The 56519-nt window shown below is 72.5% G+C and carries 51 protein-coding genes (2 of these 51 cut by a window edge); 27 read left to right on the forward strand and 24 right to left on the reverse strand.

Translation table 11 applies throughout. The annotated features are described in order from the left end of the window. From ACIGXE_RS32315 to ACIGXE_RS32350, 8 genes are all read left to right on the forward strand, one after another. Positions 1-205, forward strand: partial view of a carbohydrate ABC transporter permease gene (locus tag ACIGXE_RS32315; protein ID WP_399753044.1) — the final stretch only. Its footprint begins 725 nt before the window's first position; the window shows 205 of its 930 coding nt (coding positions 726-930); its start codon lies beyond the left edge, outside the window; it ends in the stop codon at positions 203-205. Positions 206-220: 15 nt separating this feature from the next. Continuing rightward, the gene (locus tag ACIGXE_RS32320; RefSeq protein ID WP_399753046.1) at positions 221-1165 is read left to right on the forward strand and encodes a carbohydrate ABC transporter permease; all 945 of its coding nucleotides are present in this window, start codon (positions 221-223) and stop codon (positions 1163-1165) included. A 155-nt stretch (positions 1166-1320) separates the two neighbouring features. Then, positions 1321-2559, forward strand: a complete 1239-nt coding sequence (locus ACIGXE_RS32325; protein WP_399753048.1) for an ROK family protein — start codon at positions 1321-1323, stop codon at positions 2557-2559. A 122-nt stretch (positions 2560-2681) separates the two neighbouring features. Then, entirely contained in the window at positions 2682-3782 is a 1101-nt protein-coding gene (locus ACIGXE_RS32330; protein ID WP_399753049.1) for a sugar ABC transporter substrate-binding protein, read from the forward strand. Positions 3783-3957: 175 nt separating this feature from the next. Then, positions 3958-4773: an ATP-binding cassette domain-containing protein gene (locus ACIGXE_RS32335; RefSeq protein WP_399753051.1), complete on the forward strand. Its 816-nt coding sequence runs from the start codon at positions 3958-3960 to the stop codon at positions 4771-4773. Beyond that, positions 4770-6089 (forward strand): sugar ABC transporter permease, encoded by a 1320-nt coding sequence (locus ACIGXE_RS32340; RefSeq protein WP_399753053.1) that lies wholly within the window; start codon positions 4770-4772, stop codon positions 6087-6089. The genes ACIGXE_RS32335 and ACIGXE_RS32340 overlap by 4 nt, the downstream gene beginning before the upstream one ends. Positions 6090-6307: 218 nt before the next feature. After that, complete coding sequence (gene dxs, locus ACIGXE_RS32345) at positions 6308-8227, forward strand: 1-deoxy-D-xylulose-5-phosphate synthase (protein WP_399753055.1); 1920 nt, start codon at positions 6308-6310, stop codon at positions 8225-8227. Positions 8228-8329: 102 nt separating this feature from the next. After that, positions 8330-9862 (forward strand): amino acid permease, encoded by a 1533-nt coding sequence (locus tag ACIGXE_RS32350; RefSeq protein WP_399753057.1) that lies wholly within the window; start codon positions 8330-8332, stop codon positions 9860-9862. 7 nt (positions 9863-9869) lie between these two features. On the opposite strand, the gene ACIGXE_RS32355 is transcribed toward ACIGXE_RS32350, so the two are convergent. The 4 genes from ACIGXE_RS32355 to ACIGXE_RS32370 form a co-directional block, all read right to left on the reverse strand. Then, entirely contained in the window at positions 9870-11168 is a 1299-nt protein-coding gene (locus tag ACIGXE_RS32355) for a phospholipase D-like domain-containing protein (RefSeq protein ID WP_399753059.1), read from the reverse strand. Between the two features lie 112 nt (positions 11169-11280). Then, on the reverse strand, positions 11281-11634 hold the full coding sequence (locus tag ACIGXE_RS32360; RefSeq protein ID WP_399753061.1) for an NTP pyrophosphohydrolase: 354 nt from the start codon (positions 11632-11634) through the stop codon (positions 11281-11283). A 70-nt stretch (positions 11635-11704) separates the two neighbouring features. Next, on the reverse strand, positions 11705-13843 hold the full coding sequence (locus tag ACIGXE_RS32365) for a 3-hydroxyacyl-CoA dehydrogenase NAD-binding domain-containing protein (protein ID WP_399753062.1): 2139 nt from the start codon (positions 13841-13843) through the stop codon (positions 11705-11707). Further along, positions 13840-15066 carry a thiolase family protein gene (locus ACIGXE_RS32370; RefSeq protein ID WP_399753064.1) on the reverse strand — a complete coding sequence of 409 codons (1227 nt, stop codon included), beginning with the start codon at positions 15064-15066 and terminating at the stop codon, positions 13840-13842. The genes ACIGXE_RS32365 and ACIGXE_RS32370 overlap by 4 nt, the downstream gene beginning before the upstream one ends. 320 nt (positions 15067-15386) lie before the next feature. On the opposite strand from ACIGXE_RS32370, the gene ACIGXE_RS32375 reads away from it, so the two are divergent. The 3 genes from ACIGXE_RS32375 (at position 15387) to ACIGXE_RS32385 (ending at position 18681) form a co-directional block, all read left to right on the forward strand. After that, positions 15387-16679 (forward strand): hypothetical protein, encoded by a 1293-nt coding sequence (locus ACIGXE_RS32375; protein ID WP_399753066.1) that lies wholly within the window; start codon positions 15387-15389, stop codon positions 16677-16679. A gap of 49 nt (positions 16680-16728) precedes the next feature. Continuing rightward, positions 16729-17244 (forward strand): hypothetical protein, encoded by a 516-nt coding sequence (locus ACIGXE_RS32380; protein ID WP_399753068.1) that lies wholly within the window; start codon positions 16729-16731, stop codon positions 17242-17244. A gap of 231 nt (positions 17245-17475) precedes the next feature. Beyond that, positions 17476-18681 carry an alpha/beta hydrolase gene (locus ACIGXE_RS32385; protein WP_399753069.1) on the forward strand — a complete coding sequence of 402 codons (1206 nt, stop codon included), beginning with the start codon at positions 17476-17478 and terminating at the stop codon, positions 18679-18681. A gap of 27 nt (positions 18682-18708) precedes the next feature. On the opposite strand, the gene ACIGXE_RS32390 is transcribed toward ACIGXE_RS32385, so the two are convergent. The 3 genes from ACIGXE_RS32390 to ACIGXE_RS32400 form a co-directional block, all read right to left on the reverse strand. After that, positions 18709-19992 (reverse strand): HRDC domain-containing protein, encoded by a 1284-nt coding sequence (locus ACIGXE_RS32390; protein WP_399753072.1) that lies wholly within the window; start codon positions 19990-19992, stop codon positions 18709-18711. A 144-nt stretch (positions 19993-20136) separates the two neighbouring features. Next, positions 20137-20802 carry a response regulator transcription factor gene (locus ACIGXE_RS32395; RefSeq protein WP_015037008.1) on the reverse strand — a complete coding sequence of 222 codons (666 nt, stop codon included), beginning with the start codon at positions 20800-20802 and terminating at the stop codon, positions 20137-20139. 219 nt (positions 20803-21021) lie between these two features. Continuing rightward, complete coding sequence (locus ACIGXE_RS32400; RefSeq protein WP_399753074.1) at positions 21022-21759, reverse strand: DUF3000 domain-containing protein; 738 nt, start codon at positions 21757-21759, stop codon at positions 21022-21024. Positions 21760-21850: 91 nt separating this feature from the next. On the opposite strand from ACIGXE_RS32400, the gene hemE reads away from it, so the two are divergent. Continuing rightward, the gene (gene hemE / locus ACIGXE_RS32405) at positions 21851-22927 is read left to right on the forward strand and encodes a uroporphyrinogen decarboxylase (protein ID WP_399753076.1); all 1077 of its coding nucleotides are present in this window, start codon (positions 21851-21853) and stop codon (positions 22925-22927) included. Positions 22928-22991: 64 nt separating this feature from the next. Here hemE and ACIGXE_RS32410 read toward each other — a convergent pair whose 3' ends face one another. From ACIGXE_RS32410 to ACIGXE_RS32420, 3 genes are all read right to left on the reverse strand, one after another. Further along, on the reverse strand, positions 22992-23426 hold the full coding sequence (locus ACIGXE_RS32410) for a hypothetical protein (RefSeq protein ID WP_399753077.1): 435 nt from the start codon (positions 23424-23426) through the stop codon (positions 22992-22994). Positions 23427-23491: 65 nt separating this feature from the next. Further along, positions 23492-24865, reverse strand: coding sequence for an FAD-dependent oxidoreductase (locus tag ACIGXE_RS32415; RefSeq protein WP_399753080.1), 1374 nt, complete (start codon positions 24863-24865; stop codon positions 23492-23494). Positions 24866-24870: 5 nt separating this feature from the next. Then, a complete protein-coding gene (locus ACIGXE_RS32420) occupies positions 24871-25803 on the reverse strand; it encodes a DUF4349 domain-containing protein (protein WP_399753082.1) in 933 nt (310 codons plus the stop codon). Positions 25804-25941: 138 nt separating this feature from the next. Between ACIGXE_RS32420 and hemG the strand changes: the two genes are divergently transcribed. Continuing rightward, on the forward strand, positions 25942-27573 hold the full coding sequence (gene hemG / locus ACIGXE_RS32425; protein WP_399753084.1) for a protoporphyrinogen oxidase: 1632 nt from the start codon (positions 25942-25944) through the stop codon (positions 27571-27573). A gap of 17 nt (positions 27574-27590) precedes the next feature. Beyond that, positions 27591-28304: a hydrogen peroxide-dependent heme synthase gene (gene hemQ / locus ACIGXE_RS32430; protein WP_399753086.1), complete on the forward strand. Its 714-nt coding sequence runs from the start codon at positions 27591-27593 to the stop codon at positions 28302-28304. A gap of 22 nt (positions 28305-28326) precedes the next feature. Here the strand turns inward: hemQ and ACIGXE_RS32435 are convergent, their stop codons facing one another. The 5 genes from ACIGXE_RS32435 to ACIGXE_RS32455 all read right to left on the reverse strand — a co-directional run bounded on the left by ACIGXE_RS32435 (position 28327) and on the right by ACIGXE_RS32455 (position 34460). Next, a complete protein-coding gene (locus ACIGXE_RS32435) occupies positions 28327-30060 on the reverse strand; it encodes an alpha/beta hydrolase (RefSeq protein WP_399753088.1) in 1734 nt (577 codons plus the stop codon). A 76-nt stretch (positions 30061-30136) separates the two neighbouring features. After that, on the reverse strand, positions 30137-30907 hold the full coding sequence (locus tag ACIGXE_RS32440; protein WP_399753090.1) for a TIGR04222 domain-containing membrane protein: 771 nt from the start codon (positions 30905-30907) through the stop codon (positions 30137-30139). Between the two features lie 33 nt (positions 30908-30940). Next, positions 30941-32002 (reverse strand): TIGR04222 domain-containing membrane protein, encoded by a 1062-nt coding sequence (locus ACIGXE_RS32445; protein ID WP_399753092.1) that lies wholly within the window; start codon positions 32000-32002, stop codon positions 30941-30943. Positions 32003-32009: 7 nt separating this feature from the next. Further along, positions 32010-33626 carry a DUF692 family multinuclear iron-containing protein gene (locus ACIGXE_RS32450; RefSeq protein ID WP_399753094.1) on the reverse strand — a complete coding sequence of 539 codons (1617 nt, stop codon included), beginning with the start codon at positions 33624-33626 and terminating at the stop codon, positions 32010-32012. A gap of 111 nt (positions 33627-33737) precedes the next feature. Further along, on the reverse strand, positions 33738-34460 hold the full coding sequence (locus ACIGXE_RS32455) for a peptidyl-tRNA hydrolase (protein ID WP_399753096.1): 723 nt from the start codon (positions 34458-34460) through the stop codon (positions 33738-33740). A gap of 83 nt (positions 34461-34543) precedes the next feature. Between ACIGXE_RS32455 and ACIGXE_RS32460 the strand changes: the two genes are divergently transcribed. The 5 genes from ACIGXE_RS32460 to ACIGXE_RS32480 all read left to right on the forward strand — a co-directional run bounded on the left by ACIGXE_RS32460 (position 34544) and on the right by ACIGXE_RS32480 (position 40561). Next, positions 34544-35218: an AIM24 family protein gene (locus ACIGXE_RS32460; protein ID WP_399753098.1), complete on the forward strand. Its 675-nt coding sequence runs from the start codon at positions 34544-34546 to the stop codon at positions 35216-35218. Between the two features lie 13 nt (positions 35219-35231). Further along, positions 35232-36137: an ATP-binding cassette domain-containing protein gene (locus ACIGXE_RS32465; protein WP_399753100.1), complete on the forward strand. Its 906-nt coding sequence runs from the start codon at positions 35232-35234 to the stop codon at positions 36135-36137. Continuing rightward, on the forward strand, positions 36134-36784 hold the full coding sequence (locus tag ACIGXE_RS32470) for an ABC transporter (RefSeq protein ID WP_399753102.1): 651 nt from the start codon (positions 36134-36136) through the stop codon (positions 36782-36784). Before ACIGXE_RS32465 ends, ACIGXE_RS32470 begins: the two co-directional genes overlap by 4 nt. Positions 36785-36922: 138 nt before the next feature. After that, entirely contained in the window at positions 36923-38581 is a 1659-nt protein-coding gene (locus tag ACIGXE_RS32475; protein WP_399753104.1) for a glycosyltransferase family 2 protein, read from the forward strand. A 330-nt stretch (positions 38582-38911) separates the two neighbouring features. Further along, positions 38912-40561: a hypothetical protein gene (locus tag ACIGXE_RS32480; RefSeq protein ID WP_399753106.1), complete on the forward strand. Its 1650-nt coding sequence runs from the start codon at positions 38912-38914 to the stop codon at positions 40559-40561. Positions 40562-40580: 19 nt separating this feature from the next. On the opposite strand, the gene ACIGXE_RS32485 is transcribed toward ACIGXE_RS32480, so the two are convergent. From ACIGXE_RS32485 to ACIGXE_RS32495, 3 genes are read right to left on the reverse strand one after another with little or no spacing between them, the layout of a single operon-like run. Beyond that, a complete protein-coding gene (locus tag ACIGXE_RS32485; RefSeq protein ID WP_399753108.1) occupies positions 40581-41528 on the reverse strand; it encodes a polysaccharide deacetylase family protein in 948 nt (315 codons plus the stop codon). A gap of 48 nt (positions 41529-41576) precedes the next feature. Next, positions 41577-42437, reverse strand: coding sequence for a PPK2 family polyphosphate kinase (locus ACIGXE_RS32490; protein WP_399753110.1), 861 nt, complete (start codon positions 42435-42437; stop codon positions 41577-41579). A gap of 31 nt (positions 42438-42468) precedes the next feature. After that, positions 42469-43089, reverse strand: a complete 621-nt coding sequence (locus ACIGXE_RS32495; RefSeq protein ID WP_399753113.1) for a TetR family transcriptional regulator — start codon at positions 43087-43089, stop codon at positions 42469-42471. Positions 43090-43166: 77 nt separating this feature from the next. On the opposite strand from ACIGXE_RS32495, the gene ACIGXE_RS32500 reads away from it, so the two are divergent. Then, positions 43167-44117, forward strand: a complete 951-nt coding sequence (locus ACIGXE_RS32500) for an oxidoreductase (RefSeq protein ID WP_399753115.1) — start codon at positions 43167-43169, stop codon at positions 44115-44117. Positions 44118-44197: 80 nt separating this feature from the next. On the opposite strand, the gene ACIGXE_RS32505 is transcribed toward ACIGXE_RS32500, so the two are convergent. From ACIGXE_RS32505 to zapE, 3 genes are all read right to left on the reverse strand, one after another. Then, positions 44198-45556, reverse strand: a complete 1359-nt coding sequence (locus tag ACIGXE_RS32505) for an alkaline phosphatase PhoX (RefSeq protein WP_399753118.1) — start codon at positions 45554-45556, stop codon at positions 44198-44200. A gap of 117 nt (positions 45557-45673) precedes the next feature. Further along, entirely contained in the window at positions 45674-46102 is a 429-nt protein-coding gene (locus ACIGXE_RS32510; protein WP_399753120.1) for an OsmC family protein, read from the reverse strand. A gap of 34 nt (positions 46103-46136) precedes the next feature. Then, complete coding sequence (gene zapE, locus ACIGXE_RS32515) at positions 46137-47228, reverse strand: cell division protein ZapE (protein ID WP_399753122.1); 1092 nt, start codon at positions 47226-47228, stop codon at positions 46137-46139. 36 nt (positions 47229-47264) lie between these two features. On the opposite strand from zapE, the gene ACIGXE_RS32520 reads away from it, so the two are divergent. The 4 genes from ACIGXE_RS32520 (at position 47265) to msrB (ending at position 50633) form a co-directional block, all read left to right on the forward strand. After that, on the forward strand, positions 47265-48086 hold the full coding sequence (locus ACIGXE_RS32520) for a pyrimidine reductase family protein (RefSeq protein WP_399753123.1): 822 nt from the start codon (positions 47265-47267) through the stop codon (positions 48084-48086). A gap of 106 nt (positions 48087-48192) precedes the next feature. Beyond that, the gene (locus tag ACIGXE_RS32525) at positions 48193-48663 is read left to right on the forward strand and encodes an indole-3-glycerol phosphate synthase (protein WP_399753125.1); all 471 of its coding nucleotides are present in this window, start codon (positions 48193-48195) and stop codon (positions 48661-48663) included. A 115-nt stretch (positions 48664-48778) separates the two neighbouring features. Beyond that, complete coding sequence (gene murC / locus ACIGXE_RS32530; protein WP_399753128.1) at positions 48779-50170, forward strand: UDP-N-acetylmuramate--L-alanine ligase; 1392 nt, start codon at positions 48779-48781, stop codon at positions 50168-50170. Between the two features lie 52 nt (positions 50171-50222). Continuing rightward, positions 50223-50633 carry a peptide-methionine (R)-S-oxide reductase MsrB gene (gene msrB, locus ACIGXE_RS32535; protein WP_399753130.1) on the forward strand — a complete coding sequence of 137 codons (411 nt, stop codon included), beginning with the start codon at positions 50223-50225 and terminating at the stop codon, positions 50631-50633. 165 nt (positions 50634-50798) lie between these two features. Here msrB and ACIGXE_RS32540 read toward each other — a convergent pair whose 3' ends face one another. After that, complete coding sequence (locus tag ACIGXE_RS32540) at positions 50799-51236, reverse strand: Fur family transcriptional regulator (RefSeq protein WP_399753132.1); 438 nt, start codon at positions 51234-51236, stop codon at positions 50799-50801. A 187-nt stretch (positions 51237-51423) separates the two neighbouring features. Here ACIGXE_RS32540 and katG point away from each other — a divergent pair, with 187 nt between their 5' ends. Continuing rightward, complete coding sequence (gene katG, locus ACIGXE_RS32545; protein WP_399753134.1) at positions 51424-53649, forward strand: catalase/peroxidase HPI; 2226 nt, start codon at positions 51424-51426, stop codon at positions 53647-53649. Between the two features lie 81 nt (positions 53650-53730). Here the strand turns inward: katG and ACIGXE_RS32550 are convergent, their stop codons facing one another. After that, on the reverse strand, positions 53731-54966 hold the full coding sequence (locus tag ACIGXE_RS32550; protein WP_399753136.1) for a serine hydrolase domain-containing protein: 1236 nt from the start codon (positions 54964-54966) through the stop codon (positions 53731-53733). 124 nt (positions 54967-55090) lie between these two features. On the opposite strand from ACIGXE_RS32550, the gene ACIGXE_RS32555 reads away from it, so the two are divergent. After that, positions 55091-55849 (forward strand): hyaluronoglucosaminidase, encoded by a 759-nt coding sequence (locus tag ACIGXE_RS32555; RefSeq protein WP_399753138.1) that lies wholly within the window; start codon positions 55091-55093, stop codon positions 55847-55849. A 17-nt stretch (positions 55850-55866) separates the two neighbouring features. Beyond that, on the forward strand, positions 55867-56118 hold the full coding sequence (locus ACIGXE_RS32560; RefSeq protein WP_399753139.1) for a hypothetical protein: 252 nt from the start codon (positions 55867-55869) through the stop codon (positions 56116-56118). 21 nt (positions 56119-56139) lie between these two features. Here the strand turns inward: ACIGXE_RS32560 and ACIGXE_RS32565 are convergent, their stop codons facing one another. Next, positions 56140-56519, reverse strand: the 3' end of a protein-coding gene (locus tag ACIGXE_RS32565) for an SDR family NAD(P)-dependent oxidoreductase (RefSeq protein WP_399753141.1). The gene runs 391 nt beyond the window's last position; only the last 380 of its 771 coding nucleotides appear in the window; its start codon lies off the right edge, out of view; it ends in the stop codon at positions 56140-56142.

Genomic DNA, 56519 nt, shown 5'->3' on the forward strand with positions numbered 1-56519 from the left:
GCTGGTCTCCACGATGACCCAGGGCGAGTTCGGCGGCGGCCCCGACCACCACAGCGAGACCATGTCGACGGTCATGATGCGGAACTTCCTCTACTTCGGCAAGAGCGGTTACGCCTGCGCCATGGGCGTGGTCATGCTGCTGCTCACCCTGATCGTGTCCGTGGTCACGCTGCGCGCCACCCGCCGCGAGCGCCTCGAGTTCTGAGCGGGAGAACCCACGATGACTGCACCCATCCAGAAGACCGACGCCCCCACCACGAGCGGCGCCGCCGTGCCCCGGCCGCGCGCCGCCGGCAAGGGGAGCACCCCGGCCCCGGGCCCCGCCCGCGAGGGCACCGTCCTCAACGTCTTCTCGCACGGCTTCCTCGCCCTCTGGGCGCTGATGATCGTGCTGCCGCTGATCTGGCTCGTGCTGAGCTCCTTCAAGACCGACTCCCAGATCGCCGGGTCGGCCTTCGGCTGGCCGGCCAACTGGTCCCTCGACGTCTTCGGCCGGGCGTGGAACAAGGGCATCGGCGACTACTTCGTGAACACCCTGATCGTCCTGGTGTTCTCGGTGCCGCTGACCATGCTCTTCGGTTCCATGGCGGCCTACGTGCTGGCGCGCTACCAGTTCTGGGGCAACCGGCTCATCTACTACTTCTTCGTGGCCGGCGCGATGTTCCCGGTCTTCCTGGCGCTCGTCCCGCTCTTCTTCATGGTGAAGATGCTCGGGATGCTCAACACCTACCAGGGCCTGGTCCTGGTCTACGTCGCGTACTCGATGCCGTTCACCGTGTTCTTCATGCACTCCTTCTTCCGCACGCTGCCGACGGCCGTCTTCGAGGCCGCGATCCTGGACGGCGCCTCGCACACCCGGGCCTTCTTCCAGGTGATGCTGCCGATGGCCAAGCCGGGTCTGCTCAGCGTCGGCATCTTCAACACGCTGGGGCAGTGGAACCAGTTCCTGCTGCCGACCGTGCTGATGCAGCCGCAGAGCGGTGACGACCCCGAGCGGTACGTGCTCACCCAGGGTCTGATCCAGCTCCAGCAGCAGCAGGGGTACGAGACCGACCTGCCGGTGCTCTTCGCCGGCGTGACCATCGCCATGATCCCGATGCTCGTGGTCTACCTGTCCTTCCAGCGGCAGGTCCAGGCGGGTCTCACTTCGGCCACGCTCAAGTAACGACACCGGCGCCCAGAGGTCCGGTCCCGGGGACTCCACCCGGGACCGGACCTTTTGCGTCCGATTTCGACTACCGTCGAGGACTTGACGGCGACAAGCCCCACGAAGGAGCTTGGAGTTCATAACTTGTACACGTCGTAGGGTGGAGAGAGTCAATGGAGACTCCGGGGTCGCAGTCCTCGCTGCACCGGGCCAATCTCGAGCGGGTCGTCCGGGCGGTACGGATGGCCGGATCGCTCACCCAGGCGGAGATCGCCCGGGCGACGGGCCTGTCCGCCGCCACGGTCTCCAACATCGTGCGGGAGCTGAAGGACGGCGGAACGGTCGAGGTCACCCCGACCTCCGCCGGGGGCCGCCGGGCCCGCAGCGTCTCGCTGAGCGGCGACGCCGGCATCGTCATCGGCGTCGACTTCGGCCACACCCACCTGCGGGTCGCGGTGGGCAACCTGGCCCACCAGGTGCTCGCCGAGGAGGCCGAACCGCTGGATGTGGACGCCTCGGCCGCGGAGGGCTTCGACCGGGCGGAACAGCTGGTCAGCAGGCTGATCGCGGCCACCGGCATCGGCCGGGACAAGGTCGTCGGCGTCGGCCTCGGCGTGCCCGGCCCGATCGACGTCTCCTCGGGGACCCTGGGCTCCACGTCGATCCTCCCGGGCTGGAGCGGGATCAATCCGGCCGACGAGCTGTCCGCCCGCCTCGGCGTCCCCGTGCACGTCGACAACGACGCCAACCTCGGCGCGCTGGGCGAGCTGGTCTGGGGCAGCGGCCGGGGCGTGAAGGACCTCGCGTACATCAAGGTGGCCAGCGGTGTGGGTGCCGGGCTGGTGATCGACGGGCGGGTCTACCGGGGCCCCGGCGGCACGGCCGGCGAGATCGGCCACATCACGCTCGACGAGTCGGGGCCGGTCTGCCGCTGCGGCAACCGGGGCTGCCTGGAGACCTTCGCCGCCGCCCGCTACGTGCTGCCGCTGCTGCAGCCCAGCCACGGCCCCGACCTGACCATGGAGCGGGTGGTCCAGCTGGCCCGGGAGGGCGACCCGGGCTGCCGCCGGGTCGTCGCCGACGTCGGGCGGCACATCGGCAGCGGTATCGCCAACCTCTGCAATCTCCTGAACCCCAGCCGGGTGGTGCTCGGCGGCGACCTCGCCGAGGCCGGAGAGCTGGTCCTGGCGCCCATCAGGGACTCCGTCTCGCGTTACGCCATCCCCAGCGCCGCCCGGCAGCTCTCGCTCGCCCCTGGGGCCCTGGGCGGCCGCGCGGAGGTGCTGGGGGCGCTGGCCCTGGTGCTGAGCGAGATGGGCGACTCGACGCTTTTGGACAGCTCTGTCGGCAATGTCAGCCCGATGGGCGGCCTGTCGCGCACCTCGGCGGCACCGGCTCCTGCCTTCACTTAGATAACGAATGGCACCGTTGTCGTCTCGTTAAGGATTTACTCCTTGACGTCGACCGTGCGGCCGAGTTGACTTCCAGCCACCTCGGCCGCAATGTCGCGGCCTCGTCAGGGAGGCAACCCCACATGAACGCAGTGACGCGTCGCGTCGTCATAGGCACGGCCGCGGTTTCCATGGCCCTCTCCCTTGCCGCCTGTGGCAAGGCCGGCGACAACGGCTCCGGCGACTCGAGCGGCGGCGACGGCAAGACCATCGGTCTGCTGCTGCCGGAGAACAAGACCACCCGTTACGAGACCTTCGATCGCCCGATCATCGAGGCCAAGATCAAGGCCCTCTGCTCGGACTGCGAGGTCAAGTACAACAACGCCGCGCAGGACACCGAGACGCAGAAGAAGCAGTTCGACGCGCTGGTCACGCAGGGCGTGAAGGTCATCATCCTGGACTCGGTCGACTACAAGGCCACCAAGTCCTGGGTGCAGCAGGCCGAGAAGAAGGGCGTCAAGGTCGTCGCGTACGACCGCCTGGCCGAGGGTCCGATCTCCGCCTACGTCTCGTACGACAACGAGAAGATCGGCCGCCTCCAGGGCGAGGCGCTCGTGAAGGCGCTCGGCGACAAGGCGAAGGAAGCCAACGTTGTCATGATCAACGGCTCGCCGACCGACCCGAACGCCCCGCTGTTCAAGAAGGGCGCCCACAGCGTCCTCGACGGCGGCGTCAAGAAGGTCGTCTACGAGCAGGACATCCCGGACTGGTCCCCGGACGAGGCCAACAAGAAGATGGGTGCCGCCATCGACTCCCTGGGCAAGGGCGGCTTCCAGGGCGTGTACTCGGCCAACGACGGCATGGCCGGCGGCATCATCACCGCCCTCGCCAAGCAGGGCCTCAAGGTCCCGGTCGGCGGTCAGGACGCCGAACTCGCCGGTCTGCAGCGCATCCTGAAGGGCGACCAGGCCTTCACGATCTACAAGCAGATCAAGCCCGAGGCCGAGACCACCGCCGAGATCGCGGTCAAGCTCCTCAAGGGCGAGAAGATCGACTCCCTGACCCCGGTCAAGGTCACCAGCCTCACCGGCGAGTTCAAGGACATCCCGGCCAAGCTGTACGACGCGCAGATCGTGACCAAGGAGAACATCGCCTCCACGATCATCGCCGACAACGTCTACAAGGCGGCCGACATCTGCACCGCCGAGTACAAGGCGGCCTGCGAGGCGGCGGGCATCAAGTAAGGCCCGCCGGGCCCCAGGCCCGCCCAGGCCCCCCACGCAGAAACGGTCCGGCGCTCCCGCCCCGTCCTCCACGCCCCGCAAGCGGGGGCGGGGCGCCGGACTCCCCTCGTACCCCCTCCTCCCCCTCCCGGGGGACACCCCGCACCACATCCCCGCCGGTCAGGCGGCGAAGGAGATGATTCACGTGTCCGCTACGCCCGTGCTGGCGTTGCGCGGGGTCTCCAAGCGGTTCGGCGCCGTCCAGGTGCTCACCGATGTCGATCTGGAGATCCATGCCGGAGAGGTCGTCGCCCTGGTGGGCGACAACGGCGCCGGCAAGTCGACCCTCGTCAAGACGATCTCGGGTGTCCACCCGATCGACGAGGGCACCATCGAATGGGACGGCCGCCCCGTCCAGATCACCAAGCCGCACGACTCCCAGAACCTCGGGGTCGCGACCGTCTACCAGGACCTCGCGCTCTGCGACAACCTCGACGTCGTCGCCAACCTCTTCCTCGGCAGCGAGCTCAGCTCCGGTTCCGTCCTCGACGAGATCGCCATGGAGAAGCGCGCCCGGGAGCTCCTGGACACCCTGTCCATCAGGATTCCGTCGGTCCGGATACCCGTCGCCGCCCTCTCCGGCGGCCAGCGCCAGGTCGTGGCCATCGCCCGCGCCCTGATCGGCGACCCGAAGATCGTCATCCTGGACGAGCCCACCGCCGCCCTCGGCGTCGAGCAGACCGCACAGGTGCTCGACCTCGTGGAGCGGCTGCGCGAGCGCGGCCACGGCGTCATCCTCATCAGCCACAACATGGCCGACGTCCGCGCCGTCGCGGACCGGGTCGCCGTGCTCCGGCTCGGCCGCAACAACGGCGACTTCAAGGTCGCCGACACCAGCCACGAAGAGATCATCGCCGCCATCACCGGCGCCACGGACAACGCCGTGACCCGCAGGCAGGCCCGCAAGGCCGAGACCACCGAGAACACCGCCGCGAAGGAGGCCGCCAAGTGAGCGACCTCGCCAAGACCCCCGAGACCTCCGAGACGGCCGCGGCCGCCGAGGCCACCGCGACCGCCGTCGAGGAGTCCGCCGCGCCCGTCCCGGCCGTCGACCCCCGCCTCCTCGTCCGGGAGGAGGGCGTCAAGGGCTACTGGACGGAGTTCACCCGCAAGATCCGCGGCGGTGAGCTCGGCTCCCTGCCCGTGATCCTGGGCCTGATCGTCATCGCGATCGTCTTCCAGATCCAGAACAGCAACTTCCTGTCCGCGAGCTCCGTCGCCAACGTCGCCGTCTACGCGTCCGGCCTCGGCATCATGGCGGTCGGCATCGTCTTCGTCCTCGTCCTCGGCGAGATCGACCTGTCGATGGGCTCCGTCGCCGGCGTCGGCGCCGCCGTCTGGGCCGGCCTCCAGGTCAGCAACGGGACGAACCAGTGGCTGGCCATCGTGCTCGCGGTGCTCAGCGGCACCGCCATCGGCGCGCTGCACGGCTTCTTCTTCGCGAAGATCGGCGTTCCCGCGTTCGTCGTCACCCTCGCGGGCTTCCTCGGCTGGATGGGCCTCCAGGAGTGGCTCATGGGCGGCGAGGGCTCCATCAACACGCCTTCCGGCAGCGTGGTGGAGAACCTCACCAACTACTTCTTCGCCGACAAGATCGCCGCCTACGGCCTCGCCCTGGTCGCCGTCGCCGCGTACCTGCTGTCCCTGCTGCGCGACAGCAGCCGCCGCAAGGCCGCCCGGCTCCCGGCCCGCCCGGTCAGCGAGATCGTGCTGCGCACCGCCGTGGTCGCCGTCCTGGTCTTCGTCGTCGCCTACGTGATGAACGAGCCCGCCGGCGCCCGCGGTCTGCCGCTCGCCCTGGTGCTCTTCCTGGCCGTCCTGGTGATCGCCGACTTCGTCGCCCGCCGCACCCTGTTCGGCCGCAAGGTCTTCGCGGTCGGCGGCAACGCCGAGGCGGCCCGCCGCGCCGGCATCAACGTGGACCTGGTCCGGATCGCCGTCTTCGCGATCTCCGGCACCCTCGCCGCCTTCGGCGGCCTGTTCATCGCGAGCCTCTCCGGCGGCGCGACGAAGAGCCTCGGCGGCGGCAACACGCTGATGCTGGTCATCGCCGCAGCCGTGATCGGCGGCACCAGCCTCTTCGGCGGCCGCGGCAAGGTCTGGTCGGCACTCCTGGGCATGATCGTGATCCAGTCGATCCAGCAGGGCCTGAACATGATCGGCATGTCCAACGCGATCCAGAACATGATCACCGGCGCGGTGCTGCTCGCCGCCGTCGTGATCGACTCGGTCTCGCGTCGCACGCAGAAGACCGCGGGCCGCGCGTGATGCGCGCATAGGCGGACGTAACGCTCGCCACAGTACGCCCGGCGCCGAAACCGGCGCCGGGCGCTGCTGCGTCCGGACCAGTGCACGGCCGGACAGATCAGCGGTGTGTCGGCCATCCGGGTGGTGCGCCACCCCCGGCCCGCTGCCCACGATCCAAGACGGAACATTAGACTCGACAAATCGGCAAGCTCGACCAGTTCAAACGCAAGGAGGCACGGGTGGCTCTGCTGACCCGTATCAGGGGACCGCGAGATCTGGACCGGCTCTCCTCGGAACAGCTGGACCAGCTGGCCGGAGAGATCAGGACTTTCCTCGTGGACGCCGTCTCCAAGACCGGCGGGCACCTCGGTCCCAACCTCGGCGTGGTCGAGCTGACCATCGCCCTGCACCGCGTCTTCGACTCCCCCAAGGACAAGGTCCTGTGGGACACCGGCCACCAGAGCTACGTGCACAAGCTGCTCACCGGCCGCCAGGACTTCTCCAAGCTCAAGATGAAGGGCGGCCTGTCCGGCTACCCCTCGCAGGCCGAGTCCGAGCACGACGTCATCGAGAACTCGCACGCCTCAACCGTCCTGGGCTGGGCCGACGGCCTCGCCAAGGCGAACCAGATCCTGAAGAAGGACGACCACGTCGTCGCGGTCATCGGCGACGGCGCCCTCACCGGCGGCATGGCCTGGGAGGCGCTCAACAACATCGCGGACGCCAAGGACCGACAGGTCGTCATCGTCGTCAACGACAACGAGCGCTCCTACGCGCCGACCATCGGCGGCCTCGCCAACCACCTGGCGACCCTGCGCACCACCGACGGCTACGAGCGCTTCCTCGCCCGCGGCAAGGACATCCTGGAGCGCACCCCCGTCGTCGGGAAGCCGCTCTACGAGACCCTGCACGGCGCGAAGAAGGGCCTGAAGGACTTCATCGCCCCGCAGGGCATGTTCGAGGACCTCGGCCTGAAGTACGTCGGCCCCATCGACGGTCACGACATCGAGGCCCTGGAGTCGGCGCTCACCCGCGCCAAGCGCTTCGGCGGCCCGGTCATCGTGCACTGCCTCACCGAGAAGGGCCGCGGCTACCAGCCCGCCCTCCAGGACGAGGCCGACCGCTTCCACGCCGTCGGCAAGATCCACCCCGACACCGGTCTGCCCATCAGCTCCTCCGGCGCCGACTGGACCAGCGTCTTCGGCGAGGAGATGGTCGCGCTCGGCAAGGAGCGCGAGGACATCGTCGCCATCACCGCCGCCATGCTGCAGCCGGTCGGCCTCGACAAGTTCGCCAGGGCCTTCCCCGAGCGCGTGTTCGACGTCGGCATCGCCGAGCAGCACGGCGCGGTCTCCGCGGCCGGCCTCGCCACCGGCGGGCTCCACCCGGTGTTCGCGGTCTACGCGACCTTCCTCAACCGCGCCTTCGACCAGGTCCTGATGGACGTGGCCCTGCACAAGTGCGGTGTCACCTTCGTCCTGGACCGGGCCGGTGTCACCGGCACCGACGGCGCCTCGCACAACGGCATGTGGGACATGTCGATCCTTCAGGTCGTGCCCGGCCTGCGGCTCGCCGCCCCGCGCGACGCCGACCAGGTCCGCGCCCAGCTGCGCGAGGCCGTCGAGGTCACCGACGCCCCCACCGTGGTCCGCTTCTCCAAGGGCGCGGTCGGCCCGGCCGTCCCGGCCCTGCGCCGGGTCGGCGGCATGGACGTGCTGCGCGAGGCCGACAGCGACCGGCCGGACGTGCTGCTCGTCTCGGTGGGCGCGCTCGCCCCGATGTGCCTGGAGATCGCCGACCTGCTCGACAAGCAGGGCATCTCCACCACGGTCGTCGACCCGCGCTGGGTCAAGCCGGTCGACGAGGCCATGGCACCGCTCGCCGAGCAGCACCGGGTGGTCGTCACGGTCGAGGACAACAGCCGTGCCGGCGGCGTCGGCTCCGCCGTCGCCCAGGCCCTGCGCGACGCGGGCGTGGACGTGCCGCTGCGCGACTTCGGCATCCCGCCGCGCTTCCTGGACCACGCCTCGCGGGGCGAGGTGCTGGCCGAGATCGGGCTGACCGCCCCGGACATCGCACGCCAGGTCACCGGGCTGGTCTCGCGCCTGGACGGCCGGTTCGAGGGCAGCAGCCAGGCCGTGGAGCCCGCCCGCGACTGACGCGAAGCCCCCAATCGGCGTCACCTTTGGGCCGGTCGGACCACACCTTCGGGTGCCGACCGGCCCTTCCGCGTGCATCCTGGCCTGAGGGCGGGCAGCCCCATGCCAGGGAGGTACGACGTGAGTACGGACCAACAGCCACGCGCGAACTCCGGGATGTTCCGGACCAAGACGGTCGAGCAGTCGATCCGGGACACCGAGGAGCCGGAGCACGCGCTCAGGAAGTCCCTGTCCGCGTGGGACCTCACCGTCTTCGGCGTCGGTGTCATCATCGGCACCGGCATCTTCGTGCTCACGGGCAAGGTGGCGAAGGAGAACGCGGGCCCGGCCACCGCCCTCGCGTTCGTCGCCGCCGGCATCGTCTGCGCCCTGGCGGCCCTGTGCTACGCGGAGTTCGCCTCCACGGTGCCCGTCGCCGGTTCGGCGTACACCTTCGCGTACGCCTCCATCGGCGAGCTGCCGGCCTGGATCATCGGCTGGGACCTCGTCCTGGAGTTCGCGCTCGGCACCGCGGTCGTCGCCGTCGGCTGGTCCGGTTACGTGCGCTCCCTCATGGACAACGTCGGCTGGCACCTGCCGGCCGCGCTCGAAGGCCCGGACGTGCCGGGCGGCACCTTCGACCTCCTCGCGTTCATCCTGGTCCTGGTCCTGACCGCGATCCTGGTCCTCGGCATGAAGCTCTCGGCCCGGATCACCGCCGTCGTCGTCGCCGTCAAGGTGACCGTGGTGATGATCGTGATCGTCGCGGGCCTGTTCTTCATCGTCGGCGACAACTACACGCCCTTCATCCCGCCGGCCGTCGCCCCGCCGGGCGGCATCTCCGGCTGGGACGAGCCGATGGTCGGGCTGATCTTCGGCTACGAGCCGACCAACTTCGGCGTCATGGGCATCTTCACCGCGGCCTCCGTGGTGTTCTTCGCCTTCATCGGCTTCGACGTGGTCGCCACCGCCGCCGAGGAGACCAAGCTCCCGCAGCGCGACATGCCGCGCGGCATCCTCGGCTCGCTGTTCATCTGCACGGTGCTGTACGTGGCGGTCGCCCTCGTGGTCACCGGTATGCAGCACTACACCAAACTGTCCGTCAGCGCGCCGCTCGCCGACGCCTTCAAGGCCGTCGGCCACCCCTTCTACGCGGGCGTCATCAGCTTCGGCGCCGCCGTCGGCCTCACCACGGTCTGTCTGATCCTGCTGCTCGGCCAGACCCGGGTGTTCTTCGCGATGAGCCGCGACGGCCTGCTGCCGCGGTTCTTCTCCGTCACGCACCCGCGCTTCAAGACGCCCTACCGGCCGACCATCCTGCTCGGCGGGATCATCGCCGTCGTGGCCGGGTTCACCAGCATCAACGAGCTCGCCACGCTGGTGAACATCGGCACCCTGTTCGCCTTCGTCATGGTCGCCGTCGGCGTCATCGTGCTCCGCCGGACCCGCCCCGACCTGCACCGGGCCTTCCGCACCCCCTGGGTGCCGGTCCTCCCGATCCTCTCCATCGCGGCCTCGCTCTGGCTGATGCTCAACCTGCCGGGCGAGACCTGGTTCCGCTTCGCGGTCTGGATGGTGATCGGCCTGGTCGTCTACTTCGTGTACGGACGCAGCCACAGCCGCCTGAGCCGGCTGGGGCGGGACGCGGAGTACTGACGGGCCGCTACGCCAGCGCCCCCTGGCAGGAGCCGCTGCCCAGCAGGGTCGTGTCGAAGTTCTGCCGGTAGGCCTCGAAGATCTCGGCCTGGTCGATCTTCAGCAGGGTCTCGTCCTGCGAACGCAGGTTCGGGTACGTGTAGTTGTGGCTGCCGGTGAAGACCAGCTTGCGCGGCGTCCCCAGGTACGTGCCGTCGATCAGCAGGTACTTGGAGTGGACGCCGTACGAGCCCCCGCACTGGCGCAGGGTCGTGAGGCCGGCCGAGGTGAGGGCGGTCCGCACCCCCGTTCCGACGTTGCCCTTCTCGCCGTTCACCACGACCTGCACCCGGCAGCCCTCGGCCTGCAGGGCGGCCAGCCGGTCGGCGACCTGGGTCCGGGTGAAGGCGTACATGGCCACCCGGATCTCGGTGGCCGGGGTCGTGGTGCAGGAGACGTTCTTCAGCAGGGACACGACGGTGTCGGTGGAGGCGTCCTCGCGGGGGTCCACGGCCGAGGTGTCACCGGTGTCCCGGTCGGACTCGATACGGGGGAAGAAGTAGGTCTTGTACGCGCCGACGTCCGTGGTCCGGTAGTAGTCGTCCAGGCCGGGGCCGTTGGTGCCGTGGGCGAGCTGGTCCTTCCAGTAGTGGGTGTACTCGTCGTAGAGCCCCGTGTGCGGGACGACCACCGCGTTGTTGAACATGCCGGTGCGGTGGTTGGTCGTCAGGTTCGCGGAGGACTGGAAGACCACGTTCGGCGTGGCGCCGACCTTGGAGAACAGGAAGTACTTGTTGTGGTTGATGGCGTGCTCGACGGTGCCGTCGGACTTCTTCAGGTCCCGGTTGCCGATGCAGCCCCGGTTCTCCGGGCAGCCGAGCACGAAGGAACCCGTGGTGTCGGCGTCGACGGTCTCCCCGTAGTTCACGACCCGGCCGAACCGCTGGCCCAGCGTGGAGAACTCGCTGCCGGTCGCCTTCCACACGCCGTCCTCCAGCTTCTGGTCGGCCACGGCGTCGTGGTCGAACAGGATCTGGACGCGGACGCCCCGGTCCCGGTGGGCCGCGGCGAGGGCGTCGCGGACGACGCCGTCGGTGAAGAGGTAGATCGAGCCGCGGATCAGCCCGTTCGGCTCGGTGTTCCTGATGAGCGTCACCAGCTCGTCGCGCACGGCGTTCGGGCTGGTCGCCGGGTCGTTGAAGACGGCCTTCGCCCCGACCGTGACGGGAGCCGGGTCCTCGGCCAGGGCCTGGGGCGCGCCCAGGAGGGAGGTGGCGACGACAAGGGCCGAGGTGGCCGCGAGGCGCCGGAGGGCGCGTATACGCATCGGGAGGGTCCCATTCGACAGTGACGAGGAAGATCGGAAACGGCGATCCTAACCACTGTTGATCATGGAAGCCACGCTTCCGGGCACCGCTCGGCCTTCCGCGACGCCGTTCCTACGACGGCAGGGAGCGCGGCCCCGTGGTCCGGGCGCCCGCCGCCTCCACCCGGCGCCGCAGTTCCCGGTCGGCCGTCACCACCAGGCACGGCCGGTCGGCCGCGTCCCGCGCGAGCTCCACGATCAGGTCGTCGCCGCTGCCCGGCGCCTCCTCGACCCGGACCCCCGGCACCGAGGCCACGCCACGGGCCCGGCCCTCGACGACGAGCACGATCTCGTACGGTCCGCCCTCCGGCCCACCCCGCTCGGCGAGCCGGTCCCGCAGCCGCTCGGCGGCCCCGCGCCGGTCCTTCCACCAGCCGTCGGGCACCGACCCGACCACGTTGGCACCGTCCACGATCAGAAGCTCCATGCACCCAGCATGACGGCCCCGGCACCACCAGGGTGCCGGGGCCGTCACACGGACAGGTGAGCGCGCGGTGTTACGCCGGGACGCTCGCCACGCCCTGCGCCAGGAACCGCTTGCCGTTGACGCGCTCGGAGACACCCTCGCGGTCCAGGTACGGCGTGATGCCGCCCAGGTGGAAGGGCCAGCCCGCGCCCGTGATCAGGCAGAGGTCGATGTCCTGCGCCTCGGCGACGACACCCTCCTCCAGCATCAGGCCGATCTCCTGCGCCACCGCGTCGAGGACGCGGTCGCGGGCCTGCTCCTCGGTCAGGACGACGTCGCCCTGCTTGAGCAGCGCGGCGACCTCGGGGTCGAGCTCCGGCTTGAAGCCGTTCTCCGCGTTGTAGACGTAGAAGCCGCGCTTGCCGGCCTCGACGACGGCCTTCAGGTTGGGGGAGACCGTGAAGCGCTCCGGGAAGGCGCGGTTCAGGGTCTCGGAGACGTGCAGACCGATGGCCGGGCCGACGAGCTCCAGGAGGACCAGCGGGGACATCGGCAGACCGAGCGGCTCGACCGCCTTCTCCGCCGTGGCCACCGGGGTGCCCTCGTCGATGATGTTCTGGATCTCACCCATGAAGCGGGTCAGGATGCGGTTCACGACGAACGCCGGGGCGTCCTTCGTCAGCACGCCCGTCTTCTTCAGCTTCTTGGCGACGGCGAAGGCCGTGGCCAGCGAGGCGTCGTCGGTCTTCTCACCGCGGACGATCTCCAGGAGCGGGAGGATCGCGACCGGGTTGAAGAAGTGGAAGCCGACCACGCGCTCCGGGTGCTGGAGCTTGGAGGCCATCTCCGAGACGGACAGCGAGGAGGTGTTGGTGGCGAGGATCGCGTGCGCCGGGGCGACCGCCTCGACCTCCGCGAACACCTTCTGCTTGACCGACATCTCCTCGAACACGGCCTCGATGATGAAGTCCGCGTCCGCGAAGCCGGCGGCCTTGTCCAGGACACCGGAGACCAGGCCCTTGAGGCGGTTGGCCTTGTCCTGGTTGATGCGGCCCTTGCCGAGCAGCTTGTCGATCTCGCCGTGGACGTAGCCCACGCCCTTGTCGACCCGCTCCTGGTCGATGTCGGTCAGGACGACCGGAACCTCCAGGCGGCGCAGGAAGAGCAGGGCCAGCTGGGAGGCCATCAGACCGGCGCCGACGACACCGACCTTGGTGACCGGGCGGGCCAGGTTCTTGTCCGGCGCGCCGGCCGGGCGCTTGCCGCGCTTCTGCACCAGGTTGAAGGCGTAGATGCCGGAGCGCAGCTCGCCGCCCATGATCAGGTCCGCGAGGGCCTGGTCCTCGGCGTCGAAGCCCTTCTGCAGGTCGCCGTCCTTCGACGCCTCGATGATGTCGAGGGCGCGGTAGGCGGCCGGGGCGGCGCCGTGCACCTTGGAGTCGGCGATGGCACGGCCCTTGGCGACGGCCTGGTCCCAGCCCTCGCCGCGGTCGATCTCCGGGCGCTCGACGGTGACGTCGCCCTTCAGGACCTGGGCGGTCCAGATGAGGGACTGCTCCAGGAAGTCGGCACCCTCGAAGAGGGCGTCGGCGATGCCGAGCTCGAAGACCTGCTTGCCCTTGAGCTGGCGGTTCTGGTTGAGGCTGTTCTCGATGATGACCGAGACGGCCTTCTCCGCGCCGATCAGGTTCGGCAGGATCGTGCAGCCGCCCCAGCCGGGCACCAGGCCGAGGAAGACCTCGGGCAGCGAGAAGGCCGGCAGGGCCTTCGAGACGGTGCGGTAGGTGCAGTGCAGACCGACCTCGACGCCGCCGCCCATGGCCGCGCCGTTGTAGTACGCGAAGGTCGGGACGGCCAGGTTCGCCAGACGCTTGAAGACGTCGTGGCCGCCCTTGCCGATGGCGAGCGCGTCGGAGTGCTGCTTGAGCAGCTCGACGCCCTTGAGGTCCGCGCCGACGGCGAAGATGAACGGCTTGCCGGTGATGCCGGCGCCGACGATCTCACCGTTCGCGGCCTCGGCCTCGACCTGGTCGATCGCCGTGTTGAGGTTGGCGAGCGACTGCGGGCCGAAGGTGGTCGGCTTGGTGTGGTCGAAGCCGTTGTCCAGCGTGATCAGCGCGAACCGGCCCGCACCCGCGGGGAGTTCGAAGTGACGTACGTGGGCCGAGGTGACGACCTCGTCCGGGAAGAGCTCGGCGGCGCCCTTCAGAAGCTCTGCGGTGGTGCTCACTTGCTGCCTCCGGCGTCCTTGTGGTTCGGGTTCTCCCAGATGACCGTGGCGCCCATGCCGAAGCCGACGCACATGGTGGTGAGGCCGTAGCGGACCTCCGGCTGCTCCTCGAACTGGCGGGCCAGCTGCGTCATCAGACGGACGCCGGAGGAGGCGAGCGGGTGGCCGTAGGCGATGGCGCCGCCGTACTGGTTGACGCGGGCGTCGTCGTCGGCGATGCCGTAGTGCTCCAGGAAGGCGAGGACCTGCACGGCGAAGGCCTCGTTGATCTCGAAGAGACCGATGTCCGAGATGGACAGGCCGGCCTGGGCCAGCGCCTTCTCGGTGGCCGGGATCGGGCCGTAGCCCATGACCTCGGGCTCGACGCCGGCGAAGGCGTAGGAGACGAGGCGCATCTTCACCGGGAGGTTGTTCGCGCGGGCGAAGTCCTCGGAGGCGATGATCGAGGCGGTGGCGCCGTCGTTCAGGCCGGCCGCGTTGCCCGCGGTGACGTTGCCGTGGACGCGGAACGGCGTCTTCAGGTTCGCCAGCGACTCCAGGGTGGTGCCCGGGCGCATCGGCTCGTCGGCGGTGACCAGGCCCCAGCCGGTCTCGCCGCCCTCGGGCGAGGTGCGGCGGACCGAGATCGGCACCAGGTCCTGCTGGATCTTGCCGTCGGCGTACGCCTTCGCGGCCTTCTCCTGCGAGCGCACGGCGTACTCGTCGGCGCGCTGCTTGGTGATGGTCGGGTAGCGGTCGTGCAGGTTCTCGGCGGTCATGCCCATGAACAGGGCGGACTCGTCGACCAGCTTCTCGCTGACGAAGCGCGGGTTGGGGTCGACGCCCTCGCCCATGGGGTGGCGGCCCATGTGCTCGACGCCGCCGGCGAGGGCGACGTCGTACGCGCCGAAGGCGACGGAACCGGCGACCGAGGTCACGGCGGTCAGCGCGCCGGCGCACATGCGGTCGATGGAGTAGCCCGGCACGGACTGCGGCAGGCCCGCGAGGATGCCGGCGGTGCGGCCGAGGGTCAGGCCCTGGTCGCCGATCTGCGTGGTCGCGGCGATGGCGACCTCGTCGATCTTGGCGGGGTCGAGGCCCGGGTTGCGGCGCAGCAGCTCCCTGATGGCCTTCACGACGAGGTCGTCGGCGCGGGTCTCGTGGTAGATGCCCTTCGGGCCCGCCTTGCCGAACGGGGTACGGACGCCGTCGACGAAGACGACGTCCCTGACGGTACGAGGCACGATGGCTCTCCTCCAGGGTGCGGGATGGCACTGCTGCGGGCGCGCTGCCCGGCACGCGGCTAAGCGCGCGCTTGCTACCCCCATGCTACTTGCGGGTAACCAAGCTGCCCACCCCCCTGGCCGGGAGCGGCGAACGTCACACCCGGCCAGGGGGGCACGGCGGAGGTCTGACAGTCTGTCGCCGACGGTCCATGATCACGACAGGGCCGCCGCCGGACCGCGTATCCACAGGGGGAGACATGCCCGTAGAGGCGATCGACAGCACACGCTTACCGAAGACACTCATCTCACGCGCCGCCACCGCGTCGCAGGCCACCCGCATGCAGTCCTTCGCCGTCGACAGCGTCGCCCAGCAGATCTACGTCCTGCAGTGCATGCCGGCCGGCGTCCGGCTGGACGACGAGAAGACCAGGACCGACGAGGAAGTGGACGGCAGGCACCGCGCCTACCAGGGCGACCTGATGTGCACGCGGTTGACCGTCGACGGCCGGATCCTGGACCGCATGTACCTGCGCGGCTTCGGTCACGGCACCTCCTTCGGGGTCGTACCGCGGGCCGGGGGAGGCGTCGACCTCTGGCTGGAGGGGCTCGGCAAGCCCTGGAAGCCCTTCCCCGGCCCCGGCGACCCGGTCGTGTACGCCGAGGGCCGCGCCGTGGCCACCACCGCGTACGTTCCCTGGGACCCCGCCACCAACAAGGGCGTGGACTGCGCGGACCGGTCCCTCGTGCGCACGTTCGCACCCGCCGGGACCGGCGTCTTCCAGTTCCCGGCGGTCGACGCGCACCGCGGCCGGATCGTGGTCGGCAGCCGCCTGGGCGACCCGGAATCCGGAAACCCCTTCAGCTACTCCCTCTACGACCTGGCGGACTTCGAGGGCCCCGGACGGACCGCCCTCCACACGATCACCCGCAGCCAGCCCTACCCGCAGGGCATGGCGACCCTCGGCGACCACCTGTACCTCTGGACCGGTCACGACGACCGGGACGACGCCGTGGTCGCCACCCTCCACTGGCCCACCGAGGCGCCCCTCCAGTCGAGCGGAATCCGGCGCACGCCCGAGGACGACGTCCTGCGCGAGCCCGAGGGCGTCGCCACCTGGACCCCGGCCGGCGGCGGGGAGGAGCAGACCCGGCTCCTCCTCGGCTTCGTCGAGTCCCACTACCTCGCGGACGGCAAGACCGTCTCGCCCCGCACCTTCACGCTGAAGTACCTGCCCGGCCCGGCGGAGACCGACCTCTCCGTCGAGGTCCTCGTCGACTGGACCCCGATCGGCCTGGACACGGCCGGCGGGGTCGCGTCCGGCTTCACCTCGGCCGGCGCGGACCCGCGGGCCCGCCTGATCAGCGTCGCCGGCGTCCGGCTGCTCCAGCTCCGCGGCAAGATCACCTGCCACTTCACCGAGGCCGCCAAGGGCGGCGTCATCGGCACCCTCCCGGCCGCGCTCCGGCCCCTGCGCAACCTGCACGCCGGCTGCCCGCGCAACGCCCGCGACGGCTTCGCCGTCTGCCGGGTCGAGGCCAACGACGACGGCACGCTCTACGCCTACGGCGCCACGCCGGACAACACGATCGACTGGATCCAGCTCGACAACTTCTCCGTCCCGTGGGTCTGACCGGCTCCGCACGCCACCGCCCTTCTCCCGCCTCCGAAAGGCTCACACCGTGACCACCGGCACCAGCCGCCGCTCCCTGCTCGCCGCCGCCCTCGCCGTCCCCGCCGCCGCGGCCGGCACCACCCTCCTCGGCGCCACGCCCGCCGCGGCCGTCGGGACCGACGGGTCCGCGGGCGCGATCGAGATCATCCGGCCCTGGACCGGCTTCGCCAGGCTCGGCCACACCCACCTGACCGCCCTCGGCGGCAACGCGCCCCAGGCCCGCGTCGTGCGCATCGCGGGCACCGACTTCCTCCAGATGCGCGGCGGCGTCAGCTGCGAGGCGGGCCACGAGTTCGACGGCGGCAGCACCCCCGACACGCTCGACCTGGTCGGCGTCCTCCCGCAGGACCTGTGGCCCGCCACGACCTACGTCCGCGGTGTCGCTCCCCGCAACAACCGCAACGGCTTCAGCTCCTGCCGGATCGAGGTCACCCGGGAGGGCGAGGTCTACGTCTACGGCGCGACCTCCACCAACACGATCTCCTGGATCCAGCTGGACAGCTTCTCCGCGATCTGGCGCTAGGTCCTGTCATCGAACTCCCGCCGTTGCCCGCGGGGCAGGCGGGAGTTCGACGACAGGGCCCGGGCACCAGCACGGGCGTGCGCCCTTCGTGCGCCTGTGCGCGCCCGGCCGATCGGGTCGGGCGCCGGATCACCCCGGTCGCGTCGACCGCGTCCGGCGCCTGCCCGAGCGGACCCTGGTCGGGGCCCGGGACGACCGTCCAGGGCCCCGCCCGACGGAACGGAGCACCCCATGGCAACCACGGTCGTCACGGCCGCACCGGAGGTCACCGACCTCTACGTGGACCACATCTCCACCATCCCCGCGAACGCCGGAAAGCCCGCCAAGCTCTTCGTCCGGGAGCACAAGGCCTCCCTCCCGGCAGGGTCGCCACGCAGACCCGTGCTCATGCTGCACGGCCGCAGCGTCGCGGCCGTGGCCGGCTTCGACCTGCCGTACAAGAACTACAGCTGGGCCGCGGAACTGGCGAAGGCCGGCTTCGACGCGTACATCATGGAGCTGCAGGGCTCCGGCCTGTCCACCCGGCCGACGATGGACAACCACAAGAACGTCAGCCCCACTCCCGCGCAGCGGGACCTGCTCAGCCCGAACCCCAACCCCACGCCCTACTACGGCCCGGTGGAGTACGGCGCGCAGCTGAACAACTCCCAGAGCGACTGGGACGAGGTCGGCAAGGTCGTCGACTTCGTCCTCGCCCGCGCCGGCGTCACGAAGCTCGACCTCATCGGCTGGTCCGCGGCCGCGCAGCAACTCGGTCCCTACGCCATCCAGCACCCCGACAAGGTGCGCAGCCTCTTCCTGTGCGCGCCGATCTTCCCGCCCAACGGAAGGAAGAGCGCTCCCGGCACCGACTTCGGGGCACCCGTGCCGCTCCCGGTGTCCAAGCCGGAGGGCGCCTTCGCGTACCCCATGACCGTCGGCACCAAGAACGGCGTCGAAAGCGCGTGGCGCAGGGACCTGGGGTGCCCGGACCAGCGCGAGGACGGCATCCTGGACCACGTGTGGAAGGCCATGATGGCGGCCGACCCCAAGGGCTCCCAATGGGGCGGAAAGGTCCCCGGATCCCCGGAGGGACTGAACCGCATCCGGAACTCGTTCTGGTGGGGCTGGAACTCGACCACCGTGCGGCTGCACGACATCCTCGGCGACAAGGTGCCCGTGTGCATCGTGTACGGCGAGCACGACACGATCATCAACACCGCGCCGGACCTCGGGCTGCTGTACTTCTCGACCCCCGAGCTCTACCGGAACATCCCCGGGCCCAAGAAGCTGATGTTCCGCATCTCCTGCGCGGGCCACCAGGTGGTCTGGGAGCGCCAGGCCAAGCTCGTGCACACCATGTCCGAGCACTGGCTGAAGCACGGCAAGGTCGAGGGCGCGACCAGCGGAAGTTACGCGCGCGACGAGGACGGGGCCCTCACCCTTCTGGAGGAGTGAGGACCCCGTACGGCACGCGGCCGGCGGTCAGGCCTGGGCGGCCAGGGCGGTCACCAGCAGCGGAGTCACCAGCTCGACCTGCCACGGGCGGGCGCCGTGGCCGGTGAGGGCCGCGGCGACCGTCTCCGGGGTCGCCGGGGACGGCGGCTCCCAGCAGACGCGGCGGACCGTGTCCGGGGTGATCAGGTTCTCCTGCGGCAGGTTCAGCTCCTCCGCGAGGGCCGATACCGCGGCGCGGGCCGCGGAGAGCCGGGCCGCGGCGGCCGGGTCCTTGTCCGCCCAGGCCCGCGGCGGCGGCGGACCCGCCACCGGCTGGCCCGGCTGCGGCAGCTCGGCGTCCGGCAGGGCCTTCGCCCGGTCCACCGCCGCCTGCCACTGCTCCAGCTGGCGCCGCCCTATGCGCTGCCCGAAGCCCGGCAGCGCGGAGAGCGCGCCGACGTTCGGCGGCAGCCCGAGCGCCGCCTCCACGATCGCCGCGTCGCTCAGCACCTTGCCGGGGGAGACGTCCCGCCGCTGCGCCACCTTGTCACGGGCCGTCCAGAGCTCCCGTACGACCGCCATCTGACGGCGCCGGCGCACCTTGTGCATGCCGGACGTGCGGCGCCACGGGTCCTTGCGCGGCGGGGCGGGCGGTGCCGAGGCGATGGCGTCGAACTCCTGGAGCGCCCACTCCAGCTTGCCCTGCCGGTCCAGCTCCTTCTCCAGCTCGTCGCGCAGGTCGACCAGCAGCTCGACGTCGAGCGCGGCATAGCGCAGCCAGGGCTCGGGGAGCGGCCGGGTGGACCAGTCGACGGCGGAGTGGCCCTTCTCCAGGGCGTAGCCGAGGACGGACTCGACCATCGCGCCGAGCCCGACCCGCGGGAAGCCGGCGAGCCGTCCGGCCAGCTCGGTGTCGAAGAGCCGGGTCGGCACCATGCCTATGTCGCGCAGACACGGCAGGTCCTGGGTGGCGGCGTGCAGGATCCACTCGGTCCCGGCGAGGGCCTCGCCGAGACCGGACAGATCGGGACAGCCCACCGGGTCGATCAGCGCGGTGCCCGCGCCCTCCCGGCGGAGCTGGACGAGATAGGCACGCTGTCCGTAGCGGTAGCCGGAGGCGCGCTCGGCGTCGACGGCGACGGGGCCGCGGCCGGCCGCGAAGGCGGCGATCACCTCGGCGAGGGCGTCCTCGGTCGCGACGACGGGCGGAATGCCCTCACGGGGTTCGAGCAGCGGGATCGGCAGCCCACGCGCGGGGACGTCGTCGTCCGAGGGGGCGCCCCCGGTGGTGCGCAGTGCGGTGTCACTCGCGGTGTCTTGGGCGTCGGTCACCTGTCAAGGGTATCTGTGAATGGCAAGCGCCCATCGACGGAACAGCCGGAACGGTCGATGGCCGGTTGGACCGGTCGGACCGAGACGGAACGTTCCGTCGACAGGCGCCTGCCGCTCTTCATGCCCCTTGGGGGGTCCCGCCGGTCAGTGGATGATCCCGGTGCGGAGGGCCACGGCGACCATGCCGGCCCGGTCGCCGGTGCCCAGCTTGCGGGCGATGCGGGCGAGGTGGCTCTTCACGGTGAGGGCCGACAGGCCCATGGAGACGCCGATCGCCTTGTTGGACTGGCCCTCGGCCACCAGGCGCAGGACCTCGACCTCGCGGCCGGAGAGCTCGCGGTAGCCGCCCGGGTGGCTCGGGGCACCCGGGGGGCGGCGGTGGCCGAGGCGGGCGGCCGCGGCGCCGATGGGGGCGGCGCCGGGGCGGGTGGGGTGCCCGATGTTGGTGCGCGTGCCGGTGACGACGTAGCCCTTGACGCCCCCGGCGAGGGCGTTGCGGACGGCGCCGATGTCGTCGGCGGCGGAGAGGGCGAGGCCGTTGGGCCAGCCCGCGGCGCGGGTCTCGGACAGCAGGGTGAGTCCGCTGCCGTCCGGAAGGTGGACGTCGGCCACGCAGATGTCGCGCGGGTTGCCGACGCGGGGACGGGCCTCCGCGATGGACGACGCCTCGATGACGTCGCGCACGCCGAGCGCCCACAGGTGGCGGGTGACGGTGGAGCGGACGCGCGGGTCGGCCACGACGACCATGGCCGTCGGCTTGTTCGGGCGGTAGGCGACCAGGCTTGCGGGCTGCTCGAGGAGAACGGACACCAGGCCTCCTGGGGAAGGTGCGGGACGGAGCCGGCTCGGGGAAGAAGCCGGGGGCGAACCCGTGCTTTGAAGGGGTCACTGAGTCCTTCGGCAGCTGGGCCGCCCGCCTTTAGGGAAAGATCACGATTTAGTGAGTGATAATTAGGGCAATTCGGACGCGCGATCGATCATCGTACGAGCCTCACGCCCGCCCCACTCGAAAGTGTCCGGAAATCGACGCTATGGATGCTGCGGTCCCCGCCGCTGCGGCAGCGAGACCACCCCGGCGCCCGAGGTCGTCCCCGAGGCGGGATCCACCGACGGTGGCAGTCCCGCGACCTGGCACAGCAGATCGCACCAGGCCGCCAGGTGCGTCCCGGTGTCCGGCACCCCGGCCGGACCCTCCTTCGGGGTCCACGAGGCCCGGATCTCGATCTGGGTCGCCGGGCGCCGCTCCGCGAGCCCCCCGAAGTAATGCGAGCCCGCCATCGTGACGGTCCCGCTCGCCTCGCCGTACGCCAGACCCCGCGTCTCCAGCGCCCCGGTCAGCCAGGACCAGCAGACCTCCGGCAGCAGCGGGTCCGAGGCCATCTCCGGCTCCAGCTCCGCCCTGATCAGGGTCACCAGACGGAAAGTGCCCTTCCACGCGTCGTGCCCCGCCGGATCGTGCAGCAGCACCAGACGCCCGTCCGCCAGGTCCTCCTCGCCGTCCACGACCGCCGCCTCCAGGGCGTAGGCGTACGGCGCGAGCCGCTGCGGCGGCCGGGTCGGGTCCACCTCGATCTCCGGCCGCAGTCGCACCGCGCGCAGCGCCTCGACCGCCCGCCGGAACGCGGCCGGCACCGGGTCCGCCTCCGGCGGAGCCGTCGGAGTCGTGGGGTCCTTGGGGTCCTTGGGGTCCACCCTGTCGCCCGCCGCCTTCTCCGTCCCTCGATTGCCGTCGGAATGATCGGAAAAATGTCCCTGAGCCGCAGCCATGCCGGGAAGAGTAGGCGGAACGGGGCCCGTGCGCAGGGAGGGACACCCGGGCCGGGCGAGCGGCTTCTCGCCACATGCGAAGATTCTGGGCGTGAGTGCCATTGACCGCCCTGAGGGCAACCCGACGAAGCACCAGCCGCAGACCTACGACTCCGCGTTCCTGAAGGCGTGCCGCCGCGAGGCCGTGCCGCACACGCCGGTCTGGTTCATGCGGCAGGCCGGGCGGTCCCTGCCCGAGTACCTCAAGGTGCGCGAGGGCATCCCCATGCTCGAGTCGTGCATGCGGCCCGAGCTGGTCACCGAGATCACCCTGCAGCCGGTGCGCCGGCACAAGGTGGACGCGGCGATCTACTTCAGCGACATCGTCGTCCCGCTCAAGGCCATCGGCGTCGACCTGGACATCAAGCCCGGCGTCGGCCCGGTCGTCGCCGAGCCCATCCGCACCCGCGCCGACCTGGCCCGGCTGCGCGACCTGACCCCCGAGGACGTGCACTACGTCACCGAGGCGATCGGCATGCTCACCGCCGAACTGGGGTCCACTCCGCTGATCGGTTTCGCCGGCGCGCCGTTCACCCTCGCGAGCTACCTCGTCGAGGGCGGCCCGTCCCGCAACCACGAGCACACCAAGGCGCTCATGTACGGCGACCCGCAGCTGTGGGCCGACCTGCTCGACCGCCTCGCCGAGATCACCTCGGCCTTCCTCAAGGTGCAGATCGAGGCCGGCGCCTCCGCCGTCCAGCTCTTCGACTCGTGGGTGGGCGCCCTCGCCCCCGCCGACTACCGCCGCTCGGTGATGCCGGCCTCCGTCAAGGTCTTCGACGCGGTCGCCTCCTACGGCGTCCCGCGGATCCACTTCGGCGTCGGTACGGGCGAGCTGCTCGGCCTCATGGGCGAGGCCGGCGCCGACGTGGTCGGCGTCGACTGGCGCGTTCCGCTCGACGAGGCCGCCCGCCGGGTCGGCCCCGGCAAGGCGCTCCAGGGCAACCTCGACCCGGCCGTGCTGTTCTCCTCGCGGGAGGCCGTGGAGGCCAAGACGGACGAGGTCCTGGCCGCCGCGGCGGGCCTGGAGGGCCATGTGTTCAACCTCGGTCACGGGGTGCTGCCGACGACCGACCCGGACTCCCTGACCCGCCTGGTCGACTACGTCCACACGCGGACGGCCCGCTGAGCCGTCACGACGTGCCGCCGTGCGCCGCCGGGAACGGCGACGCACGGCGGACGGCGGACGGAGGTCAGAACTCGCAGGGCGGGGTGGGCGGGTTGCCCGAGCTCACCCGGCAGAAGTCGGAGCCGGCGCCGCCGTCGACGGTGCCGGCGTTCGGACCGACGCGGAGGAAGTCGTTCCCGATGTTGCCGAGGATGCTGCCGGTCGCCGAGGTGCCGGCGCCGGCGGTGATGTAGTCGCCGCCCGCACCGCCGTCGACGGTGCCCGAGACGACGCCGTTGATGACGATGTAGTCGGCACCGCCCAGGCCGTTGACGTGTTCGTTCAACGCGACCGCGCCGCACTGGATGTAGTCGGCACTGTCCGTGCCTTGGACGGTGCCGCCCGAGACGGGGCGGCCGTTGACCGTGCAGCTGACCGCGTGGGCCGGGGTCGCCGTCAGGGCGATCGGGGCTATGACGAGCGTGGCGGCGCAGAGCGCGCGCATCGTGTGTCTGATCATGCGCCCAGTCACCCATGGTGACCCCATGGTCGCAATTCGTCGCCGCGGCCCGTCCGCCGCTCGGGTCAGCCCGCCGCCCGAACGGCCCCCGTCGCCTTGCGCGCCGCCACCAGGACCGGGTCCCACACCGGGGAGAACGGGGGCGCGTAGCCCAGGTCGAGCGCGGTCATCGCCTCCACGGTCATCCCCGCCGTCAGCGCCACCGCGGCGATGTCCACCCGCTTCCCGGCCCCCTCGCGGCCGACGATCTGCACGCCGAGCAGGCGCCCGGTACGGCGCTCCGCCAGCATCTTCACCGTCATCGGCGCCGCGCCCGGGTAGTAGCCGGCCCGGCTCGTCGACTCCACCGTCACCGTCACGTACTGGAGTCCCACCTCCCGGGCGTCCTTCTCCCGCAGCCCGGTCCTCGCGATCTCCAGGTCGCAGACCTTCGACACCGCCGTGCCCACCACGCCCGGGAAGGTCGCGTACCCGCCGCCCACGTTCGAGCCGATCACCTGGCCGTGCTTGTTGGCGTGCGTTCCCAGCGGCACGTGCCGCTCCCGCCCCGACACCAGGTCGCGGACCTCCACGCAGTCGCCGCCCGCCCAGATGTTCCCGTGCCCGCGCACCCGCATCGACAGATCGGTCAGCAGCCCGTCGTACGTACCGAGCGGCAGCCCCGCCGCCCGCGCCAGCGAGGTCTCCGGCACCACGCCCGTGCCGAGCACCACCACGTCCGCCGGGTACTCGCCGGAGTCCGTGGCCACCGCCCGCACCCGGCCGTCCTCGCCCGTGAGGATCTTCGTCACCGGCGCGGAGCCGACCGTCGTGATGCCCAGACCGTCCATCGCCTCGTGCACCAGCCGCCCCATGTCCGGGTCGAGCGTCGCCATCGGCTGCTCGCTCCGGTTCAGGACCGTCACCTCGAAGCCGTGGCCGAGCAGCGCCTCCGCCATCTCCACGCCGATGTACCCGGCGCCGACCACCACCGCCCGCCGGCCCCGGGCCGCGGACAGCGACTCGAGCAGCGCCTGCCCGTCGTCCAGCGTCTGCACCCCGTGCACACCCGGCGCGTCGATCCCCGGCAGCGGCGGGCGCAGCGGCCGCGCGCCCGTCGCGATGACCAGCTTGTCGAAGCCCGTCCAGGACTCGGCGCCCGACTCCAGGTCCCGGGCGCGCACCCGCTGCCCGGCCACGTCGATCTCGGTCACCTCGGTGCGCATCCGCAGATCGATGTCCCGGGCCCGGTGTTCCTCGGGGGCTCGGGCGATCAGCGCGTCCCGTACGGGCACGTCGCCGCCGACCCAGTACGGGATGCCGCAGGCCGAGTACGAGCTGAAGTGCCCCCGCTCGAAGGCGACGATCTCCAGCTCCTCGGGCCCCTTGAGCCTGCGCGCCTGCGACGCGGCGGACATGCCCGCCGCGTCACCGCCGATGACCACCAGTCGTTCGCTCATGAGCCCTATTCTTCAGGGCTCGGCTCCTCTTCGGGCGTGACGGAGCGGATCCGCGCCCGTCGCGGCCGGATCAGCCACCGCCACACCGCGTACCCGACCGCCGCCACCGCCAGCCACGGCAGCAGCGCGGCGAGGACGACCAGGACCCAGGCGGCCGCCGCCACGAGCGCGTCCCAGCCGCCCGACAGGGCGTCGAGGAAGCCCGGCCGCTCGTCGCCCTCCCCGGCCGGCGTGGTCTCCGGCGCGGTCAGGTAGAGGGTGATCGTCGCCATCGACGTACGGTCCTTCAGCACGGAACGCTGCGCGAGCAGCGACTCCAGGTCCGCCTGACGGCGGCTCAGCTCCCCTTCCAGGGTGACCACGTCGCTCAGTCGCGTCGCCCGGTCCATCAGCGCCCGCACCCGCGCCACGCTGGCCCGCTGGGTGGCGATCCGGCTCTCCACGTCCACCACCTGCTCGGTGACGTCCTTGGCGTCCGCCTTGCGCGCCACCAGTTTTCCCGCGCCCGCCAGTTCGGCCAGGACGGCGTCGTAGCGCTCCTGCGGGACCCGCAGCACGAGTCGTGAGCTGAGGTGCCTGTCGTCGGCCCGCTCGGTCGTCTCGTTCTCGACGTGGCCGCCCGCGTTCTCGGCCACCCGGCGGGCCGAGGCCGCCCCCTTCGCCGCGTCCTCGACCTCGACCGTCAGCTCGGCGGTGCGGATGACGTGCTGCCGGTCCACGAGCGGCGACTTCGGCTTCGGTGCCGTGGTCCGCCCGGCGCCCGAGGCGGTGTCCGCGGCGCCGTCCGACGCGGCCTCCGGGCCCGCGTACCCGGGCTTCGCCGCGCTCATGCCCCCCTTGCCGTCACCGGCCGTGTCGTCGGCGGCGCCCCCGCAGCCGGTCAGGACGAGCGAAGCCGTCAGCAGCGCCGCGGCCGCGGCCGTACGCCCTCTTCTCATGCCGTACCCCCCAAGGTCTCGGTGTGTGGTGCCCCTTGGACGCCAGGGTGGGGGAGCGGGTTTCGCCGCGGCGGTCGCGAAGCGGTCACGGTCAGGCCTCGGATCGGGAGCGCGCGGGCGATTTGAGAGAGTGGTCCCATGAACGGCCCCATGAACGCGAACGCGCAGCGCACGGACGGGCGGACCGCCGACGAGCGGACGACCGGCGGGCGGACCGCCGACGGGCAGGGCGACGGGCGGACCGGCGGCCGGCCGGCCGGACCGCGTGTCGTCGTCATCGGCGGCGGCATCTCCGGCCTGGCCGCCGCCCACCGTCTCGTCACCGCGGGCGCCCGGGTGACCCTCCTCGAAGCCTCCGAACGGCTCGGCGGCAAGCTGCTCACCGGGGAGATCGCCGGCGCCCCCGTCGACCTCGGCGCCGAGTCCCTGCTGGCCCGCCGCCCGGAGGCCGTCGCGCTCGCCGAACAGGTCGGCCTCGGCGACCGGCTCCAGGCCCCCGCCACCACCACCGCCTCCGTCTGGTCCCGCGGCGCGCTGGTGCCCATGCCCAAGGGCCACGTCATGGGCGTCCCCGGCGACGGCCGCGCCGTCGAGGGCCTGCTGTCCGCCGAGGCCGTGACGCGGATCGGCCGCGACCTCGAACTCCCGCCGACCGAGATCGGCGACGACATCGCCATCGGCGCGTACGTCGCCGAGCGCATGGGCCACGAGGTCGTCGACCGCCTCGTCGAGCCCCTCCTCGGCGGGGTCTACGCCGGCGACGCGTACCGCATCTCCATGAAGGCCGCCGTGCCCGCGCTCTTCGCCGCCGCCCGCCGCCACCCCACGCTCACCGCCGCCGTGCGCGCCGTCCAGCAGGCCGGCGCCGCCACTCCGAGTGACGTCGCCGGCGCGGCCACCGGCCTCGGCGGCGCCGTCTTCGCCGGCATCCGGGGCGGCGTCGGCACCCTGCCGGGCGCCGTCGCGGACGCGGTCCGCGCCGCCGGCGGCGAGATCCTCACCCGCACCCCCGTCGACGAGCTGCGCCGCACGCCCACCGGCTGGCGGGTCCTGGCCCGGCAGCAGGCCCACGAGCTCCGGACCCTCGACGCGGACGCCGTCGTCCTGGCCACCCCCGCGCACATCACCGCCGGGCTGCTCCGGACCCACGTCCCCGCCGCGGCCGGGGAACTCGACTCGATCGAGTACGCCTCCATGGCCCTGGTCACCCTCGCCTTCCGCCGCTCCGACCTGCCCGGGGGCGCCGAAGGCACCGCCCCGCCGGGCGCGCCGCTCCCCGCCCTGCCGGGCGCACCTCTTCCCGCCCTGCCGGGCTCGGGGTTCCTCGTCCCCCCGGTCGACGGCCACACCATCAAGGCCTCCACCTTCTCCAGCCAGAAGTGGCGCTGGGTCGCCGACGCCGCCCCCGACCTCTTCGTGCTGCGCACCTCCGTCGGCCGCTACGGCGAGGAGGCGCAGCTGCACCGCGAGGACGCCGACCTGGTCGCCGCCTCCCTGAAGGACCTCGGCGCCGCCACCGGCCTCGCCGCCCGGCCGGTCGCCACCACCGTGACCCGCTGGACCGGTGGCCTGCCCCAGTACCCGGTCGGCCACCTGGCCCGGGTGGAGCGGATCCGCGCCGCCGTCGCCGGGCTGCCCGGACTCACCCTCGCCGGCGCGGCGTACGAGGGGGTCGGCATTCCCGCCTGCGTCGCCTCGGGCCGGCGGGCCGCCGACGAGATCATCGCCACGTCGCCAAAGGCCGACCCTGGTGCGGGGCACTGTCCGTGACGGGCGAGAATGGACGCATGAGTGCGCCCGAAAAGATCCCGAACGCCGGTAAGAAGGCGAAGGACCTCAACGAGGTCATCCGCTACACCCTGTGGTCTGTGTTCAAGCTGCGCGACGTCCTGCCCGCGGACCGCGGCGGCTACGCCGACGAGGTCCAGGAGCTGTTCGACCAGCTCGCCGCCAAGGACATCACGATCCGCGGCACGTACGACCTGTCCGGTCTGCGCGCCGACGCCGACGTCATGATCTGGTGGCACGCCGAGACGAGCGACGAGCTCCAGGAGGCGTACAACCTCTTCCGCCGCACCCGCCTGGGCCGCGCCCTGGAGCCGGTCTGGTCGAACATGGCGCTGCACCGCCCCGCCGAGTTCAACAAGTCGCACATCCCGGCCTTCCTGGCCGACGAGACCCCGCGCGACTACGTCTCGGTGTACCCGTTCGTCCGCTCCTACGACTGGTACCTGCTGCCGGACGAGGATCGCCGCCGGATGCTCGCCGACCACGGCAAGATGGCCCGCGGCTTCCCGGACGTGCGCGCCAACACGGTGGCCTCGTTCTCGCTCGGCGACTACGAGTGGATCCTCGCCTTCGAGGCCGACGAGCTGTACCGCATCGTCGACCTGATGCGTCACCTGCGCGGCTCCGAGGCGCGGATGCACGTCCGCGAGGAGGTCCCGTTCTACACCGGCCGCCGCAAGAGCGTGGCGGACCTGGTGGCCGGCCTGGCCTGACCGCCCGGCCCACCGAACACGGTCACCGCCCGGCGCCCAGCCGGGCGGTGATCCCTTGACCCGGAAGATCAGACGGCTTGCGGAGCTCCGCCTGCCGCTCCAGCGACACCGGGTCCGGCTCCGGGTGCGGCGCGCATGACGCGCGCCGCACCGGCGTCCCTTCCGCCCCGGCCGCAGAGCCGGGCACCGCTCCGGACGCGCCCTCCGCCGCCTCTCCGGACGCGCCTTCCGCCTCCGCGCCGGGCACCGCCCCCGTCAGCAGGTAGCGCTCCAGGTAGCCGTTCACGCAGGCGTTCGCGCCGCCCCCGATGCCGTGCGTCCCGGCGTCCCGCTCGGTCACGAGCGCCGCGCCCGACAGCCGGCGCTGCAGCTCCAGCGCTCCCTCGTACGGCGCCGCCGCGTCGCGTTCGGCCGCCAGGATCAGCACCGGCGGCAGCGCCCCCGGTCCGGTCCGCACGTCCAGCGGCCGTTGACGGGGCGCCTTCCAGTACGCGCAGGGCAGATTGGCCCAGACGTTGTCCCAGGTCTCGAAGGGGGCCTGGCGGGCGAGCCGGGTGTTGTCCCGGTCCCACAGCGCGAAGTCCTCCGGCCAGGGGGCGTCGTTGCACTCCACCGCCGTGTAGACGGCGGTCGCGTTCCCCGGGTCACCGGCCTCCGCCTCGCCGGAGCGGGCCGGGGCGGCCGGCGCCGCCTGGGCGATCAGCGGCTTCGGATCGCCCTTCAGGTACGCCCCGAGGGCGCCCGCCCGGGCCGGCCAGAAGCGGTCGTCGTACAGCGCCTGGAGCATCGCCCCGTGCAGCTGCCCGGGCCCGACCTTGCCGCCCGCCGGGGACGCGGCGAGCTCGACGCGCACCTTCTCGTAGTTCTCGCCCACCTCGCCGGCCGTCGTGCCGAGCCCGTACACCGTGTCGTGCTTCGCCGCCCAGGTGCGGAAGTCGGCCCAGCGGCGCTCGAAGGCGAGCGACTGGTCGAGGTTGTTGACGTACCAGATCTGCCGCGGCGCGGGGTTCACGGGCGCGTCGAAGACCATCCGGCGCACCCGGTGCGGGAAGAGCGTCGCGTACAGCGCGCCGAAGTACGTGCCGTAGGAGCCGCCCATGTACGTCAGGCGCGGCTCGCCGAGCGCGGCCCGCAGCACTTCCAGGTCGCGGGCGTTGTTGAGCGAGTGGTAGTGCCGCAGCGCCGCCCCGGTGCGGCGGGCACAGCCCTGCGCGTACGTGGTGGCGCGGGCGATCCGCTCCTTCTTGAAGACCTCGGAGGGGTGCGTCGGCGCGAGCCTCGGCCCCTGCACGCGGTCCGCCGGGTCCTGGCAGGAGACCGGCGCCGAGCGCCCGACCCCGCGCGGGGCGTAGCCGACCAGGTCGTAGGCGGCGGCGATCCGGCGCCAGGCGGGGAGCCCGGCGACGAGCGGGAAGTACGTGGAGGAGGCCCCGGGGCCGCCCGGGTTGTGGACGAGCGCGCCCTGCCGGTCGCCAGCCGGGCCCGAGGCCTTCACCCGGCTGACGGTGAGCGGGATGCGGGGGCCCTCGGGATGCGCGTAGTCGAGCGGGACGCGCACGGTGCCGCACTCCACCGGGGCCGGCAGCTTCTCGACCGCCGGGCACGGCCCGAACGTGATGCCCTCGGCGGCCGCCGCCCGCGCCGCGGTCAGCACGCCGCGGCTCTCGGGGGGCGGCGCGTCGAGCCGGGGGAGGCCGGCCGCGGCCGGGGTCAGGAGGGTGGACAGCACCAGCGCGTGCAGCGCGACGGACATCATCGGCGCTTCCCTTCGGAGCCGCGGGGACAGGGCGACACAACGGAGGTTGTGTGCCGAGGGGCGCCTTGTACAGGAACTACGCCGGGTGTTGCCTGTCATGTACCCGAAAGGCTGCACGCAGCTCCGGTTCGAGCACCTCGGTGCCCCGCCGCGCCAGCGCCGTCATGGGGTCGTGGGCGGACAGTCCCGCGAGCAGCCGCCGCCCGGCGGGCGAGGCCCAGCAGTGGTGGCCCGGATCACCGGTCCGGGCGATCAGCAGACAGAGCCCGGCCGCCACCAGCGGCAGCGCGAACCAGGCCGCCACCGGCCCCCGTTCGCCCGCGGGCACCAGCAGCACCGAGCCCGCCCCGAGCGCCAGCGTCACCAGGAACGCGCCCCGCAGCTCCCGCGCCCCCGCCGCCGTCACGCGCCGCGCGTCCTCCGGCAGCGCGAGGCCGCGCGCCACCAGACAGTCCGCGACCGCCCGCACGCCCGCGGCCGCCGCGGCCAGCTCCCGTACGTCCCCGATCCGCGCCTGCCCGCCGGGCCCGATCGCGCCGAGCGCGGCGCGCTCGACCTCGTCACGGCCGCCCGTACCGTCCACGACGGTCGCCCAGCCGGTGTGCGCGAGCAGCACCAGCCCCGAGCGGTGCAGGCCGACCAGCGTGAGGTCGGCGACCCGCAGCGGTCCGCCCGCGAGATAGGCGGCCTCGCGGACGGTCAGCCCGTCCCCGTGCCCCCGCGTGTCCCCGGCGACGGCGTCCCGGCACACCCGCGCGCACGCGACACCGGAGACCACGAAGGCGACGAGGAGCAGCGGGACCCAGACCATGATCAGGTTGTACGGCAGGACGGAGCGGCCCGCCACCGCAATAGCGGGCCGCGGGGGAGCGCGCCGCCCTCAGCTGCTGGAGGAGCAGGAACTGGAGGACGAGGAACAGGAACTGCTGCTGGAGGAGCAGGAACTGGACGAGGAGGAACAGGAGTTCGACGAGGAGCAGGAACTCCCGCCGGAGCAGGAACTCCCGCCCCCGGAGCAGCTGCTTCCCCCGCCCGAGCACGAACTCCCGCCGGACGCACACGCGTTTCCGCCTCCGCAGCCGCCGCCCCCGGTCTCGCCCCCGGCGGCCGCCGCGCACCACATCACGGGCAGGACGGCGTCGTCGTAGGACGACGAGCCGGACCCGGAACGGACCCGGTGCGAGCGCTGCGGGCGGGGCCGGTAGACCGGCGTACGGGCCGCCGTGGCCAGCTGCTCACGCAACGGGTCCGGCAGCGACCGGAGTCCGTACAGGGCGACGAGCGTGCCCGGGTCCCCGAGCTGCGCGGGCCCCCGCCCGTACGCGGCGACGGCCCTCCGGCCGGCGGGCGTGAGCCGGCTCGCCGCCGAGGACCCGACGACGACGGCCGTGACGAGCACGCCGGCCAGCACGGGCAGCACCTTCAGGACGAACGGCACGGGCATGTCCGGGCCTTCCATGTCCATGATGGTCAGCACCAGGGTGACCGGCAGCATGCAGAGGGTCGCGATGCCCAGCCCGAGGCTCCACCGGATCGCGGAACGACGGGCCCGGGGCTCGACGATCAGCCCGCGCGCGGCGAGCGCGTCGCCGATCTCCTGCACGGCGGGGTGCCGCATGACGTCGATCCGCAGCGGGGCGAGCGCGCCGTGGCCGGCCGCCGCGTGGTGGTCGAGGACGGCCCGCTCCACCGGGTCGTGCGCCACCGCGGCCGGCTGGGCGGCCCACACGAGCCCGGGGCCGCCGATCACGAGCCGGCCCTCCCCGTGCAGCGCGGCCAGCGCGCTGTCGACCACCCGGGCCGGGCCGCCGTTCAGGAAGGCGGCCTCGTAGCGGTCGTGGACGGCCCCGCCCGCGCCGCGCCGGGTGCGCCTCAGCTTCAGGACGAGCAGGGCGACGGCGCAGGCGCCGATGACGTAGAAGACGACAGCGGTCGTGTTCACGGCTGCCTCACCCCTTTCCCAGTGCGGTACGAATCCGGTGCGCGAGCCGCGCCGCCGGGCCGGGCGGCCGGATGCCGGCCCGCTCCCGCCACCACGCGGTGAGCCGCCGCCGGGCGTCCGGGTCCTCCGGCCGGTTCGCGACGAGCAGGCCCTCGACGAAGTCCAGGGCGTCGTGCCGGTAGCCGTCCGTCATGGGCCGGTTCCTGGCGTACGCGAGGAACGCCGGGCGGTAGCCGTCGCCCAGGATCTCCGGCAGCTCGGGCGCCACCTTCGCCACGACGTCCGCCCGCTTGGCCGCGAGCGCCCGGCTCTGCACCCCGAGCCGGCGCACGTCGAAGCCCTCGGGCGGGGGCGTCCCGGCCACGAGCGCCGACAGGAGCGCCGCCTCGGCGACGGCGACCCGCTGCCGGGAGCCCGCGGGCACGTCCTCCTGGAGCGATGCCCCGGCGAACCCGCGCGCCGAGCGGTCGGCCGAGCGGTCGGCCGGGGTGGTCGCCGAGCCGTGTGCGGCGACCTGCGCGGTGACCTGCGCGGCGACCCGCGCCGAGCGGGGCGCCGGGCCGTCGGTCGAGGCGTGGGTCGAGCCGTGTGCGGCGACCCGAGCGGAGCCCGGCGCGGTGACCTGCGCCGGTATGCGGGCCGCGCCCCGCTCGGCGACCCGGGCGGAGCTCTGCGTCGGGACCCGGGCCGCCGCTCCGGTCGGCGTCGCGGCGGGTACGGGGGTCTGTTCGGGCGCCACCCGGGCCGGCATCGGGCCGCCCGAGACGCGGGCGCCCGCGCCGATGAGGAGGGGCCGGGTGCGGGCCCCGGTGACCGTCGTGCGGATCGTGGCGAGCTCGGCGGCGAGCTCCTCCGGAGCCGGGAAGCGGTCGTCCCGTTCCAGCAGGACGCCCGGCGGGGAGACCCGGGAGGCCAGGTCCGCGAGGATGTCGAGGACGGGCCGGGGCACCGGGTGGGCGTGGGTGTCGTGCCAGACCCCGTCGCGCTCCAGGCCGCCCGCCACGTGCACGTACGCGAGGGCCTCGACCGGCAGCGAGGACAGCGCCTCCGCCGGGTCCTCGCCCCGGTTGACGTGGTTGGTGTGGAGGTTCGCCACGTCGATCAGGAGCCGTACCCCCGTACGCTCCACCAGCTCCGACAGGAACTGGCCCTCCGTCAGCTCCTCGCCCGGCCAGGAGATCAGCGCCGCGATGTTCTCCAGGGCCAGCGGCACGGGGAGGGCGTCCTGCGCGATGCGGACGTTCTCGCACAGCACGTCGAGCGCGTCCCGGGTGCGCGGTACGGGCAGCAGGTGCCCGGCCTCCAGGAGCGGCGTCGCCGTCAGCGGCCCCCCGGCCCGCACGAACGCGATGTGCTCCGTCACCAGCGGCGCCCCGAGGGCCGTGGCCTTCTCCGCGAGCGCGGCGAGCCGCCCGGCGTCCGGCCGGTCGGCGCCGCCCAGCCCCAGCGAGACGCCGTGCGGAACGACGGTCACACCGCGCGCCCGCAGCCGCCGCAGCGAGTCGGGCAGATGGCCGGCGCAGACGTTCTCCGAGACGACCTCCACCCAGTCGACGCCGGGCAGCGCCTCGACCGCGTCCGCGATCTCGGGCCGCCAGCCGATGCCGATACCGAGTTCCTTCATGTCCCCCTCCTTCGGTCCCTCACGTGATGGCCCGGAAGCAGCCGTTCGAATCCGGACACGGAGACGTTCAGAGGTTGATTTGAGGTTCGCGCCGGCGGGCGGCGGCGGTGACTACGCCTCCCGCGGCCGCAGGTGCGCGCCGATCCGCTCGCTCCCCTCGGCCACCACCGTGCAGGACCCGGGCGCGATCTCGGTGAAGCCCGCGTCCCGCACCACCGGAAGCTCGCCCGCCGTCAGCCGAGCCCAGCGCTCCGGGGCGGCCGTACGGACCGCGAGCGGGAAGCCGGCCTCGCGCCAGGCCTTGCGGTCGGTGTCGGACAGCTCCCACCACAGCAGCTGGGCGCCGTGGCCGGCCTGCGCCATCGTCTTGCCGGCGGACATGTCGAGCTCCGGGTTGAGCCACAGCACGACCGTGCCGTCCGGTGCCGGCCCGGGCTCGACGTGGTCGTCGAGGTCGGTGCCGGAGACCTGGAGCTTGGCCAGCTCCCTGGGCCAGCCGTCGAGCGGGACGGGCGGGAAGACCCGCACCTCGGCGGCGGGAACGTCCCCGTCCCCCACGCCCGTCACCGTGATCCCCGGCAGGGCCGCCGCCCGGCGCCACTCCGCGCCGCGCGCTCGGCGTACCACCTTGCGGATCCGGGCGTCCTGCCAGTCCGTCATGGCCCGCGCCCACTCGCCCTCGCCGAGGGACCGCTCGTCGGCCAGGATCTCCAGGACCGCGCGGGCGGCCGTCTCCAGGGCGTCGGTACGGGACGGCGGCGCGGCCTTCTCGATGCGGACCACGAGGGGGAGGACGAACTGCGGCTTCTCGTCACGGGTGTCGTTGCTGCTCACCCGGTCAGTCTGCCACCGGCCGGACGGACGCCCGTACGAACGATTCTTGTGGGAATGAGGCGTTCCGGGACAGGATGCCGTGCATGAAGAGTGATCTTTTCGCCAGTGAGCACCTCGCCGAGGCGGCGACGTTTCCGGGGATGACCCTCCAGAACGCCAAGTCGGTCAAGTACACCGTCAACGGGGAGATGCACGCCCGACAGGGCTCGATGATCGCCTTCCGGGGGAACCTCCAGTTCGAGCACAAGAGCCAGGGCCTCGGCGGCCTGCTCAAGCGCGCCGTGACCGGCGAGGGCCTGGCCCTGATGGCCGTGCGCGGTCAGGGCGAGGCGTGGTTCGCCCACGAGGCGCAGAACTGTTTCATCGTGGAGATCGAGCAGGGCGACGCCCTGACCGTCAACGGCCGCAACGTGCTGTGCTTCGACCCCACGCTGCACTACGAGATCAGGACGGTGAAGGGCGCCGGCATGACCGGCGGCGGCCTGTTCAACAGCGTCTTCACCGGCTACGGCAAGATCGCCCTGATGTGCGAGGGCAACCCGATCGTGATCCCGGTCAGCCCGCAGGAACCGGTCTTCGTGGACACGGACGCGGTCGTCGGCTGGAGCGAGCGCCTGCAGACCTCGCTGCACCGCTCGCAGTCCTTCGGCTCGATGATGCGCGGCGGTTCGGGCGAGGCGGTCCAGCTGAAGCTGGAGGGGCAGGGCTTCGTCATCGTCCGCCCGAGCGAGGCGACCCCGCAGAAGGTCGCCAACTGACCGCGGACCGCACGTGATCCTCGACGGCGTCGGACGCCGCTACGCGCCACGCGGGCCCTGGGTGCTGCGCGAGGTGGGGCTCGCCCTGCCCGCCGGCACCCTGACCCGCGTCACCGGTACCAACGGCACCGGCAAGTCGACCCTGTTGCGCCTGGTCGCCGGTATCGACGCACCCAGCGCCGGCCGCGTCACGGGCCGCCCCGCTCGTACGGGCTACGTCCCCGAGCGCTTCCCCGCCGCCCTCCCCCTGACCGCGACCGGCTACCTCGTGCACCTGGCCCGTATCCAGGGGCTCGACGGCCGTACGGCGCGGGCCCGGGCGGGGGAGTGGCTGGACCGTTTCGGCGCGGGCGCGTACGGGGACACGCCGCTCGCCGCGCTGTCCAAGGGCACCAGCCAGAAGGTCGCCGTCGCCCAGGCCCTGCTCGCCGGTCCGGGCCTCCTCGTCCTCGACGAGGCCTGGACCGGCCTGGACGCGGCGGCCCGCGCGGAGCTCGACGGCGCGGTGCGGGAACGGATCGCGGCAGGCGCCCGGGTCGTCTTCGTCGACCACGACCCGCGCCGGCTGGCGGGCGAGGCGGACGCGGAGTACACGGTGTCGCAGGGCACGCTCCACCGGACGGAGCCCGCCGACCCGGCACCCGGGCACACGGCCGCCACCCGCGTGACCCCCTCCCGTACCCACGTCACCCCTTCCCTCCCCGGCGCGACCGCCTCCCGCGCCCGCGTCACCGCCTCCGGCGGAACGCGTCTCCCCACCGGCCTGCCCGGTTCGCCCGACTGCGAGGTCCGGGGCAGCCGGCTCACCGCCACGGTCCACCCGGACCACTCCGACACCCTCCTCCGGGCCCTGCTGGACGCGGGCTGGCACATCGAGGACCTCACGCACGAAGTGATCAGCGAAGGCGTACGGCCATGACCGCCCTGCTCCGCTACCAGGCCGCCCTCCTCCTGCGCTCGCAGCGCTGGCTCGCGCCCTTCCTCCTCTACGCGGCGTACGTCGGCGTCGGCGTCCGCCCGGGCGAGCCGGTGCTCGGCTCGCTCGGCTACGCGGTGACCGGACTCGTCCCGGTGACGGCCTGGGCGGTACGGATCTGCCTCGACCAGGAGCCGCCCGCGGCCCGCACGGTGGTCGCGGCGGCGGCCGGCCGGAGCCGGGCACACCTGGCGGCGATCCTCACCGGCACCGGGGCCGTCCTCCTCGTCGGCACCCTCACGGCGCTCGGCGTGACGGCGATCGGCGACCCGCGCGGGGTCGGGGTGCTCGCCGCGGGTGCCGAGGGCCTGCTCGCGGCGGGCGTCTGCGTCCTGACCGGCGCCGCCGTCGGCGCCCTCACCACCCGCCCCCTGATCCTCTCCCGCGGCTGGTCCGTCGCCACCCTCGTCCTCGGCTCCCTGCTGGCCCTGGTCACCGCCGGATCCCCGGTCCGCACCACCGTCACCGCCCTGGTCACCGACGCCCACGCGCCGGCGGTCGTCCTCCCCTGGCCCGCGTTCACCGTGGCCGTGATCCTTTCGGCGGGGGCCACGGCCCTCGCCTGTCGGGCGACCGCCTGGCGGACCTGAGGGCCCGCAGGACGCCGCCGAGGTGACCGAAGGCCCAACGGACGGCGGGATCAGGCTGAACGACCCCTGCCGCGGGCCCCGGAATGTGCCGTACGGTGTCCTCGCCCTTCACACTTTCCGCACGGGAGCCACCGCACCATGAGCGCAACCCGCACGCCCACCGTCTCCGTGGTCGTACCGGTGTACAACGCGATGCCGTACCTGGAGCAGACGCTCGCCTCGGTCGCCCGGCAGAGCCTCGGCGTGGACGCCGTCGAGATCGTGGCCGTCGACGACGGCAGCACGGACGGCAGCGGGGAGTTCCTGGACACCTGGGCGGCGGCGCATCCCGGTGCGATGACCGTGGTGCACCAGGACGCGTCGGGCGGGCCCAGCCGGCCGCGGAACGTGGGGCTCGAGCACGCCACCGGCACGTACGTGTTCTTCCTGGACGGGGACGACTGCCTCGGCCCGCAGGCCCTGGAGCGGCTCGTCGCGATGGCCGAGAAGAACGGCTCCGACACCGTGCTCGCCAAGCTCGTCGGCGTCGGCCGGGTCATCCGCAAGGAGGTCCGGGAGGTCTTCGCCAAGAACGTCGACCAGGCCGACCCGGCGGTCGTCTACTGGACGCTGATGCCCTTCAAGCTGTTCCGCCGGGCCATGCTGGAGGAGCACAAGCTGCGCTTCCCCGAGCACATGCGGATCAGCGAGGACCAGCACTTCGTCGCCCGCGCCTATCTCCACAGCCGGGTGATATCGATCCTCGCCGACTACGACTGCTACTACCTCGTCGGCCGGGGCGACAACGGGAACATCACCGCGGGCGGGCTGGACTACCCGACCATGGTGTCGCAGGCGGACGAGATCGTCGGCCTCGTCGAGGAGCTCACCGAGCCGGGCGACCTGCGGGACCGCCTGATCACCCGGCACGCGAAGGTCGAGCTGCTGCGCCGTTTCGACCGGCGCTATCTGAACGACTCCGCGGACGAGCGCAGGGCCGTCGTCGAGCTCGCCCGGCCGTACGCCGAGCGCTGGGTCACCCCCGGTGTGTTCGCCCGGCTCGACGTGGCCGAGCGGCTGCGCGTGCACTGCATCAGGGAAGGCCGGCTCGACGAGCTCGCGAGCGTCGTCGAGTGGGACGTGGCCGGCCGCCCCGGCAAGACGGTCGTCCGCGACGGGCGGCTGTTCGCCGCCGCGCCCTATCCGCCGGCGGACTCCGCCGCGTACACCGAGCTGTGCGACGTCACCGACGCGGCCGTCGGCGTCAGCCCGCGCCGCCGGGTGGACGAGCTCTCGTGGCAGGGCAGCGTCATCGAGCTGGCCGGTTACGCCTACCTCGACCAGGTCGACACCGAGGCGCTGACCACCGAGGTCGTGCTCCGTCACCGCGGCAGCAAGCGGGAGGTCGTGGTGCCCGTCACCCGCGAGACCTCCCCGCACCTCACCGTCAGCCGCGGCCGCGAGACGTACGACTACGGCCAGGCCGGCTTCCGGGTGGCCCTCGACCTCGCGGCGCTCGCCGACGGCGCCCCGCTCGAGGCCGGCACCTGGGAGATCAGCCTCCGCTGCTCCGCCCAGGGCCTGACCGCCCGCGGCGGGCTCGGCGGCGCGCTCGGTACGGGCATCCCGCGCCAGCCGGACCGCCGCACACTCGCCCTGGCGCCCGAAGGCGGCCGCCCGTACACCGTCAGCGTGGCCCCCCAGGGCGGTCAGCTGACCGTCACCCTGAAGCCGCAGCCGGCCCCGCCCTCGACCTTCACCCGCGTCAAGCGCAAGCTCGGGCGCGCGGTCCGGGTCCCCCGCCAGCGCAACGCCTGACGGCGGCCCGACCCTCCCCGTCCCACCCCGTCCCACCCACCCCTCCGGATCCCCCGTTCCCCGATCGCTCCGTCCCACCCGCTCCACCGGGCACCGAGACGCAGATCACCTCGGTGCCGGTGCAACCCGAGCGCTTCCTCAGGAATCTCACTCTCCGGTGCCAGGGTGGTGCCCGATCCCGCATGCGGTGAGCCTCACGGGCGCGCGCCCCTGAGCCGTAGAAGAAAAGACAGACAGGTGCATACAGTCACGTCCCCGGAGTCGGCCGAGCCGGCTGCGGACATCCGCCCCACCGGCCGGCGAAGAGCGTCCGGAGACCTCGCGCGGCGGATGACGCGCCGCTGGGGTCCGGCAGCCGGAGAGGTCGCCGTCGCCCTCCTGGCCGCCCTCGGCTTCACCGTCTGGGGGCTGTCCGTCGACAACAGCCCCCTCACCCGGGTGGGGCAGATCAGCGGTCTGTCCAACCTCCAGCTGCGCTTCGCCTTCCTGGTGCTGGTCGTCCTGGCCGTCGTCGGCTGGGTGACCGTGCGCGGGACCGCGCGCGTCAGGCGGCTGACCACGCGGCTCGCCGCCGCGGCCGTCGCCGGACTGACCACGGGCTTCCTCGGGGCGGGGCAGGTCTTCGCGCTGCGCGGCACGCCCTGGCCGCTGAACGGCCCCTTCGGCGACAACAACCGCATCCTCGGCTGGGGCGAGGAGGTGCTGCACACCGGTGCGATGGACGGGTTCTACCCGCCGGCCGTGCCGTACCTGCTCGGCTACGCGGCGAAGCTCGGCCTCTTCGACGGCCAGCCCGCCTTCGCCTTCAAGTGGGTGTTCATCGCCTTCGTGGCGCTCACCGGGCCCGCCGCCTACCTGTTCTGGCGGATGTGCCTGAAGCCGCTGCCCGCGCTCGCCGTCGGACTGCTGCCCGCGCTGCAGCAGACGCTGCCGCACAAGCCGTACAGCCCGTTCGTGCTGGTCCTGTTGCTCCCGCTGATCGCGAAGCTGCTGATGTGGCTGCGCGCCTCGCCGCGGTTCACCCCGCGGGGCACCGTGCTGCGCGGCGGGTTCCTCGGCCTGCTCTTCGGCCTGCTCTTCCTCGTCTACTCCGGCTGGCACCTGTGGTCGCTGCCCGGCGTGCTCGTCGCCGTCCTGTTCTTCTACCCGTGGCGTACGGGTCGCCTGCGCGGCCTGCTCTTCCTGGGCAGCTCGCTGCTGGGCTTCCTGCTGGTGGCCGGGGTGTACCTGCGGGTCCTGCTCGGCGCGACCAGCACCCGTGACCAGTGGTGCTCGGGCTACACGCTCACCGAGCCCGCCTACATCGGCACCACGCCGCTGACCGGTCTGGCCTGGGACGAGCCGGGCGAGTACCCGGGGGTCGGCGAGTTCTCCGGCCTGCACATGTACGCGGTGATCGTGCTGATCGGTCTCGGCTTCGCCGTGGCCCTCGGTCTGCGCAAGGCCGTGGTCGTCGCCCCGCTCGCCTGCTTCGGCAGCGCGTGGCTGATCCGCTTCTGGCTGGCCGGCCACATGGAGGCCGACCAGCAGGTGCAGCTCTTCCCCCGCACCATGATCCAGATTCAGGTGACGCTCACCGCGCTCACGGTCCTCGCGTGCGTGGTCGCCGCCCAGCGGCTCGCCCCGGTGCTCAAGCGGCTGTGGACGGGCGACCGGCCCGACGCGCGGCGCTTCACGGCGCTCGGCGTGCTCCTGGCCATGGCCCTCGCGGGCGGCATGATCGGCTCGTTCTTCAGCAACCAGTACCTGCCGACCCACCCCGACGAGCAGCTGGCGGGGACGCTGGCCTGGCGCGCCCACCAGTTCCGCAAGCCGAACGGCGACTGCCCCAAGTACGCGGACCAGGGGAAGTGCAAGGCCTTCCCGGAGCGCACCTACGTGGAGCAGCCGGTCGAGGTGGACCGCATGGTGTGCGAGTTCCCGTGGCGCAAGGCGCGGCGGGACGGCTCGATCGTCGTCAAGCTCCTCACCCGGCCCTGACCCCGCGCCCCGGCCGCCCCTACCGGCTCATCAGCTCCGACACCTTCACGAAGCGGTAGCCCCGCGCGCGCAGCTCCGGGACGATCCGGCGGATGGCCTGCTCGGTCACCGGGGCGGCGCTGCGGGTGCAGTGCATGACGACGAGGGAGCCGGGCCTGACGCCGGAGAGGACCTGCTCGGCGACGGCGTCGGCGTCCTTGGCGAAGGCGTCGCCGCTGACCACGTCCCACTGCACGGCGGTGACGCCGGCCGGGGCCAGGGCGCGGCGGGCCTCGTCGTCGTAGCAGCCGCCGGGGAAGCGGAAGTACGGCACGACGTTGGTGGCCCCCGCGTCGCGGAAGGCGTCGAAGGCGCGCTGGACGTCGGCGGCCATGTCGGGCCGGGCGACGGTCGGGAGGCCGTAGCAGGGGTTCGCGAAGGCGTAGTGGCTGAAGGAGTGGTTGGCGATCTCGAAGCGGGCGTCGTTGCCGATCGACCTGGCCTGGTCCGGGTACTGCTCGGCCCAGCGGCCGGTCATGAACACCGTCGCGTCGACCTTCAGCCGGCGCAGGGTCGCGATGAGCTGCGGGTTGTCGAAGTGTTCGCCGCCGGCCGCGCGCGGCCCCTGGTCGGCCGTCATGTCGGCGTCGAAGGTGAGCGCGACGACCTTCTCGGTGCTCTTCGCCCGGTGCGTGTAGACCGGGGTCAGGCCGCCCGCCGCCGGAGCGAGCGTCGGCGGCGCCTTCCGTGCGGGCGCCGCCTCGTGGCCCGGGGCGGGCGGGGCGCCGGCCTTCGCGCTGGGCGCGACGCCGGGGGTGCCCGGGGAAGCGCTGCCCGAGGGGGCGCTGCCGGCGGAGGCGGTGCCGGTCGGCTTGGCGGAGGTCGTGGCGCCGCCGTGCGCGGCAGGGCCGGCGGCGCCTCCGCCGCAGCCGACCAGTACGGCACCCAGGAGAGCGAGTGCCGACAGTTTTCGTGCAGGAATGGTCACCCGGCGAAATTAGCCGATCCAACTCCGTCATCCCGCGCAGGGCGCGCCTCAGGAGGCGAGGAGCCGCCTCCGGCTCTCCGCCACGTCGAAGTCGGCCCTCGGGTACTGCGGGTCCAGGTCCTCCAGGTGCTCGAGCAGCAGGGTGCTGATCGCCCAGTTCCGGTACCACTTGCGGTCGGCCGGGACCAGGTACCAGGGGGCGCGGGGGGACGCGCAGCGTTCCAGAGCCAGCTCGTAGGCCTCCTGGTAGGCGGGCCACCGGGAGCGCTCCTCGATGTCGCCCGGGTCGAACTTCCAGTGCTTCTCCGGGTTGTCCAGGCGTTTCAGGAGCCGGGCGCGCTGCTCCTCGTGCGAGATGTGGAGGAAGACCTTGACGAGCGTGACGCCGTCGTCCGTCAGCGACTTCTCGAAGCGGGCGATCTCCCCGTAACGCTCCTCGATCTCGGCGGGCGGGGCCAGGGCCCGGACGCGCGCGATGAGGACGTCCTCGTAGTGCGAGCGGTCGAAGATGCCGATCTCGCCCGGCCGGGGGAGCGCCTTCGTGACGCGCCAGAGGAAGGGGTGCGCCCGCTCCTCCTCGGTCGGCGCCTTGAAGGCCTGGATGCGGCAGCCCGAGGGGTTGAGGTAGCCGATCACGTGCTTGACCGTGCCGCCCTTGCCGCTGGTGTCCATGCCCTGGAGGACGAGGAGCAGCCGGCGCCGGTCGCCCGCCGTGCTCGCCGCGTACAGGCGTTCCTGGAGGTCGGCGAGCCGGGGTCCGAGCAGGGCGGTGGCGGCGACACCGGCCGCCTTGCCGACCGGGCCGCCGGGGGTCGCGGAGGCGTCATGGGAGGAGAGGTCGACGCCTTCCCCCAGCGGGAGCCTCAGGAGCGCCCGTAGGGACTGGTCCCCCTGTTTCTTCCTCGGCATCTCGAGTCCTTCCCGTACGGCGGCGGCTCCTTCACCGATCCTGCGCGTCGAGCGCCGGGCGCACCACCCCGAACGCCCGGTCGAGCAGCAGCAGCGGGTCCTCCGCGGCCTCGCTGTCCGCCCAGTACTGGAGCGCCGTGTGGAAGGCGACCAGGGCGGTGCCCGCCGCCAGCCGCGGATACAGGTCGGCCGCCGGGTCCAGGCCCTGACGGCGGGCCAGTTCCGCCGCGAGCGTCTCGCGCCACTCGGCCTGCCGTTCCAGGAGGCGGCCGAGCAGCGCCGGGGTGCGCAGGATCAGCTGGACCACCCGCAGCGCGCGGGCCGCGTGGTCGGGGCGGTCCAGGGTGCAGGCGGCGAGCGGTACGGCGACGGCGTGCCGCAGCGACGCGGACGGCGGCTCGCCGGCCGGGCGCTCCGCGAGCGCCGCGTGGATCTCGGTGCCCATCCCGGAGAGGAACTGGACGACCACGTCCTCCTTGGACGCGAAGTAGCGGAAGAAGGTCCGCTTCGACACCCCGGCCTCGGCCACGATCTCGTCCACCGTGACGGCGTCGAAGCCCCGCAGGGCGAGGAGCTGGAGGGCCGCCTCGGTCAGCTCGGTCGCGACGAGAAGGCGTTTGCGTTCGGCCAGGGACAGGGTCTCGGACGTCATGAGCCGATCCTAGCCCGGCCGACTGTCACTCGGCGCAACAGTTGACACCAAGTGCCATGAGCGGCAGCGTGTGTCATATGAACCGTGCGACAGAGCAGTGGAACGCCGACCGCATCCCCGACCTCACCGGGCGGGTCTTCGTCGTCACCGGGGCCAACAGCGGCCTCGGCCTCGCCACCACCCGTGAGCTCGCCCGCCACGGCGGGCACGTCGTCCTCGCCGTCCGGAACGAGGAGAAGGGCCGCGCGGCCGCGAGCGGCATCGCCGCCCAGGTGCCAGGTGCCCGGCTGGACGTCCGGCGGGTGGACCTGGCCGACCTCGACTCCGTACGGGAGTTCGCCGACAAGCTGCGCGCCGCGCACCCGAGCCTCGACGTGCTGGTCAACAACGCGGGCGTGATGGCCCCGCCGTACACCCGCAGCGCCCAGGGGCACGAGCTCCAGTTCGCCGCCAACCACCTCGGTCACTTCGCCCTCACCGGGCTGCTGCTCGACCGTCTCGCGGCCGGCACCGCCCCGCGGGTCGTCACCGTCAGCAGCCTCCAGCACCGCAAGGGCCGCATCGACTTCGACGGCCTGGCGGGCCCGGACGGCGGGGAGGGGGCGCGGCGCTACTCGCCCATGGGGTCCTACAACCAGGCCAAGCTCGCCAACACCGTCTTCGGGCACGAGCTGCACCGGCGCCTCACCACCACCGGCAGCCCCGTGCGCAGCGTCCTCGCCCACCCCGGCTACACCGCCACCAACCTCCAGAACGACACCCCCGTCGCCCTCGTCCGGTGGGTGTACGGGCGGGTCCTCGGACCACTGCTCGCCCAGGCCCCGGAGACCGGCGCGCTGCCCCAGCTGTACGCGGCGACCGCCCCGGACGTCGAAAGCGGCGCGTTCTTCGGGCCGGACGGGCCCGGCGAGCTGCGCGGCGCGCCCAAGCCGGTCGCCTACGCGCCGGCGGCGACCGATCCGGAGACCGGCCGCCGCCTGTGGGAGCTGTCCGAGCGACTCACCGACGTGCGCTACGAGCTGGGCTGAGCGGCACCGGGCCCCGTCACCGGCAGCGCCCACCGGTCGTCAGCGCCACCAGCTCCGTCACCCCCAGCGCCCACCGGTCGTCAGCGCCACGGCCCCGTCACCGCGAACGTCGTCCCCGGCGTGTAGCAGTTCACGTACATCGTCGAACCGTCCGGCGAGAAGGTGACGCCCGCGAACTCGCCCCACTCCGGGGCCTCCGGCGTGCCGATGTTCTGCGCGCCGCGGGCCACGGCGTACACCTCGCCCTTCCGGCTCACGCCGAAGACGTGCTGCGCGCCGTCCCCGTCCTCGCAGACCATCAGGCCGCCGGCCGGCGCCAGACAGATGTTGTCCGGCGACTCGCCCGGCAGCCGCACGTCCGTGTCGGGGCCGAAGACGACGACGAGGGTGAGCCGCCGCCGGTGCGGCTCGTACTTCCACACCTGCCCGAAGTGGGTGGCGGCGGAGCCGTCCTTGGCGCGCGCGAAGGACGACACGAAGTACACCGCGTTCCCGCCCCAGTAGCAGCCCTCCAGCTTCTGGGCGTGCGTGATGCCCTTCGGCCCGAAGTCCTGCAGTCTGACCGGGGTCTCCGTGGCGAGCGGGTCCGGTACGGGGACCCACTGCACGCCCTCGAAGCGCGCGCCCGTCTCCTGGACCGCGGACAGGTCGGGGACGCCCGGCACCCGCATCGCCTCCAGGGCGCCGCCCGCGCGCAGCGAACCGGTGCCGCCGAGCGGCCTCTCGGGCAGGAAGCGGTAGAAGAGGCCGAAGGGCTTCTGGAAGGCGTCCTCCGTCTCGTAGACGATCCCGCTGCGCGGATCGATCGCGACGGCCTCGTGCTGGAAGCGGCCCATCGCGGTGAGCGGCACCGCGCCCGTGCGGCGCGGATCGGCGCCGTCGACCTCGAAGACGAAGCCGTGGTCCCGGGTGTAGCCGTTGGTGCCGGCCCGGTCCTCGGTCTCCTCGCAGGTCAGCCAGGTGTTCCAAGGGGTGGGCCCGCCCGCGCAGTTGACGGCGGTGCCGGCGACGGCGACCCGTTCGTCGAGGACGTCGCCGCGGCCGTCGAGGGTGAGGGCGGTACAGCCGCCCTTGGCCGCCGGGTCGTACGTCAGACCGTCCACGGTCGGTACGCCGATCTTTCCGGTGACCCGGTTCTCGTGGTTGCGCACGAGGTGCGTCCGGCCGCGGCGGCCGGCGAAGGCGCCCATGCCGTCGTGGTTGCTCGGCACGAGTCCCTCGCCGGAGCGCAGCGGATCGCCCTGCCGGGACAGGACGCGGTAGGAGAAGCCGGCCGGGAGGTCGAGGAGCCCGGCGGGATCGGGGACCAGGGGCCCGTACCCGGCGTGGTGGCCCCGCAGCGGTGCGGCGGAGGCGGTGCCGGCGAAGAGTTCGGAGAGGGCGCCGGTGAAGGCGATGCCGGCGGTGGCGCCGAGGATCTGACGTCGTGTTGCGGACATGAGGCAACTCCCTGTCTGGCGGTACAGGAGATGACGTGCGACCCGCATGTGTGTACCACGCACAGTGGTGACACGTGAACCATGCGGGCCGCACGTCGCCTCACGCGACAGCGGGGATCAGGACGCGAGCTCGGCGGTGAGCGTGATCGTCGTCCCCGTCAGCGCCTGGCTGACCGGGCAGTTCTTCTTGGCGTCCTCGGCGAGCGCCTGGAACTGGTCCGCGTCCACGCCGGGCACCTCGCCGCGCACGGTGAGGTGGCTGCCCGTGATGCCCTTGCCGGGGACGAAGGTGACCTCGGCCTTGGTCTCCAGGCGGGTGGGCGGGGTGTCGTTCTTGGCGAGGATGTTGGAGAACGCCATGTTGTAGCAGGAGGAGTGCGCGGCGGCGATCAGCTCTTCGGGGCTGGTCACCCCGTTCGGCTCCTCCGTGCGGGCCGGCCAGGACACCGGGTACGAGCCGATGCCGGAGGAGTCGAGCGTCACGACGCCCGACCCCTTGAGCAGGTCGCCCTCCCAGACGTTGTGGGCGGTACGCGTAGCGGCCATGGTGCATCCCTTTCGATCGGGTATGGCCCCCAAGCTACTGCGCCACGAGTCCCTTCGCGTCCCGCGCCAGGGCGGTGAGCCGGGAGATCGCCCGGAAGTACTTCTTCTTGTACCCGCCGTTCAGCATCTCCTCGCTGAACAGCCGGTCGAAGGGCAGCCCGGAGGCGAGCACGGGTATCTCGCGGTCGTAGAGCCGGTCGGCGAGCACGACGAGCCGCAGCGCGGTCGACTGGTCCGGGATCGGCTGGACGTCGGTGAGGCAGACCGCGCTGAGGTTGTCGGTCAGCGCGCCGTAGCGGCTCGGGTGCACCCTCGCCAGGTGTTCGAGCAGGTGCGGGAAGTCGTCGAGGGAGGCGCCCGGGGTCGCGTACGCGGTCTTCACGACGACCTCGTCGGCGTACGGGGCCGGGGCCTCCGGCAGGCCGCGGTGGCGGTAGTCCTCGCCGTCGATCCGCAGCGGCCGGAAGTGCGCCGACAGGCCCTGGATCTCCCGCAGGAAGTCGGCGGCGGCGAACCGGCCCTCGCCGAGCTTGCCGGGCAGGGTGTTGGAGGTGGCGGCGAGCGCGACCCCCGCGTCGACCAGCTTGCCGAGCAGGGTGGAGACGAGCACCGTGTCGCCCGGGTCGTCCAGCTCGAACTCGTCGATGCACAGCAGCCGGTGTCCGCTCAGGGTCTGCACGGTCTGCTGGAAGCCCAGGGCGCCCACCAGGTTCGTCAGCTCCACGAAGGTGCCGAAGGCCTTGAGCCCGGGCTCGGCCGGGGTGGCGTGCCAGAGGGAGGCGAGCAGGTGGGTCTTGCCCACGCCGTAGCCGCCGTCGAGGTAGACCCCGCGCGGGCCGGCCGCGGCGGGCTTCTTCGGGGCCCTGGAGAACCAGCGCCGCCTGCCCGCGCCGGAGGCGTGGGCGCCGCCCAGCCCCTCGGCGAAGCCGCCGAGCACCTTGACGGCCTCGAACTGGCTGGGCTGGTTGGGGTCCGGGATGTACGTGTCGAAGCGCACGGCGTCGAACCGGGGCGGCGGCACCATCTCCGCCACCAGGCGGTCGGCGGGGACATGCGGCTCTCGGGAGCAGAGCGAGAGCGGGGCCGCTTCGGTGGAAGCCGCTTCGGTTATGGCACGGGTCGACACAGTTCCCCACTGTAAGCGCCATGTCAGACTGCGGGGATGCGACGCCTGTTCCCTGTGACGGACATGACAGCAACCGACCGTGCCGCGGGCATCACGGACGCGACCGGCCCGACGGCCGCGGCGGACGCCGCCGACCGGGAGTGGTCCCTCGACGAGCTCGCCGACGCCTACGCCTACCCCGCCGAGGCCGGCGAGACCGGCTGGCTGCGGGCCAACATGGTCTCCTCGCTGGACGGGGCCGGCCAGCACGAGGGCCGCTCCCAGCCGCTGTCCTCCGAGACCGACATGCGGATCTTCGGGACCCTGCGGGGCCTGGCCGACGTGGTCGTCGTCGGCGCCGAGACCGTACGACTGGAGGGCTACCGCCCGGCCCGGGCGCGGGACGCCTTCGCGGCCCGCCGGGAGGCGGCGGGGCAGGGGCCGGCGCCGGTGATCGCCGTCGTCACGGCCTCGCTGGACCTGGATTTCTCGCTTCCGCTTTTCACCGAGCCGCTGGTGCCGACCCTGATCCTGACGGGCGCCGCGTCCTCCCCGGAGCGGCGGGCGGCGGCCGAGCGCGCGGGCGCCGAGGTGCTGGTCGCCGGCGACGGGCCCGGGGTCGAGCCGGAGCGGGCCGTGGCGGCCCTCGCGGCGCGCGGTCTGCGGCGCCAGCTGACCGAGGGCGGACCCCGTCTCCTGGGCCAGTTCGTGGCCGCGGGGGTGCTCGACGAGCTGTGCCTGACCGTCTCCCCGACCATGACCGCGGGCACCGCGCAGCGGATCGCCGGAGGCCCCGTCGTGGCGGTTCCGAAACGCTTCGCCGTGGCGTCCGTGCTGGAGCAGGACGGCTTCCTCTTCACCCGCTACCGTCGGATCTGACAATCGGCGGAATTTGTCGTTCCGCTTAGCCTGCGCTGGGCACACTTACTCTCGCAGTCCCCGTGCGGGCACGGGGAAGGATGGTTTCCGCAGAAGGGCTCCTGAGGTGTTCACAAGCGTTCTGATGATCGAGAAGCCCCTCACGTCCGTCGACGTGGACTTCGTCACCACCCTGCACGGCGACGAGGGCGTCTCCTTCATCGTTCTGATGCAGCCGCGCGGTGACCAGGCCGATGTACTGCTGCGCGCCATCGACGACGTGGCCATGGGCGAGCTGAAGGAAGCGACCCGCGAGGGCGAGGAGCCCGAGGGCAAGGACGCGCGGCCGCTGGCCGAACAGGCCCTGGAGGTCTCCCTCCAGGCACTGAGACAGGCCGGCTGCGAGGCCGTCGGGCAGGTGGTCGAGGACCATCCCCTGGACAAGATGAAGTCCGTCGTGGACGAGGTGAACGCCGACGAGGTGATCGTGCTGACCGCCCCGCACTACGTGGAGGAGTTCTTCCACCGCGACTGGGCGTCCCGGGCCCGCCACAAGGTCGGCGTGCCCGTCCTGAAGCTGTTCGCGCACAGCGAGTGAGCGCGTAGCGACGGCGGACCCGCCGCCGGGGGCCGAGGGCGTGCCGCCCGGGGCCCCCGGCGCCAGCCACTAGGCTGGACCCTCGACATCCACGCACTCCCGGGGAGAGAACCGCATGGCACCCGCCATCCCTGCCGCCATGGAACGGCCGCACTTCATCGGCATCGGCGGTGCCGGAATGTCGGGCATCGCGAAGATCCTCGCCCAGCGCGGCGCCAAGGTCGCCGGCAGCGACGCCAAGGAGTCCGCGACCGCCGAGTCGCTGCGCGCCCTCGGGGCCACCGTGCACATCGGCCACGCCGCCGAGCACCTGGCCGACGACGCCTCCGCCGTCGTCGTCTCCAGCGCCATCCGCGCCGACAACCCGGAGCTGGCCCGCGCCGCCGAGCTCGGGATCCCGGTCGTCCACCGCTCCGACGCGCTCGCCTCCCTCATGGACGGCCTGAGCGCCGTCGCCGTGGCCGGCACGCACGGCAAGACGACGACCACCTCGATGCTGGCCGTCGCCCTCACCGAGCTCGGCCTCGACCCCTCGTACGCGATCGGCGGCGACCTCGCGGGCCCCGGCACCAACGCCCGGCACGGTGACGGCCGGGTCTTCGTCGCCGAGGCGGACGAGAGCGACCGCAGCTTCCAGAAGTACGACCCCGAGGTCGCCATCGTCCTCAACGTCGAGCTGGACCACCACGCGAACTACGCGTCGATGGACGAGATCTACGAGTCCTTCGAGGCCTTCGCCGCCAAGATCCGCCCCGGTGGCACCCTCGTCGTCGGCGAGCACGCGGGCGCCCGCGAGCTGGCCCGCCGGGTGGCCGGCCGCGAGGGCCTGACGGTGCTGACCGTCGGCGAGTCCGAGGACTCCGACGCCCGCATCCTGAAGATCGTGCCGAACGGCATGAAGAGCGAGGTCACCGTCGCCCTCGACGGCACCCAGCACACCTTCACCGTCTCCGTCCCCGGCCGTCACTACGCCCACAACGCCGCCGCGGCCCTCGCCGCCGGCTCCCGCGTGGGCGTCGACCCGGCCGAGCTCGCCCAGGCGCTCACCGCCTACACCGGCGTCGGCCGCCGCCTCCAGCTCAAGGGCGAGGCCGCGGGCGTCCAGGTCATCGACTCGTACGCGCACCACCCCACCGAGATGACCGCCGACCTGGAGGCCATGCGCGGCGCCGCCGGAGCCTCCCGGCTGCTCGTGGTCTTCCAGCCGCACCTCTTCTCCCGCACCCAGGAGCTGGGCCGGGAGATGGGCGAGGCGCTCGCGCTGGCCGACGCCTCCGTGGTCCTGGACATCTACCCGGCCCGCGAGGACCCGATCCCGGGCGTCACCAGCGAGCTGATCGTCGCCGCGGCCCGTGCGGCCGGGGCCGACGTCACGCCGGTCCACGACAAGGCGGCCGTCCCGGAGGCCGTCGCGGGAATGGCGAAGCCCGGCGACCTGGTTCTGACCATGGGGGCGGGCGACGTCACGGACCTGGGTCCGAAGATCCTCGCCCACCTGTCGAGCTGACCGGGGCCGACCAGGGCCGACCGGAGCTGACCAGCCGCTGAGGGAGCGAACGATGGCGTACGAGGTCGAGAAGACCGACGAGGAATGGCAGGCCGAGCTGACGCCGTCGGAGTACCAGGTGCTCCGGCTGGCCGGAACCGAGCCCGCCTTCCGCGGTGAGTACACGGACACGAAGACCAAGGGCGTCTACTCCTGCCGGGCCTGCGGCGCCGAACTCTTCACGTCCGAGGAGAAGTTCGAGTCGCACTGCGGCTGGCCGTCCTTCTACGACCCGAAGGACAGCGAGGCCGTCGAGCTGCTCGCGGACACCTCCCACGGCATGATCCGCACCGAGGTGCGCTGCGCCCGCTGCGGTTCCCACCTGGGACACGTCTTCGAGGGCGAGGGCTACCCGACCCCGACCGACCAGCGGTACTGCATCAACTCGATCTCGCTGCGGCTGGAGCCGGCGGACGAGAACTGAGCGGTACCCCACCCCGCGCACCACCTGAGCCGACCGGCGCCCCGCGCGCCGGTCGGCTCGGCCGTGTGTCCGGCCGGCCGTCCGATGTGCCGGCTCGGCCGTGGGGCCGGGCGGCCGTGTGCCCGGCCGGCCGTAGCGGCAACCGCACGGTCGCCGGCCCGGCGCTCAGCCGTTCCCGCTTCCCGCCTCGACGGCTCCGCACACCGGGCACAGGCCCCGGTAGGTGACCTCCGCGCCCGTCACCGTGAAGCCGTACCGTTCCGCCTCCGGAAGTCCGTCCAGTGGATCGCCCTGCGGGTGGACGTCGCGGACCGTGCCGCAGCCCGCGCACACCAGGTGCTGGTGGGCCTGGTGGGCGTTCGGGTCGTACCGCTTGGCGCGGCCGACCCCGGACACCTCGACCACCTCGCCGAGCGAGACGAGCTCGCCGAGCGTGTTGTACACCGTGGCGCGCGAGATCTCCGGCAGTCTCGCCGTCGCCCGGGCGAGCACCTCGTCCGCGGTCAGGTGGATGTGCTCGCCGTCCAGGACCTCGGCCACCACGCGTCGCTGGGCGGTCATCCGCCAGCCACGTCGGCGCAGCCGATCCAGCAGGTTGCTCATGGTCACCAGCCTTGCTGTGCGAGTATTCCGGACGAGTCCCGCTGTCGTATTGACTTGGACTGAGTCCAGCATAGGATCTACTCCAGTAGTAGCCAAGAGGGTGTACGCCGGGCACACCGACGCCATCACTCCGACGCCTCAGCAATTCCCGAGCTCCGCGATCCGAATGGTTCGGAAGGAAAGACCGATGTCTGAGCAGAATCACGATCCCCTTGTCACCGAGGACTCGTCGGCGGCGGAAGGCAAGGGCGGCTGCCCGGTCGCGCACGGCCGCGCCTCGCACCCGACCCAGGGCGGCGGCAACCGGCAGTGGTGGCCGGAGCGGCTCAACCTGAAGATCCTCGCCAAGAACCAGCCCGTCGCGAACCCCCTCGGTGAGGACTTTGACTACGCGGAGGCCTTCCAGGCCCTCGACCTCGCCGCCGTCAAGCGGGACATCGCCGAGGTGCTCACCACCTCGCAGGACTGGTGGCCTGCCGACTTCGGCAACTACGGCCCGCTCATGATCCGGATGGCCTGGCACAGCGCCGGCACGTACCGCATCAGCGACGGCCGCGGTGGCGCCGGCGGTGGTCAGCAGCGCTTCGCCCCGCTGAACAGCTGGCCGGACAACGGCAACCTGGACAAGGCCCGCCGTCTGCTGTGGCCGGTCAAGAAGAAGTACGGCAAGGCCATCTCCTGGGCCGACCTGATGATCCTCACCGGCAACGTGGCCCTGGAGACCATGGGCTTCAAGACCTTCGGCTTCGCCGGCGGCCGCGTCGACGAGTGGGAGCCGGACGAGGACGTCTACTGGGGCCCGGAGACGGAGTGGCTCGGCGACGCCCGCTACTCCGGCGACCGTGAGCTGGAGACGCCGCTCGCCGCCGTCCAGATGGGCCTCATCTACGTCAACCCCGAGGGCCCCAACGGCAACCCGGACCCGATCGCCGCCGCCCGCGACATCCGCGAGACCTTCGGCCGCATGGCGATGAACGACGAGGAGACCGTCGCCCTCATCGCCGGTGGCCACACCTTCGGCAAGGCGCACGGCGCCGGCCCGGCGGACAACGTCGGCGCCGACCCGGAGGCCGCGCCGATCGAGCAGCTCGGCCTCGGCTGGAAGAGCTCCCACGGCACGGGCTCCGGCAAGGACGCGATCACGTCCGGCCTGGAGGTCACCTGGACCGAGACCCCCACCCAGTGGGGCAACGGCTTCTTCAAGAACCTCTTCGAGTACGAGTACGAGCTCACCAAGAGCCCGGCCGGCGCCCACCAGTGGGTCGCCAAGGACGCCCCGGAGACCATCCCGGACGCGTTCGACGCGTCGAAGAAGCACCGCCCGACGATGCTCACCACCGACCTGTCGCTCAAGTTCGACCCGATCTACGAGCCGATCTCGCGCCGCTTCTACGAGAACCCGGACCAGTTCGCGGACGCCTTCGCCCGCGCCTGGTACAAGCTCACCCACCGCGACATGGGCCCCGTCGTGCGCTACCTCGGCGCCGAGGTCCCGAGCGAGGAGCTGCTCTGGCAGGACCCGCTGCCGGCGCGCACGAGCGAGCCGATCGACGCCGCGGAGGCCGCCTCCCTCAAGGAGAAGATCCTCGAGTCCGGCCTCTCCGTGACCCAGCTGGTCTCCGCCGCCTGGGCCGCCGCCGCCTCCTTCCGCGGCAGCGACAAGCGCGGTGGCGCCAACGGCGGCCGCATCCGCCTGGAGCCGCAGCGCGGCTGGCAGGCCAACAACCCGGACGAGCTCGCCCAGGTGCTGCGCGTCCTGGAGAGCGTCCAGGAGTCCTTCAACGCGGCCGGCGGCAAGCAGGTCTCGATCGCCGACCTCGTCGTCCTCGCGGGCAACGCGGCCGTCGAGAAGGCCGCCAAGGACGCCGGCTTCGACGTCGAGGTCCCGTTCTCCGCGGGCCGCGTCGACGCCTCCCAGGAGCAGACGGACGTCGAGTCCTTCGCCGCCCTGGAGCCGACCGCGGACGGCTTCCGCAACTACCTGGGCAAGGGCCACCGCCTCCCCGCCGAGTACCTGCTCGTCGACAAGGCGAACCTGCTCACCCTGTCCGCCCCGGAGATGACGGTCCTCGTCGGCGGTCTGCGCGTCCTGGGCGTCACCCAGCCGCAGTCCTCCCTCGGTGTCCTCACCGAGACGCCGGGCAAGCTGACGAACGACTTCTTCGTCAACCTGCTCGACCTGGGCACCTCCTGGACGTCCACCTCCGACGACCAGACCACGTTCGAGGCCCGCGACGCCTCCGGCGCGGTCAAGTGGACCGGCACCCGCGCCGACCTGGTCTTCGGCGCCAACGCCGAGCTGCGCGCCGTCGCCGAGGTGTACGCCTCCGACGACGCCAAGGAGAAGTTCGTGACGGACTTCGTCGCGGCCTGGGCCAAGGTCATGGACCTGGACCGGTTCGACCTGCGCTGAACGCGCCGCGCCTGACCGGCGCGTGAACGGGCCCCGGGCGGATGTTCCGCCCGGGGCCCGTGGCGTCCCCGGCCGCGCCGGTCAGCCGAAGTCGGGGATGGGGTGGTCCGGCGCCAGGGCCGCGGCGATGCGCTGCGCGACGGTGTGCGCGGTGTGCCCGTCGGGGGCCTCGGGGCCCAGCGTGGTCGACACCGCGATGGCCAGGCCCTCGGACGGCAGATAGGCCATCGAGGCGGAGTAGCCGAAGAACAGCGGGTGCTGCGAGACCCAGTCGCCCAGCACGAGCACGCCCATGCCGTAGTGGGTGGCCTCGGTCTGCGCGAGGCAGACCTTCGCCGGGCAGGTGCGGGTGGCATGGCCGAGTCCCACCGTCCCCGGGTCCAGCAGCTCCTGGTACGACGCCGGGGAGAGCAGCTCGCCCGAGCCGATGGCGACCGCCGAGCGCTCCAGGTCGCAGATGTCCGTGGTCTGCACGGCGCCGGGCGCCGTGGTCCAGGAGGGGTTCCAGAAGGTCGACTCCTCGTACGTCCCGCGGCTGTCGGTGAACGCGTGCAGGACGGGCCGCGGGATGTCGGGCGTGAAGCTGTTACGGGTCTCCCGCAGCCCGAGCGGCCCCGTGATCTCGCGCCGGAGCAGGACGTCCAGGCGGGTCCCGGTGATCTTCTCCAGGGCGGCGCCGAGGAGCACGAAGTTGGCGTGCGAGTAGCTCCAGTTGGTCCCCGGGGCGTACCAGCGGTCCTGCCGGGTCGAGATCGACACCAGCTCGTCGGGCGTCCACTGGCGGAACGGGTTCGCGGCGACCGCCTGCGGGAAGCCGGGCGTCGTGACGTAGTCGCGGAGGCCGGTCGTGGAGGCGGCCAGCATGCGCAGGGTGATCCGATCGCCGTCCTTCAGACCGGGCAGCCAGCGCCCGACGGGGTCGTCGAGCCCGACCCGGCCCTGGTCGACCAGCCGCAGGAGCGCCGTGCCCATGTAGCTGATGGCGATGTTGCCGTTCCGGAAGTGCATGGCCGGCTCGGCCGGGACCCCCGTCATCGACTCGCCGAGCGCCGAGGTGACGAGCTCGCGCCCGCCGACGGTGACCCGCACGATCACGGACTTGAGGTCCATCTCCGCCTTGGCCCGCTCGGCGACCCGCAGGACCTCGCGCGCCGGGCCGCGGACGGGCGGGGGCGAACTGTTGCACTCCTCGCGGTGGTGCCCGCCGTCGCCCCCGGCGGCCGCGACCGGGGAACCGAGGGCGAGGAGGACGGCGAGCGCGGTGAACGCGGTCGCGGCGGCGAGGCGCGGCCGGGACGGCAGAGGGGCTGGGCTCATGGGCCGGAGTATCGAGCGGCGGCCGCCGCACGCGGCCCCGCCGGCGGCCGACGCGCATGAACATCACCCGGACGTCCTGTCAGAATGACGCCCGCAGAGACGGATCAAGGGGAGGGGACCGAGCATGACTGTCACCAGGAGACTGTTCGTGGGCGGCTTCACGGCCGGGGCCGTGACCGTGGCCATGGGCGCGACGGCGGGGGAGGCCGAAGCGGCCGGACCGGTGCAGACCTTCGAGGGCGAGGTGCACGCGCAGCGGTTCACCACCGACAGCACCGTCAACTCCGCGTTCCTCAAGACGACGTCCACCAGCGAACACACCGCCACGCTCTACCAGGCCGCCACCAGCGGCACCGGCGTCGCGCTCAACGTCGTCTCCGACAACCCCGGCACGTCGGCGATGTACCTGTCCGGTACGGAGACGGGCCGCGGCACCCTGAAGATCGCGCACCGCGGCTACACCGACGGCTCCGACGCCAACGCCGCCGCGCTCTCCATCGACCTCCAGACGCCCGGCGCGACCGACCCCAAGAAGCCCGGCACCGCCGCCCAGGGCATCTACGTCACCGCCACCCACGGCCCCACCAGCGGCGCCCTGCTCGTGCTGCGCAACAACGCGGACCTGGACGACCTCACGGTCAAGGGCACCGGCCTCATCGGCATCGGCATCGACCGCGGCGCCACCCCCCGCGCCCAGGTCCACATCGTGCAGCGCACCGACAAGCCGGGCCTCCTCGTCGACGGCACCGTCGAGGTCGGCAACACCGCCACCCCGCCCACCGGCACCGTCTCGGCGGCCGGCGGCGGCACCCTGTACGCCCAGAACGGCGAGCTGTGGTGGCGCGGCTCGGCCGGCACCCGCACGCGCATAGCCCCCGCATAAGGAAGAGAGAAGAAACGATGGTGCAGCTCACCCCGGACCAGCTGGTCGCCGAGTTCCAGGACGCGGTCGTCGAACTCTATTTCGCGCGCAAGCGCATCGTGGCCCTCGAGGCGGAGAACGCCGACCTCAAGGCGCGGCTGTCCGCCCCCGTGCCCCCGCAGGAGGTGCCCGCCGAGGCGGTCGCCGAAGTCCCCCTCGACGCGGCGGCCGAGGCCGGCGGCGGGGGCGAGCAGTGGTTCACGGCCGGGCCGGGAGAGCCGGCGGCGTAGCGCCCCGGCCCCCCGCGCCGGTCAGTGGACGGACAGGCCGCCGTCCACGAAGACCGCCTGCCCCGTGACGTAGGCGGAGGCCGGGCTCGCCAGGAACACGGCGGCACCCTCGAAGTCCTCGGCGAGCCCGTTGCGCCCCACCATCGTGCGCGCGGCGAGCTCGGCGACCTTCGCCGCGTCCGAGGAGAGCCGCTCGTTGAGCGGAGTCATCACGAAGCCGGGCACCAGGGTGTTGACGGTGACCCCGTACGGCGACCAGGCCTCGGCCTGCGAGCGGGCGAGCGACTCCAGCGCGCCCTTCGACACCCCGTACGCGCCCGACTGCACGAACGCCCGGTGCGCCTGCTGCGAGGTCACATGGATGATCCGCCCGTACCCCCGCTCGGCCATGCCGGGCCCGA

It is taken from the genome of Streptomyces sp. NPDC053431 (genome assembly GCF_044544925.1).
In the GTDB taxonomy this organism is placed as follows: domain Bacteria; phylum Actinomycetota; class Actinomycetes; order Streptomycetales; family Streptomycetaceae; genus Streptomyces.

Bases quoted from the DNA above. Each gene is read 5' to 3' on its own strand.
- ACIGXE_RS32320 (WP_399753046.1), top strand. From the start codon at position 221: ATGACTGCACCCATCCAGAAGACCGACGCCCCCACCACGAGCGGCGCC.
- ACIGXE_RS32325 (WP_399753048.1), top strand. From the start codon at position 1,321: ATGGAGACTCCGGGGTCGCAGTCCTCGCTGCACCGGGCCAATCTCGAG.
- ACIGXE_RS32330 (WP_399753049.1), top strand. From the start codon at position 2,682: ATGAACGCAGTGACGCGTCGCGTCGTCATAGGCACGGCCGCGGTTTCC.
- ACIGXE_RS32335 (WP_399753051.1), top strand. From the start codon at position 3,958: ATGATTCACGTGTCCGCTACGCCCGTGCTGGCGTTGCGCGGGGTCTCC.
- ACIGXE_RS32350 (WP_399753057.1), top strand. From the start codon at position 8,330: ATGCCAGGGAGGTACGACGTGAGTACGGACCAACAGCCACGCGCGAAC.
- ACIGXE_RS32355 (WP_399753059.1), bottom strand. From the start codon at position 11,168: ATGCGTATACGCGCCCTCCGGCGCCTCGCGGCCACCTCGGCCCTTGTC.
- ACIGXE_RS32360 (WP_399753061.1), bottom strand. From the start codon at position 11,634: ATGGAGCTTCTGATCGTGGACGGTGCCAACGTGGTCGGGTCGGTGCCC.
- ACIGXE_RS32375 (WP_399753066.1), top strand. From the start codon at position 15,387: ATGCAGTCCTTCGCCGTCGACAGCGTCGCCCAGCAGATCTACGTCCTG.
- ACIGXE_RS32385 (WP_399753069.1), top strand. From the start codon at position 17,476: ATGGCAACCACGGTCGTCACGGCCGCACCGGAGGTCACCGACCTCTAC.
- ACIGXE_RS32400 (WP_399753074.1), bottom strand. From the start codon at position 21,759: ATGGCTGCGGCTCAGGGACATTTTTCCGATCATTCCGACGGCAATCGA.
- ACIGXE_RS32410 (WP_399753077.1), bottom strand. From the start codon at position 23,426: ATGATCAGACACACGATGCGCGCGCTCTGCGCCGCCACGCTCGTCATA.
- ACIGXE_RS32415 (WP_399753080.1), bottom strand. From the start codon at position 24,865: ATGAGCGAACGACTGGTGGTCATCGGCGGTGACGCGGCGGGCATGTCC.
- ACIGXE_RS32420 (WP_399753082.1), bottom strand. From the start codon at position 25,803: ATGAGAAGAGGGCGTACGGCCGCGGCCGCGGCGCTGCTGACGGCTTCG.
- hemG (WP_399753084.1), top strand. From the start codon at position 25,942: ATGAACGGCCCCATGAACGCGAACGCGCAGCGCACGGACGGGCGGACC.
- hemQ (WP_399753086.1), top strand. From the start codon at position 27,591: ATGAGTGCGCCCGAAAAGATCCCGAACGCCGGTAAGAAGGCGAAGGAC.
- ACIGXE_RS32435 (WP_399753088.1), bottom strand. From the start codon at position 30,060: ATGATGTCCGTCGCGCTGCACGCGCTGGTGCTGTCCACCCTCCTGACC.
- ACIGXE_RS32450 (WP_399753094.1), bottom strand. From the start codon at position 33,626: ATGAAGGAACTCGGTATCGGCATCGGCTGGCGGCCCGAGATCGCGGAC.
- ACIGXE_RS32460 (WP_399753098.1), top strand. From the start codon at position 34,544: ATGAAGAGTGATCTTTTCGCCAGTGAGCACCTCGCCGAGGCGGCGACG.
- ACIGXE_RS32470 (WP_399753102.1), top strand. From the start codon at position 36,134: ATGACCGCCCTGCTCCGCTACCAGGCCGCCCTCCTCCTGCGCTCGCAG.
- ACIGXE_RS32475 (WP_399753104.1), top strand. From the start codon at position 36,923: ATGAGCGCAACCCGCACGCCCACCGTCTCCGTGGTCGTACCGGTGTAC.
- ACIGXE_RS32480 (WP_399753106.1), top strand. From the start codon at position 38,912: ATGACGCGCCGCTGGGGTCCGGCAGCCGGAGAGGTCGCCGTCGCCCTC.
- ACIGXE_RS32490 (WP_399753110.1), bottom strand. From the start codon at position 42,437: ATGCCGAGGAAGAAACAGGGGGACCAGTCCCTACGGGCGCTCCTGAGG.
- ACIGXE_RS32495 (WP_399753113.1), bottom strand. From the start codon at position 43,089: ATGACGTCCGAGACCCTGTCCCTGGCCGAACGCAAACGCCTTCTCGTC.
- ACIGXE_RS32500 (WP_399753115.1), top strand. From the start codon at position 43,167: ATGAACCGTGCGACAGAGCAGTGGAACGCCGACCGCATCCCCGACCTC.
- ACIGXE_RS32505 (WP_399753118.1), bottom strand. From the start codon at position 45,556: ATGTCCGCAACACGACGTCAGATCCTCGGCGCCACCGCCGGCATCGCC.
- ACIGXE_RS32510 (WP_399753120.1), bottom strand. From the start codon at position 46,102: ATGGCCGCTACGCGTACCGCCCACAACGTCTGGGAGGGCGACCTGCTC.
- ACIGXE_RS32520 (WP_399753123.1), top strand. From the start codon at position 47,265: ATGCGACGCCTGTTCCCTGTGACGGACATGACAGCAACCGACCGTGCC.
- murC (WP_399753128.1), top strand. From the start codon at position 48,779: ATGGCACCCGCCATCCCTGCCGCCATGGAACGGCCGCACTTCATCGGC.
- msrB (WP_399753130.1), top strand. From the start codon at position 50,223: ATGGCGTACGAGGTCGAGAAGACCGACGAGGAATGGCAGGCCGAGCTG.
- ACIGXE_RS32540 (WP_399753132.1), bottom strand. From the start codon at position 51,236: ATGAGCAACCTGCTGGATCGGCTGCGCCGACGTGGCTGGCGGATGACC.
- katG (WP_399753134.1), top strand. From the start codon at position 51,424: ATGTCTGAGCAGAATCACGATCCCCTTGTCACCGAGGACTCGTCGGCG.
- ACIGXE_RS32550 (WP_399753136.1), bottom strand. From the start codon at position 54,966: ATGAGCCCAGCCCCTCTGCCGTCCCGGCCGCGCCTCGCCGCCGCGACC.
- ACIGXE_RS32555 (WP_399753138.1), top strand. From the start codon at position 55,091: ATGACTGTCACCAGGAGACTGTTCGTGGGCGGCTTCACGGCCGGGGCC.
- ACIGXE_RS32560 (WP_399753139.1), top strand. From the start codon at position 55,867: ATGGTGCAGCTCACCCCGGACCAGCTGGTCGCCGAGTTCCAGGACGCG.